The following is a 57,265-nucleotide window of genomic DNA, read 5'->3' as shown; positions in this document are numbered from 1 at the left end:
CGCGCGAACCGGCGCCGGCGGGCGAGGGCGGGGCGGTCGAGGTGCTGCTGCGGCCGGAAGGGCTGCGCCTGCTGGCGCCCGACTCGAACGAGGGGACGCAGGCGGAGGTCGAGGCCTGCCGCCTGCTCGGCGCCACCACCCTGGTGCATCTGGCGGTGGCGGACGGGCAGGGCGGTCTGCTGCACCTGCACGCCCGGTTGCCACCGGGGGCATGGCTAAGTCGTGGAGACCGCGTGACGGTTGCGATGGACCCGCAACGGGCCTTCGTATTCCCGCCCGAGGCTCCCTAGATAAGCTCGGTGGAGGCTGCCGCCGGATTGGCGCGGCGCGGCGATCCTGCTAACGGGTCTGGCCCGCAGGCCGGCATGCCGCATGGCGTCGGGGATGAGGATTCATGCTGGGTCTCGATTGGACCGAACTCGCGCTGATTGCCGTGGTCGCTGTGGTCGTCATTGGCCCCAAGGACCTGCCCGATGCCGTGCGCGGCATCGCCAAGGGCATCCAGAAGCTGCGTCGCATGGCCGGGGAATTCCAGGGCCAGGTGGATGAGGTGGTGCGCGAGGCGAAGCTGGAGGACGTGCGCAACCAGATCAACGAAATCCGCAGCTTCAACGTGCGCGATATCGTGGAGAAGGAAATCGACAAGGACGGGTCCATCCGCAAGACCTTCACCGAGGACCCGATCGGCAACCCGCTGCGCGATGCCTTCTCGCCCGCTTCCGACATGCCGCCGCCGGTGCATGGCGCCGAGGTGACGCCACCGCCGCCTGCCGGCGAAGCGCCCACCTTCGGCCCGCCGGCCCCAGCCTCCGGCGAGGCGGCCCCAGCCTCCGGCGAGGCGACGCCGGCCTCCGGCGCGGCGGCCAGCCCGCCGGTGCCCGCCTTCGTGCCGCCCGCCTTCATCCCGCCCGGCGCCACCCCGCCGCCCGCGTCCGTGCCGGCCAGCCAGCCCGCCCCGCCGCCGGCCCCGACCTCGGCGCCCGCATTCGTGCCGCCTTCCGGCACCTCCGCCTCCTGACATACGGATCCCCCCACCGTGCCGCGTGATCCGACTGACGAAATCAACGACAAGCCGATGCCCCTGGTCGAGCACCTCATGGAGCTGCGCACGCGGCTCATGTGGTCGGTCGGCGCCTTCATCATCGCCTTCGCCGTCTGCTATTATTTCTCCCGCCAGATCTACGGCTTCCTGGCCGCCCCGCTGGCGGACATCCTGCAGGCGCAGGGCATGGGCGAGCGCCGGATGATCTTCACGGCGCTGTACGAGGCGTTCTTCACCTACCTGAAGGTCGCCTTTTTCGGCGCCACCTTCTTCAGCTTCCCGATGTGGGCGACGCAGCTGTGGCTGTTCATCGCGCCCGGCCTCTACAAAAGCGAGAAGAACGCCGTCACCCCCTTCCTGGTGGTGTCACCGTTCCTGTTCGTGCTGGGTGCGGCGCTGGCCTACTACTTCATCTTCCCGATGGCCTGGAGCTTCTTCATCAGCTTCGAGACGCCGGGCGATGCCAGCACGGTCCCGATCCAGCTGGAGGCGAAGGTCAGCGAGTATCTCTCGCTGGTCATGCACATGATCCTGGCCTTCGGCATCGCCTTCCAGCTGCCGGTGCTGCTGACGTTGCTGGCCCGCGTCGGCATCGTCTCGGTCGAGGGTCTGCGGAAGGGGCGGCGCTATGCCATCGTCGGCATTTTCGTGGTCGCCGCCATCATCACGCCGCCGGACATCATCAGCCAGATCGGCCTCGCGGTGCCGATGATCCTGCTCTACGAGATCTCGATCCTCGCCGCCGTCTGGATGGGGCGGAAGAAGAAGAACGCGGCCGAGACCTGAAGCGCCAGGCCTGAGTTCGGCCGGCTCGATTGACGGGCCAGCCACTCTGCCTTAGCCGCTGAGCGCCACACCACGCGCTCAGGTCCCCCTGCCATGCACGACATCAGATTGGTTCGCGCCGACGCCCCGGCCTTCGATGCGGCGCTGGCCCGGCGATCCCTGCCGCCGATGGCGGCGGAGGCGCTGCGCCTGGATGATCTGCGGATCGAGGCGGTGCGCCTGGTGCAGGCGGCGCAGACCACCCGCAACGAGCTGTCCCGCCAGATCGGCGCCGCCATGAAGGCCGGCGACACGGCGCTGGCGGAGCGGCTGAAGGCCGAGGTGAAGGCCGCCATGGACGCCGCCGCTGCGGCGACGCCGGAGGTGCATGAGGCGGCGCGGGACGAGCTGCTGGCCGCCCTGCCCAACCTGCTGGCGCCGGATGTGCCGGAGGGCGCCGACGAATCCGCCAACGTCGTGCTGCACACTCATGGCAGCCCGCGGAACTACCCCTTCACGCCGCGCCAGCATTTCGAGCTGGGCGAGGCCTTCGGCATGGATTTCGCCACCGCCGCCAAGCTGGCCGGTGCGCGCTTCACGGTGCTGCGCGGGCCGCTCGCCCGGCTGGAGCGGGCGCTGGGCCAGTGGATGCTGAACCTCCATGTGGATGAGCATGGCTACACCGAGGCCAGCGTGCCGCTGCTGGTCAACGACGCCACCATGTACGGCACCGGGCAGTTGCCGAAGTTCAAGGAGGACCTGTTCGCCACCACGGATGGCCGCTGGCTGATCCCGACGGCGGAGGTGCCGCTGACCAATTTCGTGCGCGGCGATATCCTGGCGGAAGCTGCGCTGCCCATGCGGCTGGCCGCCCTGTCGCCCTGCTTCAGGTCGGAGGCGGGCTCGGCTGGCCGCGACACGCGCGGCATGCTGCGCCAGCACCAGTTCCCGAAGGTGGAGCTGGTCTCGATCACGCATCCCGCCGAGTCGGAGGCCGAGCATGAGCGGATGACGGCCTGCGCGGAACGCGTGCTGACCGCGCTCGGCCTGGTCTGGCGGCGGATCGTGCTGGCCGCGGGCGATACCGGCTTCGGCGCCGCCAAGACCTACGATCTGGAGGTCTGGCTACCCGGCCAGCAGGCCTGGCGGGAGATTTCCTCCTGCTCCAACTGCCGGGACTTCCAGGCGCGGCGGATGGAGGCGCGGTTCCGCCCGGCGGGTGGCAAGGGTACAGAATTCCTGCACACGCTGAACGGCAGCGGCGTGGCGGTGGGCCGTGCGCTGATCGCGGTGCTGGAGACGCACCAGAACGAGGATGGCAGCATCGCCATCCCCGAGGTGCTGCGCCCCTTCATGGGCGGGGCGGAGATCCTCCGCCCCAACTGAGGCGGGTAGGCCGGCTCAGTCGCCCGCGGCGATGCCCTGCTCGGCATGCTGCGGGTGGGTGGATTCGCTGAGCCAGATCAGCACGAAGCCGACGAACATCGCCGCCACGGAACCCCAGGCGCCGTGATGCGTCGCGAAGGCGAGCACGGTGACCGCGATGCCGATGGCGACCGACACCATCGGGCCGCGGCGGACCAGGTCGCAGAAGGCGGTCAGCGGCCAGAGCAGGATGCCGAACATGGGGCTGGTTCCTCGGAGAAAAGCCGCATGCAGCTTTCCGCCGGGATGGCGGCCTCGCAGGTGGCGCGCGCAGGCTCCGCCCCGGCTGCGCGCTTCGCAAGGCGCGCATGCCATTGCGTCCGCGAATTCACCCGCGAGTCACCTGGGCGCGGCTTTATGCAATCCTGGCCGCGAAGCCCTGTCTCAGACCCCGATCTTCACGCCCAGCCGGCCGGCCATGTCCTGCACGAACTGCCAGGCGACGCGGCCGGACCGGGCGCCGCGAGTCACGCTCCATTCCACCGCCGCCTTGCGCAGATCCTCGGGCCCGACCGGAAGGCCGAAGCTGCCGGCATAGCCCTCGACCATCGCGAAGAAGGTGTCCTGGTCGCAATTGTGGAAGCCGATCCACAGGCCGAAGCGGTCGGACAGGGAGACCTTCTCCTCCGTCGCCTCGGAGGGGTTGATGGCGGTGCTGCGCTCATTCTCGATCATGTCGCGCGGCATCAGGTGGCGGCGGTTGGAGGTGGCGTAGAACAGCACATTCGCCGGGCGCCCCTCGATGCCGCCATCGAGCACGGATTTCAGCGCCTTGTAGTCGGCATCCTCCCGCTCGAAGGACAGATCGTCGCAGAACACCAGGCAGCGGCGGTCGCCGGCGCGCAGCACATTCAGCAGGTCCGGCAGGGTGCGGACATCCTCGCGCTGGATCTCCACCAGAGCGAGGGAGCCGGGCAGTTCCGCATTGGCCGCGGCGTGGGCGGCCTTCACCAGGCTGGACTTGCCCATGCCGCGGGCGCCCCAGAGCATGGCGTTGTTGGCCGGCAGGCCGCGGGCGAAGCGCAGCGTATTCTCCAGGATCAGCGCCTTCTGCCGCTCCACCCCCTGCAGCAGCGTGATGCCCACGGCCGCCACCCTCGGCACCGGGTCGAGGCGGGAGGGCGGGCCCGGGTGCCAGACGAAAGCATCGGCCGCGCCGAAATCCGGCGGGGTGGCGGCCGGTGGGGCCAGGCGCTCCAGCGCCTCGGCGATCCGGGTCAGGACCGGTTGCAGGGATGTGGGCAGCAGGGCGTGAGGCTCGGACAAGGTAGGGGCACCCGCATCATGTATTGACGGAAAGGTCGCGGAAGCTAGGTTGCGGGCCGATGCCCCGCAAGCCCGGGGCCGATCCCACCAGGAAAGCCGGACCCCCACCCATGTTCATCTCGCCCGCCTATGCCCAGGATGCCGCCGGTGGCACCGGTGCCGTCGTCATGCAGCTTCTGCCGCTGATCCTGATCTTCGCCGTCTTCTACTTCCTGCTGATCCGCCCGCAGCAGAAGAAGATGAAGGAACACCGCAGCATGCTCAGCGGGCTGAAGCGCAACGACAAGGTCATCACCGGCGGCGGGCTGCTCGCCACCGTCACCAAGGTGCGCGACGATAGCGACGAGGTGGAGGTGGAGCTTTCGCCGAATGTCCGCGTCACCGTGGTGCGCGGCACGATCGCCAGCGTGGTGAAGCCGCCGGCGCCGGCGAACGACACCAAGAGCTGACCGGCCCGCAACCGCGACGGTCATGAAAAAGGCGCCGGGGTTTCCCCTCGGCGCCTTCGTCATGTCCGGAGGCCTGAAGATCAGGCGGTCTGGCCGGTGGTCAGGCCACCCTTGTCGAGCAGGCCGCCGACAACCTCCCAATCCACCAGCTTGTTCAGGAAGTTCTCCAGGTAGTTCGGGCGGACGTTGCGGAAATCCAGGTAGTAGGCGTGTTCCCACACGTCGCAGCCGAGAATCGGCGTGCCTTCGCCGGTCGAGATCGGGTTGGCACCGTTCGGGGTCTTGGTGACCTTCAGCTTGCCGTCGCTGCCGATGATCAGCCAGGCCCAACCGCTGCCGAACTGGGAAACGCCGGCCTGCTTGAAGGCGTCCTTGAAGGCCTGCAGGCCGCCGAGGTCGCTGTCGATCTTGGAGGCCAGGTTGCCCGGCAGCTTGTCGCCGCCGCCCTTGGGCGACATCACCTGCCAGAACAGCGCGTGGTTCCAATGCTGGCCGGCCTGGTTCAGCACCGGCAGGCCATCGGCGCCGGCCTTGCCGGCCTCGGCCACGATCGTCTCCAGCGACTTGCCGGCGAGACCCTTGGACTCGACCAGGCCATTCAGCGCGGTGACGTAGGCGTTGTGGTGCTTGCCGTGGTGGAGTTCCAGCGTCTCCTGGCACATGCCCTGGGCGGCGAGCGCGGAGGTGGAATAGGGCAGTGGCGGCAGGGTGAAGGGCATGGGGTCTCTCCCGTTGGGGGCTTCGGCCAACTTGCGGGGGTGGTCCCCGCGACCGCCGAATGACCTAGGCGTGGCCTCCGGAAGCGTCAACCGCACTTGCGGGCCGCGCCGCGGACCGTCATCTGGCGGCATGGCCGAACCCCCGCTTTCGCCGCTCGGCGCCTTCGCGCGCCAGCATGACCCGGACCGCTACCTGGCGGCGATCTTCGCGCCCCCGGCGAAGCGGGAGGCGTTCTTCGCGCTGATCGCCTTCAACCACGAACTCGCCCGGGCGCGGGAAGCGGCGAGCACGCAGATCGCCACCCTGATCCGCCTCCAATGGTGGCGCGACGCGGTGGCGGAGGCGGCGGAGGGCCGGCCGGCGCGGCGGCATGAGGTGGCCGGCCCGCTGCATGCCGCCATCACCAGTGGCGCGCTGGAGGCCGCCGCGCTGGCGGCGCTGGTCGATGCGCGGGAGGTGGAGGCGGAGCCGGAGGGCATCCCGACGCGGGAGGCCTTCGGAGCCTTCCTGCGTGCCGGGGCAGGGGGGATGGCGCTGGCCGCGGCGCGGCTGCTGGAGGCGCCGGATGCCGCGCTGCCCCTGGTGCAGCGCCTGGGCGCGCTGCAGGGCCTGGCCGGCGTGCTGCGCAGCGTGCCCGCCCATGCCGCCCAGGGCCGCTGCCTGCTGCCGCATGACGCGCTGGCCGAGGCCGGGCTGACGGCGGAGGCGGTGATCGCGGAACCGGCGCGGGCCGAGCCGCTGCGCCGGGCGCTGGCGGAGGAGGGGGCGGCGACGCTGGCCAAGGCGCGGGCGGAGGCGCTGCCACGCGCCGCGCTCCCCGCCGTGCTGCCCGTGGTGCTGGCATCCCGCGACCTGGCGCGGATTGCCGCCGGCCGCCCCGTGCCGCATCCGCGCGGCCTCGGCGACAGGCTGGCCCTGATGCTGCGGGGCCTGCGCGGCCGGGCCTGATGCCTCCCGGTCCTGGCGCTGGCCGGGCGACGTGGCGGATGGCAGGGTGCGGTGCCCTGCAGGACCACGCCATGCCCGAGATCATCCTGTTCCAGACCGCGGACCAGGACCGCTACTTCCCGATGCTGATGGCCACGCTGCCGGCCAACCGCGCCTTCTGCCTGCGGCGCGGCATCCGCATGGAGGTGTTCATCGGCGTCCGCCGCGGCTTCCACCCCTGGCAGGCCGCCTATAACCGGCTCGGCTTCCTCGCGGACCGGCTGGCGGAGGATTACCGCGGCTGGGTGGTGCATCTGGATGCCGATGCCTTCATCGCCGACCAGCGCTTCGATCTGGCGGGCTACCTGGCCGGCCACCAGGACGCCGGCCATGCGCTGATCCACCCGCCCGGCTCGCGGCAGGCGGCGTGGGACGTCAATTCAGGCGTATTCCTCTGGGATCTGGGGCAGGAGGCGGCGCGGGAGGCGGCGCGGCGATGGATCGCCGCCTTCGCCGCCATTCCGGATGCCGCGCTGCGGCAGGCGGGGGAGTGGAACGAGGTGGAGAACGACCAGCGCATGCTGCAGCGGCACCTGCGGGACGACCCGGCGCTGCTGGCCGCGCTGCACATCGAAGCCGATGCGTTGATCGGCTACCAGCACTCGCGCTTCATCAAGCAGTTCGTCACCAATGACCAGCACAGCCTGGAGCAGCGGACGGATCGCATCGCCCAGGCGGTGGCGCGGGTGATGCCCCCAGCCTGGGCATCGGCCCCCGCCCAGGCGGGAGGGGATCTGCGCCAGGCCGCGGCGCTGCTGCGCAATGCCGAGCCGGAGGCGCTGCAACAGGCCCTGCCGAAGCCGGAGGCCGCGCAACTCGCCGTGGCCATGGCGGAGCTGCTGCGCGGCTGAGCGGCCCGGCTCAGGCCCGCTTGCGCTTCCTGGCCACGATCGGTGCCGCGACCTCACCTTCCCGCGCCAGGATCGGGCCGAGGAAGCGGCCGGTATGGCTCTCCGGCTCGGCCGCCACCTGTTCCGGCGTGCCCTTGGCGACGATCCGCCCGCCGCCCTCGCCGCCTTCGGGGCCGAGGTCCAGCACCCAGTCGGCGGTCTTGATGACTTCCAGGTTGTGCTCGATCACCACCACGGTGTTGCCCTGGGCGACCAGCGTGTGCAGCACCTCCAGCAGCTTTCGGACGTCCTCGAAATGCAGGCCCGTCGTGGGCTCGTCGAGGATGTAGAGCGTGCGCCCCGTGGCACGGCGGGACAGTTCCTTGGATAGCTTGATGCGCTGCGCCTCGCCACCCGACAGCGTCGTCGCCTGCTGGCCGAGATGGATGTAGCCAAGGCCGACATCGCGCAAAACCACCAGCTTGTCGCGAATGGCGGGAACGGCGGAGAAGAACTCCGCGCCCTCATCCACAGTCATGTCCAGCACATCGGCGATGGACTTGCCGCGGAATTTTACCTCGAGTGTCTCGCGATTATAGCGCTTCCCTTTGCAGGTGTCGCAGGTGACGTAGACGTCGGGGAGAAAATGCATCTCGATCTTCAGCACGCCATCGCCCTGGCAGGCCTCGCAGCGGCCACCCTTGACGTTGAAGCTGAAGCGGCCGGGCGCGTAGCCGCGGGCGCGTGAGTCTGGCAGTTCCGAGAACCAGTCGCGGATCGGGGCGAAGAGGCCGGTATAGGTGGCCGGGTTGGATCGCGGGGTGCGGCCGATCGGCGACTGGTCGATGTCGATGATCTTGTCGAGATGCTCCAGCCCCTCGATGCGTTCATGCGGGGCAGGGACCTCGCCGCTGCCCATCAGGCGGCGGGAGGCGGCCTTGAACAGCGTCTCGATGATCAGCGTGGATTTGCCGCCGCCGGAGACGCCGGCGATGCAGCAGAAGGTGCCGAGCGGAATCTCCGCCGTGACGTCCTTCAGGTTGTTGCCGCGCGCGCCCACCAGCCGGACCACGCGCTTCGGGTCCATCGGGCGGCGTGATGCCGGCATCGGGATGCGGCGCGCGCCGGACAGGTATTGGCCGGTGATGCTATTGGGATTCGCCTCCACCTCCGCCGGCGTGCCCTGGGCGATGATGCGGCCACCGCCCTTGCCGGCGGCGGGGCCGATATCGATCAGGTGGTCGGCGCTGCGGATCGCGTCCTCGTCGTGTTCCACCACCAGCACGGTGTTGCCGATGTCGCGCAGGCGGCGCAGCGTCTTCAGCAGGCGTTCGTTGTCCCGCTGGTGCAGGCCGATGCTGGGCTCGTCCAGCACATACAGCACGCCGGTCAGCCCGCTGCCGATCTGGGACGCCAGGCGGATGCGCTGCGATTCGCCACCCGAGAGCGTGGCGGAGGACCGGCCGAGGCTGAGATAGTCCAGCCCCACATCGACCAGGAACTGCAGCCGCTCCTCGATCTCGCGCAGGATGCGGCGGGCGATTTCCTGGCGCTGCGGCGTCAGCGTCGGCATCACCCCCGCGAACCACTTTCGCGATTTGATGATCGAGAGGTCGTTGACCATGCCGATGTGTTCGCCGGCGATCTTCACGGACAGCGATTCCGGCTTCAGGCGGTGGCCGTTGCAGGTGGGGCAGGCGCGGGATGCCTGGTAGCGGGACAGATCCTCCCGCACCCAGGGGTTGTCCGTCTCCCGGTAGCGGCGTTCGAGGTTGGGGATGACGCCCTCGAAGGCCTTCTTCACGTCATAGGCGCGCAGGCCGTCCTTGTATTTCAGGGTGATAACCTCGGACCCCGTGCCGTGCATCACCGCCTGGCGGAACACCTTGGTCAGGTCGCCCCATTGCGTGGTCATGGAAACCTTGAAGTGCCGCGCCAGGCTTTCCAGCGTCTGGTCGTAATAGGGTGACTGCGCCCCGGCCCAGGGCTGCACCGCGCCATCCTTCAGCGACTTGGTGTCATCCGGCACCACAAGCTGCGGGTCGAAGAAGCTCTGCGTGCCCAGGCCATCGCAGGCCGGGCAGGCGCCCTGGGGGGAGTTGAAGGAGAAGAGCCGGGGCTCGATCTCCTCGATGGTGAAGCCGGAGACGGGGCAGGCGAATTTCTGGCTGAACACGGTGCGCTCGCCGCCATCGGCGGGCTCGGCATAGGCCACGCCATCGGCCAGGCCGAGCGCGGTTTCCAGGCTGTCGGCCAGGCGCGCCTCGATGCCCTCCCGGACCACGATGCGGTCCACCACCACCTCGATGTCGTATTTCAGCTTCTTGTTCAGCGGCGGCACCTCACCGACCTGGTGCAGCACGCCATTGACCTTCACGCGTTCGAAGCCGCGGCGCTGGAACTCAAGGAAATCCTTCTTGAACTCGCCCTTCTTGCCCTTCGCCACCGGGGCCAGCAGCAGCAGGCGCGTGCCCTCCGGCATCGCCATGATGCGATCGACCATCTGGCTGACCGTCTGCGCCTCGATCGGCAGGCCGGTGGCGGGCGAATAGGGCACGCCGACGCGCGCCCAGAGCAGGCGCATGTAGTCGTGGATTTCCGTCACCGTGCCGACGGTGGAGCGCGGGTTGTGGCTGGTGGTCTTCTGCTCGATGGAGATCGCCGGGGACAGCCCCTCGATGCTGTCCACATCCGGCTTCTGCATCAGCTGCAGGAACTGCCGCGCATAGGCCGAGAGCGATTCGACATAACGCCGCTGGCCCTCGGCATAGATCGTGTCGAAGGCCAGCGACGACTTGCCGGACCCGGACAGGCCGGTGACCACCGTCAGCGTATCCCGCGGAATATCGATGTCGATGTTCTTGAGGTTGTGCTCCCGCGCGCCGCGGACGCGGATCTGGCCGCTCATGGATGGTCCACCGATTTCGAGGGGACGCCACGCCCGTGGAGGCGGGGCGGCGTTCACATTGTGTTCTAGGGGTTTTGCCACCATATAGGTGGGGCGGGAAGGGGTTTTGCGAGGTGCCGCTGGCGCAGTGCTGCTGCGACTGGCCTGCGCGGCACGGTCGGGCTAACTTCCGCGGTCGAGATTGAGGGATGCGGCCATGGCCGGGGTGAACAAGGTTATTCTCGTGGGCCGTCTGGGCAAGGATCCGGAAGTCCGCAACTTCCAGAATGGCGGCCGGGTGGTGAATCTGCGCCTCGCCACCTCGGAACGCTTCAAGGACCGGGAAGGCAACCAGCAGGAGCGGACCGAGTGGCACTCGGTGGCGATCTTCAACGAAAAGCTGGGCGAGATTGCCGAGAAGTACCTGAAGAAGGGCTCCGAGGTGTATGTCGAGGGCCAGCTCGAGACCCGCAAGTGGCAGGACCAGGCGGGCGCGGATCGCTACTCGACCGAAATCGTACTGCGCCAGTTCCGCGGTGAGATCGCGCTGCTCGGCGGCCGCGCCGGCGGCGGCGCCGATCCGGGCGAGGGCGAGTCGGCCGGCGGCTATGGCGGCGGCGGCGGTGGCGGTGGCAGCAGCTATGGCGGCGGTGGTGGTCGGTCCCCGGCTCCGGCGCGATCCGGTGGAGGCGGCTGGGACAATAGCGGCGGCGGCGGCCGTTCCGGCGGCGGTGGCGGGCGTAGTGCTCCGCCGAAGGGCGGTAGCGACCTGGACGACGACATCCCGTTCTGAGGGCCGCCGAGGGACCCTCCACCACGTCAATGCGAGAAAATCGAAGGGCCCGCCTGCGCGGGCCCTTTCCGCTTCACAGGTCCGCGGAAGGCGCTTGAAGCGTCCGATTTTCGATCCAATTGTTAACCATCGCGACGCGTCATATCGTTTTTTGGTACAATTTACCTTGATGCAATAGACACTCACGCCTAGATCACCTGGTGTGAGCGAATCCGGAACGAACCCCCGCGCGACCCCGATCGAGATCATCCGTCGCCGGGTGCGCCTTGCCTATGACGCAGCGGCCGCACGGGCCTGGACCCGCCTGCCGCGGGTTTCGGAGGATGGGCTGAACGCCATCTCCTTCCTGTTCCCCCTGGGCGAAGCCTTCTTCTGCCGTTCCGTCGCCCATTACCGCGACCGGATCACCGACCCCGAGTTGCGTGACGCGGCGGATCGCTTCATCCACCAGGAGGCCAACCACTCCCGCGAACATGCCCGTTCCAACGCGGCGCTGCGGCAGGCCAATGTGCTGGGTGCGGAGCTGGAGACGGTGGCCCGAATCATGCTGGGCATCGCCAAGGCGATCTGGCCGCGCGCGACCCAGCTTTCCATCACCTGCGCGCTGGAGCATTTCACCGCCATCCTGGCCTCGCGCCTGTTGAGCAAGCGGCTGCTGTACAAGGACGGCACGGACCCCGCCTTCGCCCATCTCTGGCTCTGGCACGCGGCGGAGGAGATCGAGCACAAGGCTGTCTGCTTCGACGTGTATGAACACCTCTTCGGCCGCGGCTTCTGGGCCTGGATGCATCGGGTGCTCGGCATGGTCATCGTCACCGTCACCGGCGGCATCGGACTGATGCTGGCCTTCGCAGTGGTTCGGGTGAAGCTGTTCCTTCGCCCGCGACGCGCGGCCCCGGCTGCGGCGGCGGCCGGCCCTCCCTCTGGTCCCAGCCTCCGCAATCTGTTCGGCAGCCTGCCGATCACCGCCTACACCGCCTATTATCGCCGCGACTTCCATCCCTGGGACGAGGATGACCGGGACCTGCTGGAAGCCTGGAAGCGGGAACATCCGGGCTTCGGATTGCCGGAGCCGGCTCACCGGGCGGCGGCGTAGTTTCGCCGCCGGCCATTCAGGCCCCTCGGAAGCTCAAGCCGGATCGAAGCGCAGCAGGCTGTAGCGGAGCAGCCCCGTGCGGCCCACCAGGTCCAGCAGGCGAAGCCCACCCTGCGCCATGCGCTGCCCGGCGCCGCGCCGGGTGCCGCGCGCCAGCATCCGGCCGAGAAAGGCGTAGGTCGGCAGTGTGTGGCGGGTGATGTCACGCAGCGTCGTCACGTTCAGCCCGGCTTCCGCGGCCAGGTTGCGATAGCCGGCGGCAGAGCAGGTGACGTCGCAGGCGCCGAACAGGTTCAGCCGCTCCAGCGACGGCCAGCGCGCCATACGCGTCATCGGCACCCAGCTGCGGGCGGGGACGAAGTCCGAGATCACCAGCGCGCCACCCGGCCGCAGCACCCGCCGCGCCTCCGCCAGGAATGCGGCGCGGGAGGGAAAGTGGAAGATGCACTCCACCGCCAGCACGCGGTCGAAGCTGGCATCGGCGAAGGGCAGGGTGCAGGCATCGCCGGCGACGAAGCGCGGCAGGCGGCCGTCGCGCGGCCGCGCCAGATGGGCGGCGCGCTGCAACTGCCGCGGGTCGATGTTCAGGCCGGTCAGGTCCAGCCGCTCAACCCTTTCCTGCAGGCAGGCCAGGGTGCCGCCGAAGCCGCAGCCGGCATCGAGCACCCGCATGCCGGGGGCAATATCGGCCAGGTCGAGGAGTTCCAGGCTCAGCCGCTCGGCCGCCCTGGCGTAATCCTCGGACCGTTCGGGCTGGGCGGCAGCCGGTTCGGGCCAGTAGCCCCAGTGGATGTGCCGGCCAAAGCTCTGTTCCAAAGCGGTGTTGCCGCGGGCGAGCTGGCTGAGGAGATGGTCGATATAGGGCAGGGTCACCGGTGACCTGGCCCGGTCTTGCCGCCTTGGCGCATGCGAATCCTGCCTCTGACTCCGGCTGTTGGTCAGCCGCAGGCTTTATTCTAGGTCAAAACGGGCTGGAGGCGAAACGCAGTGCTGCTTGCCGGCCATTGAATCGGCCTTCCGGGCCGCGGCACCCTTCCGCCGAGGCCCGGAATTGCCTAATCCACAACCCGCAGGGCCCTGCTACGCCCGGCCCTGGATGAGGATTCCGCGTTGAGCGACACGTCACCCCCGCCCGGCGACCCGAACGGGACGCAGGGCCCCCCCGGCGGTCCGCCCACAGGACCAACCGGGCCGCAGGGCGCCGCAGGCGGCCCCAGCGAGATCGCGCCGATCGGGCTCGAGGAGGAGATGCGCCGCTCCTACCTCGACTATGCCATGTCCGTCATCGTCTCCCGCGCCTTGCCGGATGCGCGGGACGGGTTGAAGCCCGTGCATCGCCGCATCCTGTTCAGCATGAACGAGAACGGCTTCGCGCCGGACAAGCCGCACCGGAAATCGGCCCGCGTGGTCGGCGACGTGATGGGTAAGTACCACCCGCATGGCGACAGCAGCATCTACGACGCGTTGGTGCGGATGGCGCAGCCCTTCGCCATGCGGGTGCCGCTGATCGACGGCCAGGGCAATTTCGGGTCCATGGACGGCGATCCGGCCGCGGCGATGCGCTACACGGAAGCCCGCCTGGCCCGCGCCGCGACGGCGCTGCTGGAGGGGATCGACGAGGACACGGTCGATTTCCAGTCGAACTACGACGAATCGGCCAGCGAGCCGAAGGTGCTGCCTGCCGCCTTCCCGAACCTGCTGGTGAACGGCGCCGGCGGCATCGCGGTCGGCATGGCCACCAACATCCCGCCGCACAATCCGGGGGAGGTGATCGACGCCACCCTGGCGATGATCGCGGACCCGGCGATCAGCCTGGAAGCGCTGATGAAGATCATGCCCGGGCCGGATTTCCCGACCGGCGGCTTGATCCTCGGCCGCTCCGGCATCCGCAGCGCCTTTGAGACGGGGCGGGGTTCGATCCCGCTGCGCGCGCGCGCGACGATCGAGGAGATGCGTGGCGGGCGGTCGATGATCGTGGTCACGGAGATCCCGTACCAGGTCAACAAATCGACGCTGATCGAGAAGATCGCGGAGCTGGTGCGCGCCAAGGCGATCGAGGGCATCTCGGACCTGCGGGATGAATCGGACCGCGACGGGCTGCGGATCGTCGTCGAGCTGAAGAAGGATGCGACGCCGGAGGTGGTGCTGAACCACCTGTACCGCTTCACCCAGCTGCAGACCTCCTTCCCCGTCAACTTCGTGGCGCTGGACGAAGGGCGGCCGCGGCAGATGGCGCTGCGCGACGCGCTGACGGCCTTCATCAAGTTCCGCGAGGAGGTGATCCTCCGCCGGTCGCGCTTCCGCCTGGCCAAGGCGCGCGAACGCGGCCACCAGTTGATCGGCCTGGCCATCGCGGTGGCCAATATCGACGCGGTCATCGCGCTGATCCGTGCCGCGCCGGATGCGGCGACGGCCCGCGCGCAGCTGATGGCGCGGGACTGGCCGGCGGCCGATGTGGCGCCGCTGCTGGCGCTGGTCGATGACGAGCGCAACACGCTGACGCCCGACGGCACGGTGCGGCTGACCGAGGACCAGGCCCGCGGCATCCTGGAGCTGCGCCTGCAGCGCCTGACCGGGCTGGAGCGGGAGAAGATCAACGCCGAGCTGAACGACGTGGCCGGCACGATCAGCAACCTGCTCGACATCCTGTCCTCCCGCCCCCGGCGGCTGGAACTGATGGGGCAGGAACTGGTGGCGGTGCGCGCGCAGATCGCCGTGCCGCGGATGACCGAGATCGTCGATGGCGTGGCCGACCAGGACGACGAGAGCCTGATCGAGCCGGGCACCATGGTGGTGACGCTGACGCGCGATGGCTACGTCAAGCGCACCGGCCTCGACGTGTTCCGCAGCCAGCATCGCGGCGGCCGTGGCCGCAGCGGGGCGGCGACGCGGGAGGATGATATCGTCCTGCGCAGCTTCGTGGCGCACACCCATCAGTGGGTGTTGTTCTTCACCTCGCGCGGCATCGCCTTCCGCGAGAAGATCTGGCAGTTGCCGGAAGGCGGCGCGACGGGCCGTGGCCGCAGCCTGCGCCAGGTGCTGCAACTGCAGGATGGCGAGCAGGTGACGGCGGTGCTGCCGCTGCCGCAGGATGAATCGCTGTGGGAGAACCTGCACCTGGTCTTCGCGACCGCGCAGGGCAATGTCCGGCGCAACAAGCTGTCCGACTTCAAGAACGTCCGCGCCATGGGCCTGATCGCCATGAAGCTGGACGAGGGCGACAGCCTGATCGGCGTCGCCACCTGCCGCGAGGGCGATGACGTGATGCTGGCGACCCGCAACGGCCGCTGCATCCGCTTCCAGGCCGAGACGGACACGCTGCGGGTCTTCGCCGGGCGCGATTCAAGCGGCGTGCGCGGCATCCGCCTGCTGAACGGCGACACGGTGATCTCGCTCGCGGTGCTGCGCCATGTGGCGGGCGAGCCGGAGGAATTCCGCGCCTACCTCCGCACCGCCGCGCAGCGCCGCCGCCAGAATGGCGAGGCGGATGCGGAGGCGGAGAGCGAGGCGACGGAGGCCGTCGCGGCCGATGAAGCCGAGGAAGGGGGCGAGGTCGTCACCCTGACGCCGGAGCGCGAGGCCGAGCTGGCCGAGGCTGAGCAGTTCATCCTGGCGGTGACCGAGAAGGGCTTCGGCAAGCGCAGCTCCGCCTATGAATACCGGCTGGCGGGTCGCGGCGGCCAGGGCATCCGCGCCATCGGCTTCGATGCCAAGTGGCGCACGGGCAAGGAGGTGGTCGCCACCTTCACCGTGCAGGCGGGCGACGACCTGCTGCTGGTGACGGATGGCGGCAAGCTGATCCGCACGCCGGCCGATCAGGTGCGCATCACCGGGCGCAGCGCGATGGGCGTGCGGATCGCACGGCCGGATGCGGAGGAACGCGTGACCTCCTGCTTCCCCGTGGTGGATGACGAGGCGCCGGCGCAGGCTGGCGTGGATGGGGCTGCCGCCGAAACCGGCGCGGTCGGCATGACGGAGCCCGGCAGCGATGTCTGAGAAGCGTATCGGCATCTATCCGGGCACCTTCGACCCGGTAACCAACGGCCATCTGGATGTCATCGCCCGCGCCGCGCGGCTGGTGGACCGGCTGGTGGTCGGCGTCGCCATCAATTCCGGCAAGGGCCCGCTTTTCTCGCTGGATGAGCGGGTGGAACTGGTGAAGGCGGAAACCGACACCATCTCGGCCGAGGTCGGGTCCGAGATCATCGTGGTGCCGTTCACCGGGCTGCTGGTGGAGTTCGCCCGCCAGTCCGAGGCACGGATGATCATCCGCGGCCTGCGGGCGGTTTCCGACTTCGACTACGAGTTCCAGATGGCGGGCATGAACCACCGCCTGGCGCCCGATGTCGAAACCGTCTTCCTGATGGCGAGCGAAACGAACCAGTTCATCTCGTCGCGTTTCGTCAAGGAGGTCGCGACGCTCGGGGGCGATGTCACCTCTTTCGTCCCGAAGCTGACCCTGGAACGCACGCTGGTGCGCGTGCGAAATCGCAAGGAAGCCGCAGAATGACAGCTCGTACCGTGTTTCGCCGCAGCCTGCTCGGCGCCGGTCTCGTTGCCCCTGTGCTGGCCACGCCGATGCTGGCCGCGCGCCCGGCGCTGGCGCAGCCGCAGACGGACCCGGAAAACACCCTGTTCCTGGAGCTGAAGGATGGCCGCGTCACCATCCAGCTTCTGCCGGATCTCGCCCCGCGCCATGTGGAGCGGATCAAGGTGCTGACGCGCCGTGGCTTCTACGACAACACGCCCTTCCATCGCGTGATCGAGGGCTTCATGGCGCAGGGCGGCGACCCGACCGGCACCGGCACCGGCGGGTCCGACCTGCCGAACCTGCCGGCGGAATTCACCCCCGCCCGCCGTGCCCGCTTCCTGCGTGGCACCTGCGGCATGGCCCGCACCGCCGCGCCGAACACCGCCAACAGCCAGTTCTTCATCATGTTCGCGCCGGCACCCAACCTGGATGGGCAGTACACCATCTGGGGCCGCGTGGTGGCGGGGATGGAGGCGGTGGACAAGATCAAGCGCGGGCAGGGGCCTTCCGGCCTCGTTCCGCAGCCTGCCGATCGCATCCGCGCCATGCGCGTCGCCGCCGATGCGCGGTGATGCGGCAGGCCGCGGCCCAAGAATAACCTCAGTGAAGGACCGAGACAGATGAGCGCTTCCCTCGCGCCGGAAAACACCCTGCTGCTGGAACTGGAAAGCGGCGTGGTGACCATCGAGCTGCTGCCGGACCTGGCGCCGCAGCATGTCGACCGCATCAAGGCGCTGGCTGGCGCCGGCTTCTATGACGGCACGCCGTTCCACCGCGTGATCGACGGCTTCATGGCGCAGGGCGGCGACCCGACCGGCACCGGCACCGGCGGTTCCGAACATCCCGACCTGCCGGCCGAGTTCAGCCCGCCGGCCAAGGCGAAGTTCGTGCGCGGCGTCTGCGGCATGGCCCGCACCAACAACCCGAACAGCGCCAACAGCCAGTTCTTCATCATGTTCGGCCCGGCGCCGAGCCTGGATGGCCAGTACACCATCTGGGGCCGCGTCGTGGACGGCATGGACCTGGTCGACAAGATCAAGCGCGGCCAGGGCCCGAACGGCATCGCGCGCGAGCCGGACCGCGTGAAGTCCATGCGCGTCGGCGCCGCCGAGCCGGCCGCCGAACCCGCCGCCAGCCCGGCCGAGGGGGTTGACAGCACCCCCGCTGCCGACGCCTAACACGCACCTCGCGCGCCCCCCTTGCGGGGCGCGCACCCCGAGCCCGTAGCTCAGCCGGTAGAGCACGTGACTTTTAATCATGGGGTCGTGGGTTCGAGTCCCACCGGGCTCACCATGAACATTCGGTTCCACCCTCGTTTCGCCGCGCCACCTGCCGCTGAAGATCGCCCTGGATCGGCAGGAACAACCCCGGATCGTCCTCTGGGAGCCTTCGTGTAGGGTGCTTCCGCATGGCTTGAATGAGCTGCCTCCTGGGCCTCGGCCAGCGGGCTCCGGGCGCTTTGACCAGGCGCCGGTGAGATGCGTCGGCAGACCATCCCGCTCTCCGGCATTATCGCGGCATGGCGCATTGCGACGGAAGCCGCTGCGGATTGCACGCGTAGCCCTCGGCGCCTCGCTGAAATTGGCGCGTAGTCGCGGCGCATCAATCAGGGACCTCCGACTGCAAGGAGTCCCTCATGCGAGAAATCCCGCTCAGCCCGAAGAACGCGGAGCCCTACGAAAGCCAGCTTGCAACGCTGCCGATCGATGAAATCGACGTGGCGCAGCCCGGCTTGTTTCAGCTGGGTCTTGCCCCGCGCTATTTCGAACGCCTGCGTCGGCAGGCGCCGGTGCATTACTGCGCCAATGGCCTGTTCGGCTCCTACTGGTCGATCACGCGAGCGCGCGACATCGAGGCAGTGGAGCTGGATCCCGCCACCTTCTCCTCCGAGCATTTCAACGGCGGCATCTCGATCCTCTCGCATCCCGACGACCCGCAATTCCTGCCGTCCTTCATCGCCATGGACCCGCCGCGGCACACGGAGCAGCGCAAGGTGATCGCGCCGGCCTTCTCGAATGATCGCCTGGTCGCCATGGCCGCTCAGCTGCAGTCCTGGTCGGCGGAGATCCTGGACGAACTGCCGATCGGCGAAGCCTTCGACTGGGTCGATCGCGTCTCCGTCGAACTGACCGCGCGGACGCTCGCCCTGCTGCTCGGCTTCCCGCAGGCGCGGTCACGCGACCTGATCCGCTGGTCCGAGGCCACCGTGGCGCTGCCGGGCAGTCCCGGCTTCCCCACGCTGGCGGACAAGCTCGGCGTCATGCAGGAATGCCTTGGCACCTTCGATCAGATCTGGGCGGAGCGGCTGAGGACGCCGGACGGCGATGATTTGCTGTCCATGCTGGCTAGGTGCCCGGAGACGCGCGGGATGCCGCGGGCCGAATTGCAGGGCAATATCCTGCTGCTGATCGTCGCCGGCAACGACACCACCCGCAACAGCATCAGCGGCAGCGTCCTCGCCTTCGATCGCTTCCCGGGCGAGCTGGAGAAGCTGCGGCGGCAGCCAGAACTGATGGCCGGCCTGACGCCCGAGGTGCTGCGGTGGCAGACCCCGGTCGCCCATATGCGTCGCACCGCCATGCGCGACGTGTCGCTGGGCGGGCGGATGATCCCGAAGGGCGACAAGGTGATCCTCTGGTATCTCTCCGCCAATCGCGACGAGGAACGCTTTGCGCAGGCCGACGACTTCATCCTGGACCGCGGCAACGCCCGCCGCCATCTCGCCTTCGGCGCCGGGATCCACCGCTGCATCGGCGCCCGCCTCGCCGACCTTCAGCTTCGCACGCTCTGGCAGGAAGTGCTGAAGCGCTTCCCGCGGATCGAGGTGCTACATCCGCCGCTGCGGACCTTCTCGACCCTCATGCATGGCTTTACGGAAATGCGGGTGCGGATCCCGGAACGCCAGGCCGCCTGACACTGGCGATCCGACGCCGGTGATCCCGGGGCGGCTGCCGCCCGGGATCGCCGCCTTGGGCTCCGCGGGCCACCGCAAGCCGAGCAACCAACGACGACTGCGACCCGGCCGTCAGCTGATGAGGTGGAAGCGCCCATCCCGCCCGCAGGACTGCCGGCAATGCGCGCCGCGTCGCACGATGTCCCATCGCGTCAGCCCGATATCGGTCAGCATGTGGTGATTGAGCAGTGCAAGCTCCTGCGCCGCCAGCCGCTGCCTGCGCTGATGATCGAAGTACGCGCAGATGCGGCGCCAGAGGGACAGGCGCGGCGTGGCCTGGGACGTCGCGGGCGGAACAGGGTCCCAGGCGGGTCGACGAACATGCATGGTGAAATCCTTGCCTCATCCGGTCGGGAATGAGGGCGGACCATGCAGCCGTGCGCTTGCGGGTTCATGTCAAACAGGGGCCTTGCGGCTACGGCGGTAGTTGCCAGTCGCATCCGGCGCGCGTTTCAGATGTAGTCAAGGGCGCTGCCCTTGTAGTCGGCCCGTAACGGCGCCGGCCTATTCGATGCTGCATCTGTCGAGGAGATGATGCGCATGCGATCCGTCGCAACACATCGAAGGGCACCCATCGCCTGGATCGGCGCTGTCGCCGCCGCGGCCCTACAGCTGTGCTCGCCTCCGCCATCCTGTGCGCGGCGGCCCGCATGAAGGCCGAGCACAGCATCAAGGACGGCGTCAGCGACTATACGGCCACGGTCGACGATGAGGCGGATCTGGCCTCGCCGGTTACCGTCACCAGCGGCGGCTACACCGTTAAGTTCGAGGGCAACAACTTCGCGACCAAGCATCTCCGCCGGATCCGCAGAGGCAGCGTGGATGAGCTGACCAATCCGGAAACCGGTCCGGGCAAGCTGACCAGCTATATCACCGAGGCGAAGGAAAAGAGCCTCGCGCGGTTCGACGGCAGGGCCGCCAGCACCAATTCGCTGATCTATCTCGACCTGGGCCAGTACTGCCAGTTCGGATGCCAGGTCATCCAGATCGTCAAGAACGCCGCGATCCCGTGGGAGCCCTTCGGGGCCAGCAACGTGCTGCAGAAGGTCGGCACCGTCAGCATCGGGAAATGCCTGGCCTATTCCTTCAGCGGCGTCGGCCTGCCGCGCATCGGCAACGACCGTCGGCCGCAGGGCGGCGTCGGCATCGTGATGCGGGTGACCATCGCCCAGGTCAAAGGCAAGGCCAACGACGTCGTCGTCAGCCACTACGCCGGCGGCGCGGTGCAGGACAGGTTCCATACCGAGTACGGCGACAAGAAGAACCTGCAGAGGCGCGCCGGCATCGCCAGGAGCATCGTCAGTTGAACGCCGCGGCAGCCCCTGCCGGCGCTCCGCCCGACGGCCACGAACGCGAGGAGACTGCGATGAATGAGGTCACCGGCCTGTGGCCGGACAGGCGCGCGCTGCTCGTTGGCGGCGCGGGCCTGCTGGTCGGGTTGTCCGCCGGCATGCCGGCCGCGATTGCCACCACGCCCACCACAACCGCCTCCCGCACCGAAAGGGACACGAACATGAATACCGTGACCACCACTGATGGCGCCCAGATCTTCTTCAAGGACTGGGGGCCGAAGGATGCGCAGCCCATCGTCTTCCACCATGGCTGGCCGCTGTCGTCGGACGACTGGGATGCCCAGATGCTGTACTTCCTCAGCCAGGGCTACCGCGTCGTCGCGCATGACCGTCGCGGGCATGGCCGTTCCGCCCAGGTCAGCGACGGCCACGACATGGATCACTATGCGGCAGATGCCGCCGCCGTGGTGCAGCACCTGAACCTGCGCAATGCCGTCCATATCGGCCATTCCACGGGCGGCGGCGAGGCAACGCGCTATGTCGCGCGGCATGGCCAGCCGCAGGGCCGCGTGGCCAAGCTTGTCATCATCGGCGCGGTGCCGCCGATCATGGTGAAGACGGCGGCGAACCCCGGTGGCCTGCCGCTCTCGGTGTTCGACGGATTTCGCGCCAGCCTCGCCGCCAACCGGTCGAAATTCTACGTCGATATCCCGTCGGGGCCCTTCTACGGCTTCAACCGCCCCGGTGTGGAGACCATCCAGCCGGTGGTCGACAATTGGTGGCGTCAGGGCATGGCCGGTGGCGCGAAGGCCCATTACGACGGCATCAAGGCCTTCTCCGAGACCGACTTCACCGACGACCTCCGCGCCATCGATGTACCGACGCTGGTCATGCATGGTGACGATGACCAGATCGTGCCGATCGATGACACGGCGCGCCTGTCCGCCAGGCTGCTGAAGCACGGCACGCTGAAGGTCTATGAGGGCTTCCAGCACGGCATGTGCACCACGCATGCGGAGGTCATCAACCCGGACCTCCTGGCCTTCATCAGGCGCTGATTCCTGACCCAGGCGCGGGAGCAGAAGGACGATGCGGGCGAGACGAGGTCCGCATCAAGCTGTCACGACTGCCCTCCGCCGGTGTGCCAGGCCTGTGGGACCCGGCGCTTACCTTCGGGTGCCTGGCTTACCCTCGCGTCCGTTCTTGTCGTTCCCGCGGCCCATGAACAGTTTCCCTGCCGTACAAGCGAAACCTGGAGACAGCCCGTGATCGACGTCCTTCCAGCCCCGATCGAAGCCTATGTCCGTGCGAATGCGCGGCTGGATGCCGAAGGCATGTTGGCACCCTTCGCCCCTGATGCCGTCGTCCACGATGAGGGGGGAAGCCATGCCGGCCCCGAGGAGATCAGGGCCTGGATCCAGTCCGCGACGATCGCCAGCCGCGCCGTGTTCACCCCGGACCGGTGGCATGCGGAGGGCGGCACGATCGTCGTCGAGGGCCCGACGGCCGGCGCATTTCCTGGCAGCCCGATCCGCTTCACCTTCCGCTTCAAGCTGGCGGGCCAGGCGATTTCCGCGCTGGAGTTCGGGTGATGGCGCGGCAGCCCGATCCGGCCGAGTTTCAGGGCCGTCGCATCCTCGTCACCGGGGGCAGCAAGGGAACCGGGCGCGCCACGGTGCGGCGCTTCCTGGCGGGCGGCGCCAGCGTGCTGACCGCCGCGCGCCGCCTTCCGGAGGATCCCGAGGGCGCGCTATGGGTCGCGGCAGACCTGACCACCCCGGAAGGCACCCGCGCCCTTGCCGAGGCGGCCACCGAGCGCCTCGGGGGTCTCGATGTCCTCGTGCATGTCCTGGGCGGCTCCTCGGCCCCCGGCGGCGGCTTCGCCGCGCTCACCGAGGAGGACTGGCGGGCGGAGCTCGACATGAACCTGATGCCCGCCGTTCGGCTCGACCGGGCGCTGCTGCCGGCCATGGTGGCGCAGGGCAGCGGCGCGGTGATCCACGTCTCATCGATCCAGAGCCGCCTGCCGCTGCATGATTCGACCACCGCCTATGCCGCGGCCAAGGCGGCGCTGACGACCTACAGCAAGGCGCTGTCGAAGGAGGTCGGGCCGAAGGGCGTGCGGGTCAATGTCGTCTCGCCGGGGTGGATCTATACGGAGGCCTCGGAGGCCCTGATGGAGCGCATCGCCGCCAAGACTGGCGGCACCGTGGAAGCCGCGCGGGAAGGGGTGCTGCAGGCGCTGGGCGGGATCCCGCTCGGCCGCCCGGCGGCGCCGGAGAATGTCGCGGATCTCATCGCCTTCCTGGCGTCCGACCAGGCCTCGGCCATCCATGGCGCAGAGTATGTCATCGACGGCGGCACCATCCCGACCGTCTAGAAGCCGGGCGGCTGGACCTTCGCCGGGGCATCGGCCTCGGCCACTTTCCGGTCGTACTCGGCACGGCGCGCTGCCGTCGCCTCGACTTCTGCGGCGGCGGCAAGCCGTTCCAGCGCATAGGCGCGCGTCGTTTCCAGGAAGTACCAGCTGCTGCCGCCCGCGCTTTCGTCGCGCAGCAGGATGGATTGCTCGACGAGGCTGACGATCCCGTCGATCACCGCGTCGTCGGTCAGGACATCGCTCGCGACGGCGAGCGCGGCGGTGAGCGTGAAAGGGCCCGGGAAGATTCCCAGCCGGCGCATCAGCCGCCGCTCCGGCTCCGTCAGCCGCTCGCTGCTCCAGTCCAGCGCCGCCCGCAGCGTCCTGTGGCGCGACGGCGCCGTGCGCTGGCTGCTGCCCAGCGAAAGCAGCCGCGCCGGCAAGCCCGACAGCACCGCATCGAGGCCGAGGCTCGCGGTGCGGAACGCCGCCCATTCGATGGCCAGCGGCAGGCCATCCAGCCGCCGGCAGATCTCGCCGATCTTGCCGATGTCGTCCGCGCTGGTGGCGGGCAGGGCGCCCGCCTGGCGCATCCGGTCGAGGAACAGCGCGACCGCGGCGGGCTCGGTGGACGGCTCCGCCGCAGCCGGGTCGCGGGGCTCCGGCTCCAGCGGTGGAACACGCCAGACCTGTTCCCCGTCGATCCGCAGGGTGTCGCGGCTGGTCACCAGGATCCTGATGCCGGCGCAACGCGTGACGACGGCGTGCACAAGCCGTGCGGTGTCGGCCACGACGTGTTCGCACCCATCCAGCAGCAGTAGCGCGGTCCTGCCCGTCAGCGCCTCTGCCAGCTGTTCCGGATGCCACGCGGTGGGATCGCCGCCGGGCAGCAGCGCATCGGCCACGGCGCCCGGCACCTGCTGCGGCTCCGCCACCGTGGTCAGATCGACCAGGAAGGCAACGAGCCCGCCCTTCTCCGCGAAATGCCGCGCCGCCTCGATCGCCAGGCGGGTCTTGCCGATACCGGGCGAGCCCGTCAGCGTGACCAGCCGGTGGTCCCTCAGCAACCCGATGACGGTCTGCAGGGCATGCTGCCGGCCGAACAATGCGCCGTCGGCCGGTGGCAGATTGCCGCGGCTGTCCGCAGCGGCGTCGGCACGCGGCCGCCACGCGCCCTGAAGCTGGTAGCCGCGGCCGCGCACCGTCCGCAGCAGCCCCCGCTCCCCACCGAAGGCGCGGCGCAGGGCCAGGATGTGGACCTCGAGCGTATTCGCCTCGACGCTGATCTCCGGCCAGGCCGCCTGCATCAGCTCGGCGCGGGAGACAGCCTCGCCGGCCCGGCCGAGCAGGACTTCCAGGATGACGAAGGCGCGCTGGCCGAGGGTGATGCGCGCGCCATGCGCCCGCAGCTCGCGCCGCGCCAGGTCGATCTCCCACGGCCCATGCGCATGGATCGCGGGGCCGCCCGAGCTCATGGGCCTTCCGCGGCGCCTGCCACGTCGGCGACCTGCGGTCGTCGCCTGGGCTTTGCCACGAGGGTGGCTTCCGATTCCTCGGCACGGCACAGCAGGTCCCGTGCCACCTTCACGTCCGGCCAGTCGTCGCCGCCGGCGATGCGACCACAGGCCTCGCGCAGCGCCGGCAATGCCAGATGCGGCTTGTGCCGGTGCAGCCGGCCGAGGCTGCCTGCGATCCGCAACTCCCAGAAGGCCGAGCCGTGCTGCCGCGCGAGGTCGAGGGCGGCGCCAAGCTGCACCTCCGCGGCGGCCGCAAGGTCGGGTCGCCGCTGCGCCATCAGGCATTCGGCCTGCAGCCGCAGCAGCTCCGGCAGCATCCACCGTTCGCCGTTGCTGTCCACGATGGCCGCCGCTTCGGCGAGAACAAGGCTGGCGCGCGCGTGATGCCCGCAGGCCAGCAGCGCCGTGGCCTGATGGGCCATGAAGTAGCCAAGATAGCAGCTGCGCCCGATGCGTCGCAGCATGCCGAGCGTGGCTTCCAGCAATGCGGCACCTCCCTCCGGGTCGCCGCAGGTGGCCTGAACGACGGCGCGCACGCAGCGGACCTGCGCCGAGCCGAAGACGAAGCCGCGGGCCTGGCAGAATTCGCCGCCCAGATCCAAGGCGACACCGACGGCATCGTGATCACCGGCATAAAGCGCGATCGGCGCCACGCCCAGGATCGCGGCGAACATCACATCGCCGCCGGTGCCGCTGGTACTTGCGATTTCCAGAGCCGCGCTCGCCGTTCGCCGCGCCTGGTCCAGCAGGCCCATCTGCCACTGGACCGGCGCGAGCATCGCCTCGGTATATCCCCGCTGCTCGTAATGCATCCAGGCCAGCGGGCGCCGGTGTTGCTCTCGCGCCGCAAGCTCCTGCGCCTCTGCAAGATGCCGTGCCGCCAGTTGGTAGCTGCCCATGTGCCTGTAAACGAAGCCCCGCATGTTATGCGACACGAGCTCGTGCAAGGGCCGCCCGATCCGCGCCACGAGGTCCGCGAAGCGCTCGGCGCTGGCGAGAGCGGCATCGTGCCGGTCGGAATTGGCCTGCTGGTTCCAGATGGCCCAGAGGCCGAAGAGCTGCGCCTCCGACTCAGGCGCCTCCTGCACGAGCGTCGCCAGTTCCGCCAGCAGCCTTTCGCTGTCCTTTGCCGGTGCGGCGTGCCGTTGCAGGATCAGCGTCAGCGTCGCCAGCAGCCGGATCCGGGTCGAGATGCTGCCCGCCATGTGGTGTGCCAGGGCTTGATCGACGCGCCGCTGGCAATCGAGGCTCAGGCCCAGATTCAGCCAGACCGGGACGTAGTCCGCGACCAGGCGGGCGCCGCGGCGCGGGTCGCCACGCGGCCCGAACAGCATGTCGATCGCGAGATGCACATTCTCCAACTCGCGCGCGCCGGCGGCGAGCTGCTCCGGCTGCGGGGCGCCCACATTCCAGACCTCCTGGATCGTCGCGCAGTACCAATCCGCATGCCGGGCGGCCAGCGCATCGGCCTCTCCCGCCGCCTCCAACTTCTCCCGCGCGAAGGCGCGGGTCGTCTCCAGGAAATGCCAGCGGGGCGCGGGGGCAGCCGCGAAATTGAGCAGCGATTTGCCGACCAGCCCCGCCACCGCCTCCTCCACCGCCTCGGCATCGAAGCGCTCGTCGGCCACGATCGCGCGGGCCGCATCGAGGATGAAGCCATCCGAGAAGGCGGCGAGACGGCGGAAGACCACCTGTTCCACCGGCGTGAGAAGGTCATGGCTCCATTCCAGCGTTGCGCGCAGCGTCGAATGGCGCGGCGGCATGCAGCGGCGCCCGGCGCTCAGCAGGTTCAGCCGCCCCTTCAGTCGTTCCGCGACGTCCCGCACCTCCAGCGTGCCGGCGCGTGCCGCAGCCAGCTCGATCGCCAGCGGAATGCCGTCCAGCTGCCGGCAGATCTGCGCGATCGTCGCCATGTCCTCGTCCCGCGAAGCGCAGCCTTGCAGGGACATGCGTTCCAGGAACAGCGCCACCGAACCATGCCGGCGGATTGCCTCGGCGTCCTTGACCGCTGCGAGCGGCACATCGAGTGACGGAACCCGATAGGCGTGCTCGTCCCGCGCCCGAAGGCCTTCCCGGCTGGTGGCAAGGATGCGGATGCCGGGGCAGCGGCGGAGCAGCGTCTCCACAAGTTCGGTCGAGGCGCCGATGACATGCTCGCAATTGTCCAGCAGCAGCAGGCATTCCTTCGAATCCAGCATGGCCGCAACGTCGCTTGCCGTTACGTCGCGGCCGGTGAAGGGCTGGCCGATGGTCCTGGCGACGATCTGCGGCACCAGCCGCTCATCGTTCAGCGGGGCCAGCTCGACCAGCCAGCACCCATCCTGGAAGCCGGGGGAGGCCTGCCGTGCCGCCTCGATCGCCAGACGCGTCTTGCCGATGCCGCCGGCGCCGATGAGGGTGACCAGGCGATGTCCCTCCAGCAGGCGCACGACCTGACCGAGTGGTTCCTCGCGCGCAACAAGTCGTGAGGAGGGAAGCGGCAGGTTGGTCAGCGGCATCGCCGGGCTGGCCACGGCATCCGCGGCGTCAGCAGAAGCCGCCCAGTCGCCGAGCAGCCGGTAGCCGCGACCATAGGTCGTCTCCAGCAGCTCGCGCCGCGCGCCCAGCGCCCTGCGAAGGGCGGCGATATGGACCTGGAGCGTATTCTCGCTGACTGCCGCGCTGCCCCAGACCGCGGCCATCACCGCATCCTTGCTGACCAGCCGGCCGGCGGCCCGGGCCAGCACCAGCAGGATGTCGAAGGCGGGTGCCGGCATCGCCACGGCGCGACCATCGATGCGCAGTTGGCGGCCCGCAACATCCACCAGGAGGTTCTCGAAGCGGAGCATCAGCGGCCAGAAGGCGTCTGAAGCCTGCGGCGAAGGCCCCGCCGGTCGGGATTGCTGCCCACGGTCTCCTCTCCCCAGCCTGGCCTGCCTGGCACCGGCCGGCCATGGCCGACAGGATCACGCGCCGCGCCACACTGTCCTGGTGCTGCCGCCAAAAACATCCGAATTTCCAGAGCCTGTGATTCGGCGTGGGTGGGATGCGCCAAGCGTCCCGACTCAGCGCCCTTCCGCCCCCATGCTCGTCAGCAGGGCCCCTTCGACCCCGGTGCTTGCCGCCTGGAGCGACTGCACACCTTGGCCCTTCATGCCGCAGCACGGCATTCGGCGGAAGATGCTCTGGCCGCATTGCCGGGCCGAGCGAAGAAATGCAAAATTTTCCAAAGGGAGGGGCCTGGCCATGGCGGAGACCGCGACAGCCTTCGCCTTCGGCCCTTTCCGCCTGATCCCGGATCGCCGCGCCCTGACCGCCGAGGGCAGCGAGGTACCGATCCGCGGTCGCGCCTTCGACCTGCTGCTGGCCCTGGTGGAGCGGCGGGACCGCGTCGTCTCCAAGGACGAGTTGATGGCGCTGGTCTGGCCGGGCCGCGTGGTGGAGGAGGGCAACCTCACCGTCCATGTCGCGGCCCTGCGCAAGCTGCTCGGCCGCGGCATCATCGCCACCCTCTCCGGGCGCGGCTACCGCTTCGTCGCGCCTGTCGCCGTGCTTCCCGCGGGCGACCCGGAGCAAGCACGGCCCAACGCCGCCGACCTGCCGCCGCCTGCGGAGGCCGCCGTCCCCGCGCCCCGGCCGGCGGTCATGCCGCGCCCGCTGACCAGGCTGGTCGGCCGGGATGCCGACCTCGACCGGCTGGCGGCGCGGCTGTGCGAGGCGCGCCTGGTCACCGTGGTGGGCGCGGGCGGCGTCGGCAAGACGCGGCTGGCGCTCGCCACCGCCGACCGAGCCGCGGGCCGCGCCGCGGATGGCGTCTGGCTGGCCGATTTCGGCCCGCTGGAGGATCCGCGCCTGGTCGGGGCGACCATCGCCGCGGCGCTGGGCCTCGACACCGGCGGCGGCGATGCGCTGCGCGCGGTGGTGGCCTGCCTTGGCAGCAGGCGCGGGCTGCTCCTGCTCGATGGCTGCGAGCACCTGCTGCGAGCGGCGGCCGACGCTGCCGAAGCGATCCTGCGCAGCTGCCCCGGCATCGCGATCCTGGCCACGAGCCGGGAGCCGCTGCGCGCCGAGGGCGAGCGGCTGCACCGGCTGCAGCCGCTGGATGCTGCGGCAGCCGATGTTGCCATCACCGCCGCGCGGCTCGCGGACTACCCGGCCAGCGAGCTTTTCGTGGACCGCGCCGCCGCGGCGCTTGGCGCCTTCGTGCCGGGCGATGCCGAGGCGGCCGAAATCATGCGGATCTGCCGGCGGCTGGACGGCATCCCGCTCGCCATCGAGCTCGCCGCGCCGGCGCTGCGTGCCATGACCCTGGCGGAGCTTGGCGCGCGGCTGGAGCGGCATTTCGGGCCGCTCACCGCCGGGCGGCGCACCGCGCTGGCGCGGCAGCAGACGCTCCGGGCCACCATCGGCTGGAGCCTCGACCTGCTGGAGCCCGCGGAACGCGCGCTGCTGCTGCGGCTCTCGGTCTTCGGCGGCAGCTGGACCTCGGATTCCGCGGCCTTCGTTGCCGGCGGGGTGGAGGATGTCGGCGGCCTGATCGCCGCGCTGGTGGACAAGTCCCTGGTGCAGGCGGACCTCAGCGGGGTGCAGGCGCGCTACCGCCTTCTGGACTCGACACGCTTCTACGCCGCCGAGCGGCTGCCCGCGCCGGCATTCGCGGCGGCGCGCGGCAGCCTGCTGCGGTGGCTGGTGAAGGCCTATGAACGCGCCGAGGCCGACTGGCCCTTCATGGCCGATGACGACTGGTTCGCCCTCTACGCGCCGGAGATCGAGAACCTGCGCGCCGGCCTGGCCTGGGCCTTCGGGCCGGATGGCGATGAGCGGCGCGGCGTCGTGCTGGCCAGCCTGACCGAGCATGTCTGGGGCGAGCTCTCGCTGAAGGGCGAGTTGCGCGACTGGTTCGACCTGGCGATCTCCCGGATGGACGAGGCGACGCCACCCGATGTCGCGGGCCGGCTCTGGCTGGGTCGCTGCGGCTGGGTGGCCGCCCGCGGCCCCCAGGCGCTCGACGCCGCGCGCCGTGCCACCGCGCTGTTCCGCGCCGCCGGCAGCCCGATCGACCTGGGGCGGGCGCTGTGGCGCCAGGCCTGGCAGCACGTCCTGGCAGGCCATCTCGCCGCCGCCGAGCCCCTGCTCGACGAGGCGGAGCAACTGCTGCGCGGCGGGCGGGCGAGCAAGGCGCTCGTCTCCTGCCTCAGGGTCCGGGCCGTCGCCTGGATGCACGGCAACCGGCCGGCGGCGGCGACCGCCGTGCTGGAGGAGGCGCTGGCCATCGCCCGGCAACTCCGCAGCCCACGCGACGTGGCCCTGACGTATGGGAGCATCGCCGAGCTCCATTGCGCATCGGGGCGGATGGGAGAGGCCATCGCGGTGGCACAGGCGGCCCTGGCCGCGCTCGGGCCGGCGCAGGCACGCTCCGCCTGGGTGCAGCATATTGGCGGGGCCGTGGCTTCCTACCTGCTCGCGCAGGGCGACATCGCGCAAGCCCGTCCCATCGTCGCGGACCGGCTGGCCGTCGCCCGCATGATGGGGCTGCCGCATGAGGTCGCCGCCAATCTCGAGCGGGCGGCGCTGATCGCGGCGATGGAGGGCCGCCTGGACGGCGCCGGGCGGCTCTACGGCCATGTCCAGCTCTGTCACGCGCAGCGGGGCATCCTGCGCAGCTTCGGCTCGCAGGCCGTGCATGACCGGCTGCACGGCTTGCTGCAGCAGCGCCTGGCCCCGGCCGAGCTGGAGCGTCTGTCGGCCCACGGCGCCAGCCTGGGCGAGGAGGAGATGGTGGCGGAGGCTTTCGGTATCGTGCGGCCCTCCTGAGGCGGCCTTCGCTTCGCGCAGCCACGCCCATCCTTCAGAATTCTTCAGCTTCACGCCAAGGATCGTGGCGCCTGCGGCTGCCACTCTTCGTTCGTCAGGACGGAGACGGTCATGCCAGGTCGGAGCGGTTCACAATCCAGTCGCCGACCCGGTCCCGCGCCGGGCCCGACCGGACCCTTCAATCACCACCGACAGATCGAGCTCAACGGGCTTTCCGTCTTCTACCGCGAGGCGGGCCGGGCCGATGCACCGGTGCTGTTGCTGCTGCACGGCTTTCCGGCCGCATCGCGCATGTTCCGCGACCTCATGCTGGCGCTGTCCGATCGGTACCGCGTCATCGCGCCGGACTATCCCGGCTTCGGCCACAGCGCCGTGCCGAACCGCGACGCCTTCGAATGCACCTTCGCCAATACCGCGGCGCTGATCTCCGCCCTGCTGAACGCCAAGGGCATCGAACGCTTCGCCATCTACGCGCATGATCTCGGCGCACCCATCGGCTTCCGCCTCGCCCTGGCGCGACCGGGCCAGATTGCTGCGCTCATCGTGCAGAACGGCAACGTCTATGAGGAAGGGATTGGCACCTTCTTCGCCCCGCTGCTCGATTTCTGGCAGGAGCCGACGCCCGCCCGCTGCGCGGCGCTGCGCGAACGCCTGACCCTGGATGCGATCCGAAGCCAGTACCTCGCGGGTGTCGAGGATCCTTCGCGCATCGATCCGGACAATTGGGTGATCGACTATGCGCAGCTCTGCCGGCCCGGCGCGGCGGAGCTGATGATCGAGCTGCTCTGCGACTACCGCACGAACCTCCTTCTCTACCCGAAGTTCCAGAGCTTCCTGCGCGCGGAGCAGCCGCCGACGCTGGTGCTGTGGGGTGAGAACGACGTCATCTTCCCGGCCGCCGGCGCCCATGCCTATCGGCGCGACCTGCCGAATGCACAGCTGCATCTTCTGGCTTCCGGCAATCTCGCGCTGGAAGACCGCAAGGCCGAGATCGCGCAACTCGTGCGCCGCTTCCTCGACGAGGAGCTGCGGCCGTGAGGCGCCTCTCGCGCAGCCATTTCCGATCCGGTGAATCGCAGCCGGAGGCAGCGATTCACCCGACGGCATCCTGGTCGAGATGCCGTCACCCCATCGCCTCCAATCCAGCAAAGGAAAATCAGATGTTCGCACAGCTCCGCATCGCGCTCACCGGTACCCTGCTCGCCGCCAGCCTTTCGGCGGCGGATGCCGTGGCGCAGTCCTATCCGATCAGCCGTTGCGTCGGCGAGAACTGCGAGATCGACTACGGCCCGATGGGCCAGGCCACGCTCCTCGGCGGCGGCCGCGTCATGGTGTCGATGCCGGACGGGATGTCGGTCCGCATCGTGCATCTGGACACGATCTTCTCGCAGCAGCCGCGTCCCGGCTTCGTCCCGATGTCCATCGGATCGGGCGAAGAAAGCACCCTCGTCTATGTGCCGGCGATGATGCTGGAGATGGCGCGGCGCGCCATGGCAAATCCGGTCGGACGCTGAGTGCGGCCCGCTTCATCCGTCGCCACAGAAAGGAGAATCGCCATGACAACCACACGACGCGACGTGCTCGCCGCCACCGCCGCCGCCAGTATCACCACCTCCGCGCAGGCGCAGCCGGCGGGCCAGACCTCGCAGACCCAGCCGGTGCGGAACGTGGTGCTGGTGCACGGCGCCTTCGTCGATGGCTCCGGCTGGCGCCCCGTCTACGAGACACTGGTCTCGCGCGGCTATCGCGTCAGCATCGTGCAGATTCCGCTGACCTCGCTCGCCGATGATGTCGCGGCGACGCGTCGGGTGCTCGATCGCCAGGACGGCCCGACGGTGCTTGTCGGGCATTCCTGGGGCGGCAGCATCATCACCGAGGCGGGCGTCCATCCGAAGGTCGCCAGCCTGGTGTACGTTTCGGCGCTCTCGCCCGATGCCGGCGAGACGACGGCCCAGCAGTATGAAGGCTTCGCGCCGCAGTCCGACTTCGTCATCGAGACGACTCCCGATGGCTTCGGCTTCCTCAGCGCGGAGAAGTTCAAGGCCGGCTTCGCCGCCGATACCAGCGACGCCGATGCGGCCTTCATGCGTGACTCGCAGGTGCCGATCGCCATGGCGGCCTTCGGTACGCGGCTGACCCAGGCCGCCTGGCGCAGCAAGCCGAGCTGGGCGCTGATCGCGACCGACGACAAGGCCTTCGACCTTCGCATGCTGCGCCACATGGCCAGCCGCATTGGTGCAAAGGTGACCGAGGTACCGGCCAGCCACGCGGTCTTCATGACGCAGGCCCGGGTGACCGTCGGCGTGATCGAGGAGGCGGCGAAGCAGGTCAGGCAGGCGGCCCGCTGACCGATCACGACGGGGCGGCGCGGGATCGGGCCCGGCCGCCATCGCCGCGCAGGGCAGGGCATTCGAAAGCCGATGGCCAGCTTCGGATGGGCGGCATGAACGGCCTGTCCTGCTACCCATCGGCGTCACGCTCGGTGACAGATGCAATCGACGCGTTGGCTTGGCGAAACGCGACGGTAACACGCCTTCCACATATGCCGGCCCGAACGCCTGGCCCGCGCGGTGCGCCGTGCCGGCTTCCCGTTCCGCATCCTCCCGCGCCATCTCGCACCACCGATGAAAGCCGGAGAAACAAGGTCAGGATCCCGATGATGCTGCAGATGTTTGACGATCCGCCCGTTGGGGCAAAGCCCTCATCCTGGTCGCCGCGGATCCTTGTCGTCGACGACGACCCGGACATGCGCCAGATGGTCGTGAACTTCCTGCTCGACAACGGCCTTCGTGCAACGGCCACGGTGGAGCGCCAGGAGGTGGAGCGCCAGGTCGCACGCGACGATCTGGCATTGGTGGTGCTCGATCTGCGTCTCGGCGCACAAAGCGGACTGACGCTGCTGCGCGAGATCCGTGCGCGCTCGGACATTCCCGTCATCATCATCACGGGTGAGCGCCGCGATGAGGTGGATCGCGTGATCGGCCTGGAACTTGGCGCCGACGACTATGTCACCAAGCCGTTCAGCCCCCGCGAGCTGCTGGCCCGCATCCGTGCGGTGCTGCGCCGGCATGCCGCAAGTCCCCGACCGAACCGCGAGTCGATCCGGCAGCGCTTTGCGGACTGGATGCTGGACCGGCGCATGCGGCGCCTGACGAGCCCGGACGGTGTCGAGGTGCGTCTGACCAAGGGTGAGTTCGCGCTGCTCTGCGCCTTCCTCGACGCGCCCGGACGTCCGCTCGCGCGCGAGCACCTGCTGCAGGCAACGCGCGTCCATGAGGATGTCTTCGATCGCAGCATCGACGTGCAGGTTCTTCGCCTGCGCCGCAAGCTTGATGCCGGGCGTTCGGTGAGCATGATCAGGACGGAACGCGGCGTCGGCTACACCTTCGACGTCCTCGTCGAGCGCATCTGATGGATATGCGGGCGATACGGCGGCGCTTCTTCGCCTGGCCGCTGATCGCCCTGCCGCTCGCGACAGCGACATTGACCGGCCTCCTCCTCCTGTTCGCCGTCATGGAAGGGGGCGATCCCCCGCGTCGCGCGGCGGTGAACGAGGTGACGCCATCGTCGCATCCGATCAGCATCCTGCCGCCGCTGCCGCCGGTGGATGAACGCCGGCGCGCGCTGGGCGAGCGACTCTTCGGCGATCCGCGACTTTCGGGCGACGGCTCCCGCTCATGCGCCACCTGCCATGATCTGCGAACCAACGGCGCCACCTCCCGGCAGCGGGATGTTGGCCTGGACGGGGTCGAACTGCCGCTGAACACGGCGACCGTATTCAATGCCACGCTCAGCTTTCGCCTGGGTTGGGAGGGAAGGGCGCGCGGCCTGGAGGTGCAGACCGAGACCCTGCTGCGCAACCCCGCCATCATGGGGGCGGATATTCAGGTTGTCCTGCAGCGTCTTTCCGCGGATCCAGGCCTGGTCGCCGAGTTCCGCGATGTCTATCGGCGGAGACTGGACAAGGCGGCGCTGCTCGACGCACTTGCCACTTTCCAGCGCAGCCTGGTCACGCCGCGCAGCCGCTTCGACCGGTGGCTCGGCGGCGCGGCTGAGGCCATCACGCCGGAGGAGCATGAGGGATATCTGCTTTTCCGCTCCATCGGCTGCTCGGCCTGCCACCAGGGCGTGAACATCGGCGGTAATCTCTTCCAGCAGCACGGCATATTCCACGCCTTGGCTGCGCCGGAGCCGCGTGTCCTGCGCGTACCGAGCCTGCGCAACGTTGCGGCTACGGCTCCCTATTTCCATGACGGCAGTGCCGCGACGCTGGAGGATGCGGTGCGCGGCATGGGGCTCGCCCAGCTCAACCTGGTCATGGAGCAGGCACAGGTCGCTTCCATCGTCGCCTTCCTCCGCACCCTGACCGGCAGCTACCGCGGTAACCCGGTCACGGCCCCGCAATGACGCGCATCATCCTGGCGGGGGTGGGCGCGGCCCTGCTGCTGCTCACCTGGCTGCTGCTGCGCGGCTTCTCCGTGGATCACCGACCCTTTGACGAAGCCATGCAGGCGCTGGCGGAGATCGAGATGGCCGAGAGCGCGATCCGGCGCGATCTGCTGGCCGCACGCGCCGGGCTGCTGCGCGACTACGATCCGCTGGTCGGGGCACTTCGCCGTTTCGAAGCCGCGCTCGTCGTCCTGCATGACAAGACCACGCCCCAGTCGCTCGATCGGCTTAAGGCCTGGCATGAACGTCAGGAGGCCCTGGTCGAATCGATCAAGAGCGCCAACGCACTCCTGCAGAACTCGCTTGCGCAGTTCAGTCGACTCTCGATCCTGCTTTCCGCCCCGCCCGACGGCGCCATGCCCGTCGCAGGCGCCGGGCGGCTTGGATCTGCCGTCCTGCACCTCACGCTCGACACCTCGCCCGCCGTGGTCAGTGAGGTGCGCCGCGGCCTGACCGATCTGCACCGGGAGCCTGTCGCCGGCCGCGCCGCTGAGGCCGTTTCCGCGCTCCTCGCGCATGGCTGGCTCCTGCACGATCTACTGCCGCGGGTCGATGGGCTGCTGCGCGAGCTTCAGTCCCATGCCGGCGGATCGGTGCGTCACGCTATCGCTACGGAGGTGCAGGACCGTCGCATGGCGGCGGAGTTGAAGGCAGGGCAATACCGGCTGCTGCTCTATGCCTGCGCGGTGCTCCTCCTCCTGGGCCTTCTGCTGCTTGGTATCCGGCTGCGCGCCCGGTCCGATGCGATGCGGCGGCACGCGGCCTTCCAGAACATGCTGGCCCGACTTTCAGCCCGGCTCATCGGCACGCAAGCAGATGAGGCGGATACCGGTCTCGATCATGCGCTCGAGGAGATCTCGCGACGGCTTGGCGCGTATCGCGCCTATCTGCTTGTCGAAGGTCCCGCACCGGTTACGCATCTCTGGTCGGAGGACGGTACGGCGCACGCGCAGGGTTGGGCCCATGCCGTCCTGGCGCTCACGGCTGCCCACTCGGCCCAGCCGGCGGCAACGCTGCGCATGCCCCCTGGGCATCCGGATCTCCTTGCACTGCCGGGCCAGCCCCATGCCTGGTTTGCCGCGGTGCGCCGGACCGGGGATGGCGTCGCGGCGGTGCTCGGCTGCGAGATGGCGCGCCCGGGCCGCATCCCGGCGGAGCCGGAACTGGCCTCGCTCGGCCTTGCGCTCGACGCGCTGCTCAACCTCGTCACGCGACGCAGCCTGGAGGCGGAGCGGAGCCGGCTTGCAGCGCGCGAGGTGGAATCGCGGCAGATGCAGATGCTCGGTACCTTCGCCAGCGGGATCGCGCACAACTTCAACAACATCATTGGCGCCATCCTGGGCTTTGCCGAGATGGCGATGACCGAACGCTCCCCCGCGCGCATCGCAGACATTCGCCGCGCCGCTGAACGCGCACGCGACCTCGCCTCCGATATCCTGGCCTTCGGCGGGCCGCAGCAGACCGCGCAGCATGGCGTCGAGCTCGGCACATTGCTCACGGAGACGGAGCTGCTTCTGCGCGCCATGCTGCCCGCGCAGGTGCAGCTGGCATTCGAGGCAATGCCCGAGGCGGCCTTCGTCTGGGGTGACGGGACCGCATTGCAGCAGGTCATCGTGAACCTGGTCCGCAACGCGGCCCAGGCGATGGATGGCGCGGGTGTGGTGACGCTTCAGGTCGAGGCGCGGACCCTTCGGGAGCACCGCGCGCTTCGCCTCGGCGCGCTGCGGCCGGACCACTACGTGCTGATCCGGGTGCAGGATACGGGGCGAGGCATGGATGCGGCGACGCGGGAGCGCATCTTCGAGCCCTTCTTCACCACGCGGCAGGCCGGCCATGGGCTTGGTCTTGCGACGGTGCGGGAGATCGTGCTGGTGCATGGCGGCGGCATCGCGGTTTCGAGCGCCCCGGGAGAGGGGAGTTGCTTCGAAGTATGGCTGCCGCGTGCCGTCGCGGCGGAGGTCGCACGCAACGATCTGCCGCGCGGGGAGGGGGAGCCGGTGCTCCTGCTGCACGGCGACGACCGGCTACCGCGCGAGGAGGAGTTGCTCGCCATGCTAGGCTATGAGCCGCATGGCTTTTCCAGCCTGCCCGATGCACTGGGCGCGTTGCGCGTCGAAGCACCGGTGTACTCGGCCGCGCTTCTGCTGGAAGGCAGCAGCGAGATGGCCAGAACACTTCGCCTCACCGCGCCCGGCCTGCCCATCATCATCGCAAGCGCAACGCCGCTGGCTGGCTTCGAATGGATCGCGTGGCCACTGATGGCGGAAGAGCTGGCCCGCAGCCTGCGACAGGCGGTCCTGCAAGCGCCTCCGTCGGCACAGGCCGCCCCCGTATTTCGTCTGTAGGCAAGCGGGGTCGTTTTGACATGGCGCCGTCATGCGCGGCCTTCAGATTTCCGGCTCCGTCGCTGCTGCGGCAGGTGACTGCAGATCCCGCTCGCCAGCCGGTTCGCCCGGCTGGTTCGGGACTCCGCAGTTCAGCCCTATGGAGTCACAGATCATGACCAACGCCACATCGTCCGAGGATGCCGATTTCGCGATCCGTGCGCGCGACAACCAGACGCGCCTGACGGCGCGCCTGCAATCCCAGTATGACGTCATCGTCTGCGGGGCCGGCGCCTCCGGCTCGGTGGTCGCACGGCGGCTGGCCGAGAACCCGGAGGTCCAGGTGCTGCTGTTGGAAGCGGGCGGCAGTGATGAGGCGGAATCAGTCCAGAACCCCGCCTTGTGGCCGACCAACCTGGGTTCGGAACGCGACTGGGGATTCCAGGCGGAACCCAACCCGCATCTGAACGGCAGGCAGCTGTCGCTGTCGATGGGCAAGGGGCTCGGCGGCGGCTCGAGCGTCAATGTGATGGTGTGGGCGCGCGGGCATCGCAGCGACTGGGACTTCTTCGCTTCGGAGGCGGGTGATCCAGCCTGGGGCTATGACAACGTTCTCAGCATCTATCGTCGCATCGAGAATTGGCAGGGCGTGCCCGATCCGCAGTTCCGAGGCACCGGCGGGCCGGTCTGGGTGCAGCCCGCGGCGGATCCCAGCCCGATCGCGCTGGCCATGCTGGAGGCGGCGAGCCAGATCGGCATCCCCGTCCATGATCATCCGAACGGGCGAATGATGGAGGGGCAGGGCGGCGCCGCGATCAGCGACATGCTGGTTCGCGACGGCCGACGCCAGTCCCTGTACCGCGCCTATGTCCACCCCTGGCTCGACCGGCCGAATCTGACGGTGCTGACCGGCGCCCTGGTGCGGCGTGTTCTGTTTGACGGTCGGCGCGCGTCCGGTGTCGAGTTCGTTCGCGGCGGACAGGTCACGGTGGCCCATGCGCGTGCCGAGGTCGTGCTGTCGCTGGGCGCCATCCAGACGCCGAAGGTGCTGATGCATTCAGGCATCGGTGACCGGGCCGAGCTGGGGCTCTTCGGCATTCCGGTCCGCCAGCACCTGCCCGGCGTCGGCCGCAACTTCCAGGACCATGTCTCCTTCGGCTGTACCTGGGAATATGCGGAGCCGATCGCGCCGCGGAACAGCGGTAGCGAGGCGACCATGTACTGGAAAAGCCGGGCCGATCTGGATGTGCCGGACCTGCTGTTCTGTCAGGTGGAGTTCCCGGTCCCGAGTGAGAAGACGGCGGCGCGCGGCGTTCCGGCGCATGGCTGGACGATGTTCGCCGGACTTGCACATCCCGTCAGCCGCGGGAGCTTGCGCCTGCGTAGCGCCGATCCGCTGGCGCCCGTCGCCGTCGATACCGAGTTCCTGTCCCATCCGGCGGATATGACGACCGCCAGGTCCTGCATCGAGCTCTGCCGCGCGCTGGGCAATGCGCCGGCCTTCCGCCCCTTCGTGCGGGGCGAAGCAATGCCTGGTGAGCTGAATGACGAGGCGCTCGAGCTCTATATTCGCGAGGCGGCCGTCACCTACTGGCATCAGAGTTGTACGGCCAAGATGGGGCGCGATGACATGTCGGTCGTGGATGCCGCGCTCCGTGTCTACGGCGTGGAAGGCCTGCGGGTGGCAGATGGTTCCATCATGCCGCGCGTGACGACCGGGAATACGCAGGCGCCCTGCGCGATCATCGGCGAGCGTGCAGCGGAGCTTATCAAGCAGGCGCACGCCATGTAGGGCGGATGGCGGGCGATGCGCCGCGCGCCGATCTGCGCTTCGCCGCCAGCGGGAATCTGCACGTCGAATTCACTGCGCGTGCACGGCCGGGGTGGTATCCGCCGCTCCGCTCCAGCTACAAGCCATGACGAAACCTGACCGGAGCCGGCGAGCTTGCGCGCCTAAGCTTCCTGGAATGCCTGACGAGATTGGCCAATGAACCCAATGCTGCGAAAGCTTCTCCTGGCGCTTGCCCTCGCAGCATCGCTTCCCGCTGCATCCCAGGCACAATGGCGCGAGCCGCCGCGCACGATGGAGGCTGCGCCGCAGCGCTATACGGGCTGCCGTGCAGTGGACGGCGACACCCTTGCATGCCGGCAGGGCCGGGTGCGTCTTCGTGGCGTGGACACGCCGGAGCGAGGCGAACGCGGGTATCGGGCTGCGCAACGTGAGCTGGCTCGTCGCACGCGAGGTGGCACTGTCACGGTCGTGCCGCACCACCGGGACCGATATGGCCGCTTGGTGGGCGATGTCCATTCGCGCAGCGGCAACGTCGGACGTTCCATGGACGCGGATGGCTACTCGAAGCGGCGCGGTGCCCGCCGCTGACCATTGCTGACATCGAAGCCCGTCCCGCTCGCGTTGCTGCTGTTGGCTTGCAGGGTGCAGACGGGCACTTGCCTGGTCGGTGCAACCTTCGTTGCCGCAGGCGGCCTCCTGCGCCGCCTGCGGCAGCCACAGGCCCGTTGCCGCGGGATATCAGTGGGAGGTGTTGGGCCGGCGGCGTGCGTGGCGGCTCTCTGCTGGTACGGCCTTCAGCGTCGACGCCGGGCACGCGGCATCTGGCATGGCGGTCTGCTGCATGTCCGGCCCTCGGTAGAAGCCCGCGATACGCAACAGCATCGCCACCAAGCCGTTCAGCAAGCTCAAGGGTGATCCTTGCCAGGCGTATGACGAACTTCCGGCCGAGGTGCGTCGCGCTATTTAGGACGCCCTGGTGGACTGCTGCTCACTGAGGGTTCGAGACGGGTCCGCCTCATCAGCATGGCCTGCAGGCCGCTCACCACGCTCACCATGCTGCGCGCCGCCGCGTGATGCGGGCATCGGCCGCGACATCCAGGTCGAGATCACCGGGGCGCACAACCTGCAGGCCAGCGACTGCATCCTGTAGGCGACGCAGCGCGACAGTGGCGGCCCGTTCCGGACATCATCACGGAACGGACCGCCTTCTGACCTTGGTGCCGCGCGTAGCGGCGCCCACGGATCCCAACGGGCGAAGACCCAGGCCGCCGGCCGCAGCACGGGCCACTGCCCGCACCGGGACCGGCGGTAGCTGGCTTCCCGCTATGTCACCTTCTTGTAGATCGTCAGTCCCAGCACGAACAGGATGACTGCGATGATGACAGCCAGCCAGAACAGGATCTTGGCGATATCCATGGCCACGCCGGCAATGCCGCCGAAGCCGAGCAGCGCCAGCACGAGTGCCGCGACCGCGAAAATGATGGCCCACTTGATCATCTGCACTTCCTTTGCGTAGCAGGAAGCAACTGAACGAAGCGCGGGGGCCAGAGTTCGGCCCGGATGCAGCCATGATCTCGCCGCGGTCGCCGCAGGGCGCTGGCAGGGCCCTGGTCAGCGCGGCGGCGCCTCCAGGTTGTTCGGGTCGAGCCCCAGCGCGCTGGCGGTAACCGGCGTGATCTGGCCCGTGGTCTGCAGCGCGCGGCTCTGCTGAAATTTCTCGATCGAGGATTGGGTCGAGGGACCCCAGATGCCGTCCAGGGCGCCGTCATAGAAGCCCAGCGCCCGGAGCCTTGTCTGCACGTTGCGCACCGCCTGGTTGCTCAGCACCTCGGTGGAGGTGGCGGCCGGCGGCGGCACCGGAGCGCCGGCGAGCAACTGGGCCGGGTTCACGCCCATCGTGGCGGCGGTCGCCTGGTTCATCTCGCCGGTCACCTGCAGGCCGCGCCCCTGTTGGAAAGCCTCGAGCGCGGTGCGGCTCGCCGGCCCCCAGATGCCGTCCACCGGGCCGCTATAGGCACCGGCGCGGCGCAGCGCCTCCTGCACCGCCCTGACGCCCTCGGTACCAAGCGGCTGGGCGTAGGTGAGGATATGCGCCGCCTGCGCGTTCGCATTGCCAGGTGCCAGTACCAATTGGGCGCCGAGCAGCAGCCCGGTTGCAAGAATGTGGATCTTCATGGCGATCAACCCTCCCGTTCCGCGGCATGAACACCGCGGGACGGGAAGGGTTCGCCGCCTGGCCAGCTTGTAGCCGCTGGGCACCGCCGGCCTGGCCTGTGCGTCAGGCGCCCGCGGGCATGCCTCTCGCCTCAAGCGCCGGCGGGCGCCTGATCCGCCTCAAGCGCCGGCGGGCGCCTGATCCGCCTCAAGCGCCGGCGGGCTGGACCTCGGTATAGGGCAGGCGCTTGACGCGATCCATGTTCATGCCCTCGATCCGCAGCAGGCGGGTGGGGCCGTCGCGGCGCGGCGCGTGCAGGTCGCCCGGCTCATACAGATAGGCATCGCCCGGGCGCAGCGTGTAGTCGCGGGTGCGGACCGCCTTGCCGGACTTCAGCCCCTCGGGCCGCGCCAGGCAGTCGAAGTCGCTCATCACCGTCTCGCCGGCCGCCTGGCCGTAGATCGCCCAGGACGGGCCATGGTCATGTGGCGGGCCGGATTTGGCGTCGGTATAGGCATGGGCGAGGACGGTGAAGCCCAGCTCCGGATCCTCGTAGAGGACATGCCGTTCGGGCGTCCCCTCCGGAATGTTCGCGGCGACGAAGGCGCTGTCCTTCAGCGCCTCGCGCACCAGGGCGCAGACCTTCTCGCGTCCGGCCGGGCCGGGGTTGTCCTTCAGCGCAGCCTTGCATTGCGCGGTGAAGTCTTCGAGCGTCATGGACATGTCGCGGCCTCCCTGTTGGCGAGGAGAATCTTCTCCCGCCCGCCACGCCTGTCAATCGCCGGATCAGTCGGCCGAAACCACCACGGCCTGCGCCTTCAGCGCGGCTCGCCGCCGCAGGTCGCGGCGCACCGACAGGCCGAGCGAGACGAACATCACCACGATGATGCCGACCGCGACCGGATGCTCGAATACATACATCGCGTCGCCGCCGGCCAACTGCCAGGCGCGCAGCATCTCCGTCTCGATCAGCTTGCCGAGCAGCAGGCCCACCACCACCGCCGCCACCGGGAAGCCGTAGCGGGACATCAGCCAGCCCAGCACCGCGAAGACCAGGAGCGTCAGCGGCCCGGCGATGGAGCCCTCGATGGCGAAGGCGCCCATGGTGGACATCACCAGGACCGAGGGAATCAGGTAGCGCAGCGGCAGCCGGACGATGGTGCTGGCGACAAAGACGAAAGCGCCGCCGACCAGCAGCAGCACGAAGGCCTGGGCGAAGTTGGACAGGATGATCGCATAGACGATGTCCCGGTTCTGCTCCATGAAGCGCGGGCCGCCGATGACGTTGTGCATGGCGAAGGCCGCCAGCAGAATCGCCGTGGCGCCGCCGCCCGGGATGCCGAGCGCCAGCATCGTCGCCATCGACCCGCCCTCGGAGGAGCTGTTGGCCGATTCCGCGGCGATCACACCCTCCGGATTGCCCTTGCCGAAGCTGTCCGGATCCTTCGATGCGCGCCGCGTCTCGCCATAGGAGATCAGGTTGGCGATGGAGGACCCGATGCCCGGCACCGCCCCGACGAAGATGCCGATGGCGGTGCCGCGCAGCAGCGTCACCGGGTGGCGAAGCACCATCACGCCGCCATCCAGGATGCGGCGCAGGCTGATGGTGCGGTGTTCCTCCGCCTCCACGATGAACTTGGCATTCACCAGGGCGAACAACTGGCTGGCCGCCAGCAGCCCGACCATCGCCGGAATCGTGGGCACGCCGTCCAGCAGCCAGGATATGCCCATGTCGCCGCGCATGTAGCCCGCCGTGTTCATCCCCACCGTGCCGCACAGCACGCCGATGGCGGCCGCGAACAGGCCCTTCGCCACGGAGGATCCGCCGATGGAGCCGAGCAGCACCAGGCCCCAGATGCCGATCGCCGCCATCTCATACGGCCCGATCCGCAGCACGATCTCGGCCAGCGGCTGCACCAGCACGAACAGCACGATGTAGGAGATCAGCACGCCGATGCAGGAGGCGAAGAGCGCCGCCCCCAGCGCCTCGCTGTGCTGGCCCTTCCGCGCCATCGGGTAGCCGTCGAAGGTGGTGGCGACGGCGGAGGAGGTGCCGGGGATGTTGATCAGCACGGCGGGGATCGATCCGCCGAAACCCGCCCCGGTATAGACCGAGGTCAGGAAGATGATCGCCGGCAGGAAGTCCATGTAGAGCGAGGCCGGCAGCACCAGCGCCATGGCCATAGAGACGGAGATGCCGGGCAGCGCACCGAAGACCAGCCCGATCAGCAGGCCGGGCACCACCCATATCCAGGCCGAAGGCGATCCAGCCAGCATGGCGACGGCGGAGCCGAAGGCCGGGAAGTCGATCATCTTCGGGCGGCCCTACAGCAGGCTGGTGGGGAAGGGGTAGGGAACGAGCAGCCGGAAGCCATAGATCATCGCCAGCCCGAACGCCGCCGGGAACACCACCAGCGCCACCTTGTTGCGTTCACCGCCGATGATCAGTGCGATCAGCGTGAAGCCCCAGATGGCGATGTCGTAGCCCAGCGGCTCCAGCGCCAGGATGAAGCCGGCAAAGGCCGCGACCATGGCGACCACGCGGCTGACATCCGCCCAGCTTTCCCGCGGCCCTTCCTGTGGCAGCACCGGGGTGCGGAGGTAGCCGAGCGCCAGCACCGCCCATAGCAGCAGCACCAGCCAGGCGGTGGGTTGCAGCAGCAGAAGGTTCTGCGGGCTCAGCGAAACGCCGCGCGCCTCGACCAGATAAGACGCCGCCACCCCGGCCAGCAGGGTGACGAGCAGCAGCGGCGCCCACGAAACGCGGCGCCGCACTTGGGTATCCGGCATGGTGCGGCGCCCGTCCTTCTCTCGGGATTCAGGCCTGCTTCAGCAGGTCCGCGTACTGCGCCATCAGCGCGGCGGAGGCGAGGTAGGCGCGGTTCGATGCTTCCGGCCCGTACCAGGTGGTCGCCAGCTGCTGGTTGGCCAGCGTGCTGACGCATTCCGGATCCTTGGTCGCACGCTCCACCGCCTGCAGCAGGATGCGGTAGCGCTCCGGCTGCGCCTCGACGAAGCGCTTCAGCACGACGAAGCCGCGCTGGGACCCATCCACCGACTGCGGCTGGAAGCCGGCGGCGCGGGCGTGGTCGGTCAGCAGCGGCACGTCCGGGTAGTCGGTGGACTTCTCGTCGCTGAACATCAGCAGCGGCTTGATGCGGTCCTTGATCGGCAGGAAGCCTTCGCCGCCGACGAAGCCGACATCGACATGGCCGCCCGCCGTCGCCGTGCGCGCCGGCCCACCGCCATCATAGGTGACGACGCGCACCTTGGAGCGGTCGATGCCATGCGCCTGCATGAACAGCGCCATGTTGATCAGGTCGGCGGAGGCCGGCTGCACGCCGATGGACAGGCTGCGCGGGTCCGCCTTCAGCCGCGTCACCACCTCGTCGATCGAGTTGATGCCCTTGCTGGTGGCGGAGGCGGCGAGCGTCAGGTCGCGCGACGGCAGGTTGATCATGTGGAAATCTTCCGCCTTGTAGCGGGCATTCCGGGTCAGGATGGACAGCGGGATGTACGGTCCGGCCGAGTGCACCATCATCATGTAGCCGTCATCCGGCTGCTGCATGTAGAAGGTGTTGCCCAGCACCGTGCCGCCGCCCGGCCGGTTCATCACCGTCACCGGCTGGCCGAGCTGCTTCTGCAGGAAGGGCGCCATGGCGCGGGCCAGGCGGTCGTTGTAGCCGCCGGTGGCGAAGGGCACGAGCAGCGTCACCGGCCGTTCCGGGAAGCTCTGCGCCCGGGCGATGCCGGGAGCCGCGAGCGCCGCGCCCGCACCGGCGGCAAGCATCAGGGCCTGACGGCGCGAAATGGCCTCGATGTGCTTCGTCATGGCGATATCCTCCCTGCAGGGCGGCGCTTTCGGCCGCGCGGCTCTTGATCTTCTCCAAATCACCTAGACACCCTACTGCTGACAGTCAACGGCAACACGCTGGGGCAAGACGCTGGCGCGCATGCGCCGCGGGCCGAAGGGAGGTTCAGGGTGGATCTGGGATATCAGGGACGGCGGGTGCTGGTGATCGGCGCTTCTACCGGCATCGGCTTCGCTGCGGCACGGCTGCTGGTGGCGGAGGGGGCGGAGGTGATGATCGCTTCCCGCGATGCCGCCGGCATTGCCGCGGCGGCGGCGCGGATCGCCACCGAAACCGGCCGCAGCCCGGCCACCGCGATCGCCGACATCACCCAGGAAGGCGCGGCCGACCGACTGCTGGCGGAGGCCGCGGCGCGGCTCGGCGGGCTGGACGGGCTGGTCGATGCGGTGGGCGGGTCCATCCGTTCGCCGTTCGAGGCGCTGACCGACGCCGACTGGCTGGGCAACTACCAGTTCAACGTGCTGTCCGCCGTGCGCGCCGTGCGCGCCGCGCTGCCGCTGCTGCGGCAGGGCACGGCGCCGGCCATCGTGCTGCTGGGTGCGGCGGCATCGCGCATGCCCTACCCGAACCAGATCGTCTCCAACGTCCACAAGGCCGGGCTGCTCGGGCTGACCAAGACGCTGGCCGGCGAATATGCGGCGGAGGGCATCCGCGTGAACTGCGTGGCGCCCGGTCGCACCCTGACCCGGCTTTGGCAGGACCGGGCGGAAAAGCTGGCGGTGGAACGCGGGGCGGAGGTGGCGGAGGTGATCGCCGAGTTCAGCCACGAGATCCCGCTCGGCCGCTTCGCAACGGCGGAGGAGGTGGCGGTGATGGTGGTCTGGCTGCTCAGCCCGCGCGCCGCCTATGTCACCGGCCAGACCGTCAACGTGGATGGCGGCATCGCGCGCGGGTTGCTGTAGCGGCGTGCCTCGCACCGGTTTTGATTGCTTTTTGTCCACGATCGGCTAAGTCGCCCCGATAAACCGCATGCGCGCCGGTGGCCCGCATGCATCAGGGGCCGTTCTGCCCGGCGGCGCGCCGGGTGGAAGCAGCCGGCCGCCGGTCACACCTCCGGCAGGCCACGCCCGACCGCAAGCCAATCCGAGGGAAGCGCAATTGATGGCCGAGCCGACCACCTCCAGCCGCAAGCGGCCTTTTTCCATGCTGCGGACCTTCATGGCCAGCGAGGCGTCCGGCGGCCTGATCCTGATGGGCGCGGCGGTACTTGCGCTGATCGTCGCCAATTCGGCGCTCGCGCCGGCCTATTTCGGCGTGCTCTCCGCCTATCTCGGCCCGCTGTCGGTGCTGCACTGGATCAATGACGCGCTGATGGCGGTGTTCTTCCTGCTGGTCGGCCTCGAGATCAAGCGGGAGGTGATGGATGGCCAGCTTTCCACATGGTCGCGCCGCGCGCTGCCGGGCATCGCCGCCGTCGGCGGCATGATCGCGCCGGCGCTGATCTACCTGGCCTTCAACTACTCCAACCCTTCGGCGGTGCGCGGCTGGGCGATTCCGGCGGCCACCGACATCGCCTTCGCGCTCGGCGTGCTGTCGCTGCTCGGCTCCCGCGTGCCGACCTCGCTGAAGGTGTTCCTGACGGCGCTGGCGATCATCGACGACCTCGGCGCCGTCGCCATCATCGCGGTGTTCTACAGCGGCGCACTGTCGATGCTGGACCTGGGTCTGGCGGCGGCGGTGCTGGCCGGGCTGTACGCGATGAACCGGGCCGGGGTGCTGAAGCTCTGGGCGTATCTGCTGCTGGGCGCGGTGCTTTGGGTGCTGGTGCTGCGCTCCGGCGTGCACGCCACCGTGGCGGGCGTGCTGCTGGCCTTCACCATCCCGCTGAAGCCGGCCCCCGCCGCGCCGGACGACATGGCGCATTCACCGCTGCACAAGCTCGAGCACGGCCTGCATGGCTGGGTGGCCTTCCTGATCATCCCGATCTTCGGCTTCGCCAATGCCGGGGTGAGCTTCGAGGGCGTGACCCTGGCGACGCTGGGCAACAGCCTGACCCTCGGCGTCGCCATGGGCCTGCTGTTCGGCAAGCTGATCGGTGTGTTCGGCTTTGCCGCGCTGACCATCCGCATCGGCTGGGCGGAACTGCCGATGGGCGCCAGCTGGGTGCAGTTGCTCGGCATCGCCCTGCTCTGCGGCATCGGCTTCACCATGAGCCTGTTCATCGGCCTGCTCGCCTTCGCCAACGATCCGCTGCTGCAGGACCAGGTGAAGATCGGCATCCTGATGGGCTCGCTGATCGCCGGGCTGTCCGGCTGGCTGCTGCTGCGGCTGACGCCGCGCCGCGTTCCGGCGCCGCGCAGCGCGAAGGCCTGAGCCGGGCCGGCGGCGCCTCACCCCCCGGGTCGAGGCGCCGCGCCCTGAGGCGGAGGGGCCGCAGGCCGGCAGGCGGAGGGGCCAAGCCGCGAGGCGCGAGGCCCCGTACTTCAGGCGGAAGGTCGTGCCGCCCGGAATGCAGCCACAATCGGGCCGGCCGAAGCCGCCAGGCGGAACGGCGAAGGCGTCAGGCCCGCCGCTCCAGCGCCACCTCGGCTTCTCCATCGGCCGGGGCATCGCCCCGCCCGTGGCTGGAACCGGGACTGGCATCGGCTTGGGGACCGACGATGCGGGCCAGCGCCGCCTCCAGCGTCGCGACGCGGATTGGCTTCTCCACATGCCCGTCCATGCCCGCCTCGTGGCAGGCGGCGATGTCCTCGCGGAAGGCGCCGGCCGTTACGGCAAGGATCGGCACGCGGCCCATCGGGCCGGGCAGGGCGCGGATGCGGCGCGTGGCTTCCAGCCCATCCATGCCGGGCATCTGCACATCCATCAGCACCGCGTCGAAGCCTGCCGCCTCCCGCGCCACCGCTTCCACCGCCGCGGCGCCATCGGCCACGAGCTGGACGCTGTGGCCCACCGCCTCCAGCGTCGCGCGCAGCAGCAGGCGGTTCGCCGCGACATCATCCGCGGCCAGGATCCGCAGCCGCCGGCCATCCGGCCAGCCAGACGTCCCGCCGGCGGCATTGCCCGAGACTGCGCCTGGCGCAGCGTTGGCCACCGCGCCCCGCGCGGGCAGCATCAGCGGCATGGCCGCTGTCGGGCTGCTCGGAATGGCGGCCGATATAAGCACCGGGGCCGGCGGCTGCGGGACGGCCGGCTCACGCGTCGCCGCGGCCGGCAGCTCGAACCAGAACACGCTGCCCCGCCCGCCCGGACCTGATTCATACTCGATCTGCCCGCCCAGCAGCGCCGCAAAGCGGGCCGAGACGGCGAGGCCGAGGCCGGAGCCCGCCGCGCCGGTGCCGCGCGGGTCGTAGCGCACGAAATCCTGGAAGAGCCGCCCGCTGAGCATGGGCGAGACGCCCGGCCCGGTATCCGTCACCTCGAAGCGCAACCTGCCCTCCAGTGGCTTCGACAGGCGCAGCGTGACGCCGCCCAGGTCGGTGAACTTCACGGCGTTGCCCAACAGGTTCAGCAGCACCTGGCGCACCCGCGCCCGGTCCAGCAGCACGGCGCGCGGCACATCCGCCGCGACCTCGATGCGCAGCGCGAGGCCTTTCTGGTCGGCGCCGGGCCGCAGCAGATCGACGCAGGACCGCGCCAGTGCCGCCGCATCCGTAGCCTCCAGCCGTGGTGCCTCGGCGCGCCCTGCCTCGATGGTGCTGATCTCCAGCAGCCGGCCGACGACGCCGGCTAGATGTTCCCCGGCCTCCGCGATCGTCCGCACCTGCTCGCGATGATCGGGGCCCAGCGTGCGGTCGCGCAGCAGCAGCTGTGCCCAGCCGAGGATGCCGTTCAGCGGCGTCCGCAGTTCATGGCTCGCCGCGGACAGGAAGCGGGACTTCACCGCGCTGGCCGCACGCGCCGTCTCCAGCGCCGCGGCCAGGCGCGCGGCCATGTGGTCCAGCCGCTGCGCCAGGGCGGCGAGTTCCGGCGTCGCCACCTGCCGGTCCAGCCCGACCCGGGCGGACAGATCGCCATCCGCCAGCCGGTCCACGGTCTCGCCGAGCCGGCGGATCGGCCGCAGCACCATCACCTCGCCCAGCACCAGCACCAGCCCGAGCAGCACCAGCCCGCCCGCGCCGAGCAGCAGGTAGGACAGCATGCGCCGCTGGCGGACCGAGGCGAGCAATTCCTCCTCATCCACGGCGAGGATCACATGCAGTTCGCTGCCATCGACCGGGGCATGGGCGAAGATGCCCGCGACGCCTTCCAGCATCGGCGCGCGCAGCAGGCCCGGGCGCTGGGAGGACAGGGCGGCGCGGGTCGCGGCATGGGCGCTGGCATCGAGCCCGGGGCGCCATCCGGCCACCCGTGCCGGGTCGACGCCCGGCGCATGCACCGCCACCAGCCGCCCGGTACCGTCGATAACGCCGATGCGGAAGTTGCGCGGTGCGGCGGCGGTGATCACGCCGCGCAGCCATTCGGGGTCCAGCCCGGCGCTGAGCACGGCGGCCACCTGGCCATCCGGCCGCGTCACCGGCACCATCATGAACAGCATGGGCGGCCCGCCGAAGGTGGGCTGCACCAGGTTGGACAGCATTTCCTCGCCGGTCTGCATCACGCGCTGGAACTGCGCCCGGTCCGCCAGGCTCGACTCCGGCGAGTCGATGCTGTCGCAGATCAGCGTGCCATCGGTGCGGATCACGCTGAGGGCGCGCTGCCAGGGCGCGGTGGCGCCGATCTGGCGCAGCACCGTGCGGCAGGGCCCTGCATCCGCACCCGCATCGGTGTCCGCGTCGAAGGTATTGGAGACCTCCGGCACACGCGCCAGCGCGGTCAGCAGGGTGCGCGCCTGGGCGACCAGCCCCTCTACCTCCCGCACCCCGCGCTCCGCGGCCATGGCCGCCTCGGTTTCGGCGGCGACGATGCGGTCCTGGGTCTCGGTCTCGAACAGCCAAGCGGAGAAGGCGAGCATAGGCAGCATGGCCAGCACGGCGAAGCTTGCCCAACGCCGGCGCACGCCGCGGCCCCAGCGCTGCCGTGGCAGGTTGCGCGGCGTGGGGGCGGCGGGGGGCAGCTCCGGTCGCGGCGCCAGGCTCCAGGCCGGGGCGGACCCCGCGGCCGGCTGCTGCAGCGGCGGGTCCGGGCTGGGACGGCCGATCAGATAGCCCTGCACCAGTTCGCAGCCCTCGATGCGCAGGAAATCGAGCTGCGACTGCGTCTCCACCCCCTCCGCACAGGCCTTGATGCCGAGCCCGCGGCAAAGCTGCAGCACCGCGCGGATGACGCTGCGGGCACGTTCGCTTCCATCGATGTCGCGGATGAAGGACCGGTCGAGCTTCACCTTGTCCAGCGGCAGGGCGTGCAGGTAGCCGAGCGAGGAATAGCCGGTGCCGAAATCATCCAGCGCGACGCGCACGCCAAGCACGTGCAGTTCCTCGATCGTCACCGCCGCCGCGGCCTCGTCCTTGATCAGCGTGCCTTCGGTGACCTCCAGCTCCAGCCGGTCCGGCGCCAGGCCCGAATCGCGCAGCATGCTGGCGACCAGCCCGGCCAGCCCGCCGAGGTGGAAGCGGGAGGCGGAGACGTTCAGCGCCACCTTCAGCGGCTGCGGCCAGGCGGCGGCCTGCCGGCAACCCTCCCGCAGCACCCATTCATCCAGCATCCCGCCCAGGCCGCAGGCCTCCGCGATCGGCACGAAGACGGAGGGCGAAACCGGGCCGAAGCCCGGCCGGTCCCAGCGCAGCAAGGCCTCGCAGCTCGCCACCTGGCCGGTCGCGGTATCGGCCACCGGCTGCCATTCGAAGCGGAAGGCGCCATGTGCCAGCGCCGCGCGCAGATCCCGCTCCAGCGCCTGGCGGCCGGCGAGCTGGCCCTCCATCGCCGGGTCGAAGCGCATCTGCCGGCCGCGGCCCTGGTTCTTCGCGGCATACAGCGCATTATCCGCGCGCCGCAGCAGCGCATCCGCGTCCAGCCCATCCGCCGGCGCCAGCGCATAGCCGACGGAGGTGCGGATCGGCACCGGCTGGCCCTGGTATTCGAAGGGCGCGCTCAGCGCCTCGATCAGCCTGATCGCCAGAGCATCGGCCTCGGCATGCGTCACCGGGCCGGACAGGATCACCGCGAATTCGTCGCCGCCGAGGCGCGCCACCGTGTCGGAGGTGCGAACGGAGGCCGAGAGCCGCCGTGCCGCTTCCCGCAGCAGTGCATCGCCACCGGCATGGCCGAGCAGGTCGTTCACCGCCTTGAAGCGGTCGAGGTCCAGGCAGAACACCGCGAAGGCCTGTTCCTCCGGCCCCCGCGCCAGCTCGATGGCGGCGGCCAGGCGGTGCTCGAAAAGCGGGCGGTTGCCGAGGCCGGTCAGCGGGTCGCGCAGCGCGGCCGACTGGGCGGAATCCAGGCTGGTCCGCAACTCGATGGCGGCGGCGACGCCCTGGGCGATATCCGCCAGGGCGCGGGTCGCGGCGGCCGGCATCTGCCGGGGCTCGTGATCCACCACGCAGAGCGTGCCGAGCGCGAGGCCGGCCTGGTTGACGATCGGCGCACCGGCATAGAAGCGGATATGCGGCGGGCCGAAGACCACCGGATTGTCGGCGAATCGCGGGTCTTCCCGCGCATCCTCCACCACCATGACCTGGTGCGGCGTGAGGATGGCGTGGGCGCAGAAGGACAGGTCCCGCGGCGCCTCGCGCAGGTCCACGCCGACAGCCGCCTTGAGCCACTGGCGGTTCGCATCGATCAGGCTGACGAAGCCCATCGGCGCCCCGACGAGATGCGCGGCCAGCCGGGCGAACCCGTCGAACCGCGCCTCGGGAGGCGTGTCGAGGATGCCTGTGGCGTGCAGCGCCCGCAGGCGCTCAATCTCATTCGCGGGAAGTGCGGCGGGGGGCAAAGCGGCGTTCGCTTCCCTTTGGGGTGGCAACGATTAACCGTTAACAACTTCAGGTAGCATCAGACATTAAAGGTCGCTTCATTGGAAGGCAAATAGCCGCAATGTGCTGACGCCAGCTTAAGCGCGCCCGCAGCCACCGGGTTTCGTTTCGAGGAAGGGCGGCGGCGCGGCTTGGCCTGCTTGGCAGTCCACGAGCCTTCTGCGCGGCTCAGTTCGCAGGTCAAAGGCCGCCTGCGCGGCTCAGCTCGCAGGCAGGATCAGGTGCACCGCGGTGCCGCGGCCGGGCGTGCTATCCGCCAGCAGCGCCCCGTTGGCCCGGCGAAGAAAGGCGGCCACCATGGCCAGCCCGAGTCCCGTGCCGCGGCCAGGCGGCTTGGTGGTGAAGAAGGGCTCGCCGAGCCGGGCCAGTGCCTCCGGCGTCATGCCCATCCCGGCGTCGCGCACGGTGATGCGGAGGTAGCGGCCCGGCGCGAGCGAAGGCGCGCCGGCCGGGCGCGGCGGAATCTGCAGCCGGTGCGCCGTGATCCGCACCTCGCCGCCCTGCGGCATCGCATCCCGCGCATTGGCGGCGAGGTTGATCAGGGCGGTTTCCATCTCCGCCCGGTCCAGCCCGGGCGCACTCCGCAGCCCGGCCGGCACCTCGCACCGCACCCGGATGCCGGAGCCGAGCGTCGCATCCAGCAATTCCGAAAGCTCGCGCAGCGAGGCGCTGATATCGACCGCTTCCGCACCCTCCAGCATCTCCGGATTGGTGCGGCGCGTGGTGTCCAGCAGGCGGCGGGACAGGGCGGTGGCGCGGGTGGCGTGGCGCAGCAGGTGGTCGGCGACCTGCCGCACCCGATCGGTATCTTCCGCATAGCGCTGCAGCAGCCTGGCCGCGGCGCCCACGGATTGGGTGATATTGCCGAAATCATGCGCCAGCCCGCCGGCCAGCAGGCCCAGCGTCGCCTGGCGTTCCGCCGTGCGGGCGCGCGCCTCGGCCAGGCTGCGGCTTCGCATGCTGCGTTCCGCCTGCCAGATCGCCGCCAGCAGCACCGCCATGGACAGTAGCGCACCGACCAGCGGGCTGACCATGCGGCGCAGCCAGTCGCGAGTGAGCGCCTGCTGCGACAGGCCGTAGGCGATGCCGACATCATGCCGGATCAGTCGCCGCAAAGCCGTCATCCGCGGCACGCCATCGAAGGGGGAGGGGCCGTGCAGCACCTCCACTGGGCCACGCCGCAGTGCCCGAAGCATGTCGCCGGCGCTGCGCGGCAGGGCAGCGCCGACGGGTTCCGCCGGCGTCGGCACGGCGGCCAGCACCGCGCCATCCAGGCGGAACAGCGTGACCGCGTCCTGCGGCGATTCCAGGATGCTGAGATAGAAGGACACGAAGTTGCCGGGCCACAGCGAGGCCAGGATGGCGCCGCCGTCGCTGAGCCCATCCGGGCGCGGCCGTGCCCGCACCACGGGGAAGACCGGCGTGCCGCTGGCGACGGCGCGCACGACCTGCCCGACGAAAACCGTCTCAGGAATCGCGCTGCCCTCGCGCTGTGCCGCGACGTAGTCCCGGTGGGCGACATCGCGCGGCGGCGCACCGAAGGGCTGCTGGCTCGACATCACCAGAAGGCCGCCCGGCGCGATCAGCGCGATGCCGCCGGAATTGAGGTTCACCGAATCGAGCGCTCGCAGGAAGCCGTACAGGTTGGCGTCCTGCGGCACATCCTGCCACGCCACCCCCTGCATCCGGTGCTCGATGGCGGCGAGGGTGAGTTCCTGTGCGTCGAAGGCGCGCAGGGCGTGTTCGTGCAGCATTTCCGCCACGCGCTGCACCCGCGCCCGCGCCGTCTCCTCCACGGTCGCCTTGTTGCTGAAGCCGCTGGCGACGAGTGCCGCCATCGGCAGCAGGATCGCGGCGGCGCGCAGCAGCCACAAGCCGCCGCGCGGGAGATACGGCGCCTGGACGCCCTCGGGCTGCGGGTTCACCACGCCCGATGCCATGGCGGCGCGGCCTGCGACGCGCGAAGCATCACCCGCGCTAAGGGCGGCATGCGTTGCGAACCGGAAAGATCCACAGCTTCTTCATGATCTTCAGTCATCACATGCCGAAGCTGGTTGCGCCACCCTCGGATTGATGCGGATGCAGGCTGTCCGTCCGGGTTTGTAACCAACAAATCATGGCGCCACGTTGGAAATTCCGGGCGATGATTCCCAGGCGGGGGATACTGCTGTAGAGGCCCCGCGTGACCACGCCCCTGCCTGCCCGTCTGGCCGTCATCATCCCCGTCTTCCGGGAGGCCGCCAACGTCGCGCCCCTGGTCGCCAGGCTCGATGCCGCGCTGGCCGGCCTGGCGTGGGAGGCGGTGTTCGTCGACGATGACAGCCCGGACGGCACCGCCGCGGCGGCCCGCGCCATCGCGGCCACGGACCCGCGCATCCGCTGCATCCGCCGCATCGGACGGCGCGGCCTGGCTTCGGCCTGCACGGAGGGCATGCTCTCGGTCTCCGCCCCCTTCGTCGCCGTGATGGATGGCGACCTGCAGCATGACGAGGGCATCCTGCCGGCCATGCTGGCGGCGGTGGAGGGTGGCGCGGACATCGCCATCGGCAGCCGCCATGTCGCCGGCGGCGCCGCGGAGGGCGGCTTTTCCGCGGCCCGTGGCGCGCTGTCCGACGGCGGTGCGCGGCTGGCGCGGATGCTGCTGCCGGTGAAGGTGGCGGACCCGATGAGCGGCTTCTTCCTGCTGAAGCGCGACGTGGTGGAGGAGGTGGCGCCGCGGCTGGCGTCGCGCGGCTTCAAGATCCTGCTCGACATCCTGCTTTCGGCACGGCGCGCGCTGGTGGTGGCGGAAGTGCCCTACAGCTTCCGCTCCCGCCTGGCGGGGGAGAGCAAGCTGGATGCGACGGTGCTGCTGGAATTCGCCGGCCTGCTGCTGGACAAGGCGACCGGCGGTGCCGTGCCGCTGCGCTTCCTGGCCTTCGCCGCGGTGGGGGCGGTGGGGCTGCTGGTCCACATGGCGGCGCTCGCCCTGCTGGTCGGGCCGCTGGGCTTCGGCCCGGCCCAATGGGTGGCCACCTTCGTCGCGATGACCGCGAACTTCGTGCTGAACAACCGCATCACCTATCGCGACGCCAGGCTGCGCGGTCCGGCACTGTGGCGCGGGCTGGTCCTGTTCTACCTGGTCTGCGGCATCGGCGCCGCGGCCAATGTCGGCATCGCCGGGTTGCTGGTGCGCGACGGCGTGCTGGCCTGGGGCACCGCCGGGGCGGCCGGCGCGCTGATCACCGTGGTGTGGAACTACGCCGTCTCCTCCACCCTGGTCTGGCGCACCCGATGAGCGCGCTGTGGCTGCTGCTGGCCGTCACGGGGCTGCGGCTTGGGGTGGCCGCGCTGGTGCCGCTGGCGCCGGACGAGGCGTATTACTGGGTCTGGTCGCGCAGCCTGCAAGGCGGCTACCTGGACCACCCGCCGATGGTCGCCTGGTTCATCCGCATCGGCACCCTGCTGGCCGGCGAGAACGCCTTCGGCATCCGGCTGCTCGGCCCCCTGTCGATCGCCGTGGCCAGTGTGCTGCTGGCGCGGGCGGCGGATGCGCTGTTCCCGGAGAAGCGCCCCGGCCTGTGGGCGGCGGCGCTGTTTAACGCGACGCTGCTGGTCGGCGTCGGCGGCATATTGGTGACGCCCGACCTGCCGCTGCTGGTGTTCTGGACCGCCGCGATCTGGGCGCTGGCGCGGCTGCATGCCAGCCAGGATGGTCGCTGGTGGCTGGCCTTCGGGCTGCTGGCGGGGCTCGCGCTGTTCTCGAAATACACGGCCGTGCTGCTCGGCGCCGGCGTGGTGCTGTGGCTGCTGGCGTGCCGGGACGCCTGGCGCTGGTGGCGGGACTGGCGGCTCTATGCCGGCGGCCTGCTGGCCGGGCTGGTGTTCCTGCCGGTGGTGGCCTGGAACGCGAACAACGAATGGGCCTCCTTCGCCAAGCAGGGCGGCCGCGCCGGCGCCAATGAGGCGGGGTTCACGCTGCGCTACCTGGGTGAACTGCTCGGCGGGCAGTTCGGGCTGGCGACGCCGCTGGTCTTCATCCTGTGCGTCGCCGGCATCATCGGCGCGACGCGCGCCTGGTGGCGCGGCAGCGCCGCGGCGGGGCTGCTGGCGGCCCTGGTGCTGCCGGGGGTGGCGCTGTTCACCTGGCAGGCCACCGGCAGCCGCGTGCAGGGCAATTGGCCCGGCATCCTCTACCCTGCCGCCTGCATCGCCGCCGCCGCCTGCATCCCGCCGCGGCTGCTGTCCTGGCGCCGGCCGGCGGTGGGGCTCGGCCTGGTGCTGGCGCTGGCGGTCTATGTCCAGGCCGCCTTCGCCCCCCTGCCGCTGCCGCGCCGGCAGGATCCGACCCTGGCCCGGCTCGGCGGCTGGCCGGAACTGGCGGCCGTGGTGGAGGCGGAGCGCCGCGCCCAGGGCGCGCTGTTCGTGGCGGCGGAGGAGTACGGCCTGGCCGCGCAGCTCGCCCTGAACCTGCCGCCCGGGGTGCCGGTGGTGGCGCTGAATGCACGATGGGCACTTTTTAACCTGCCGCACCCCGTGCCCGGCGTAACCGGCCTGCTGGTGCAGAGCGAAAGACGTGACAGCGCGCCCGATTGGCCCGGAGCCCAGCCCATCGCGCGCGCCAAAGGGCCGCTGCTGCGCAGCCGGCGCGGGATCGAGGCGGAGCGCTATCGCGCCTTCCGTATCGAGACGCGACCGGACCTGCCGGACGCGGCCATCCTGCCGCGTCCTTGACGAAACAGGGTCGCGCTCGAAGCTTTATACAAGTTCGAAGCTCTACACAGGTTCAAGGCGGAGACGACCATGCTGATCAAGCGACCGCGCGGCTGGGAAATCCCTGAAAGCCAGGCGACCCCGGAACAGGCGGTGCTGGGACGCCGCGCCCTGATGGCCGCCGCCGGCGCCGGCGCGATGCTGGCGCCCACGGTGGCGAAGGCCCAGTTCTGGCGCCGCAGCGAACCGGCGGACCCCTGGACGCGGCTGCCCGCCACGGTGCCGGACCTGCCGCCCGCCATGCGCAACACCCGATACCAGCCCGGCCGCGACATCACGCCGGAGCGGGACCCGGTGACCTTCAACAACTTCTACGAATTCGGCAGCGACAAGGGCATCTGGACCACCGCGCTGAAGATGCCGAC

At 69.8% G+C, this 57,265-nt stretch carries 49 protein-coding genes and 1 tRNA gene (2 of these 50 running past the window's edge); 33 read left to right on the top strand and 17 right to left on the bottom strand.

From position 1 onward, the window contains the following. From HB662_RS20620 to serS, 4 genes are all read left to right on the top strand, one after another. Nucleotides 1-290, top strand: partial view of an ATP-binding cassette domain-containing protein gene (locus tag HB662_RS20620; protein WP_168052285.1) — the 3' portion only. 778 nt of this gene lie to the left of the window's left edge; only the last 290 of its 1,068 coding nucleotides appear in the window; its start codon lies off the left edge, out of view; its stop codon occupies nt 288-290. Between the two features lie 104 nt (nt 291-394). Continuing rightward, on the top strand, nt 395-1,018 hold the full coding sequence (gene tatB, locus HB662_RS29795; RefSeq protein ID WP_168052283.1) for a Sec-independent protein translocase protein TatB: 624 nt from the start codon (nt 395-397) through the stop codon (nt 1,016-1,018). An 18-nt stretch (nt 1,019-1,036) separates the two neighbouring features. Continuing rightward, nucleotides 1,037-1,828, top strand: coding sequence for a twin-arginine translocase subunit TatC (gene tatC, locus HB662_RS20610; RefSeq protein ID WP_408871658.1), 792 nt, complete (start codon nt 1,037-1,039; stop codon nt 1,826-1,828). A gap of 93 nt (nt 1,829-1,921) precedes the next feature. Next, the gene (gene serS, locus HB662_RS20605; RefSeq protein WP_168052281.1) at nt 1,922-3,193 is read left to right on the top strand and encodes a serine--tRNA ligase; all 1,272 of its coding nucleotides are present in this window, start codon (nt 1,922-1,924) and stop codon (nt 3,191-3,193) included. A 15-nt stretch (nt 3,194-3,208) separates the two neighbouring features. Here the strand turns inward: serS and HB662_RS20600 are convergent, their stop codons facing one another. Both HB662_RS20600 and HB662_RS20595 read right to left on the bottom strand, forming a co-directional pair. Beyond that, nucleotides 3,209-3,433 carry a hypothetical protein gene (locus HB662_RS20600; protein ID WP_168052279.1) on the bottom strand — a complete coding sequence of 75 codons (225 nt, stop codon included), beginning with the start codon at nt 3,431-3,433 and terminating at the stop codon, nt 3,209-3,211. Nucleotides 3,434-3,616: 183 nt separating this feature from the next. Continuing rightward, nucleotides 3,617-4,477: an ATP-binding protein gene (locus HB662_RS20595; RefSeq protein ID WP_209443425.1), complete on the bottom strand. Its 861-nt coding sequence runs from the start codon at nt 4,475-4,477 to the stop codon at nt 3,617-3,619. Between the two features lie 131 nt (nt 4,478-4,608). Between HB662_RS20595 and yajC the strand changes: the two genes are divergently transcribed. Then, on the top strand, nt 4,609-4,947 hold the full coding sequence (gene yajC, locus HB662_RS20590) for a preprotein translocase subunit YajC (protein ID WP_168052275.1): 339 nt from the start codon (nt 4,609-4,611) through the stop codon (nt 4,945-4,947). 80 nt (nt 4,948-5,027) lie between these two features. Here yajC and HB662_RS20585 read toward each other — a convergent pair whose 3' ends face one another. Then, entirely contained in the window at nt 5,028-5,666 is a 639-nt protein-coding gene (locus HB662_RS20585; protein ID WP_168052273.1) for a superoxide dismutase, read from the bottom strand. Between the two features lie 130 nt (nt 5,667-5,796). Here HB662_RS20585 and HB662_RS20580 point away from each other — a divergent pair, with 130 nt between their 5' ends. Together HB662_RS20580 and HB662_RS20575 are read left to right on the top strand one after the other, a co-directional pair. Then, complete coding sequence (locus HB662_RS20580) at nt 5,797-6,615, top strand: squalene/phytoene synthase family protein (protein WP_168052271.1); 819 nt, start codon at nt 5,797-5,799, stop codon at nt 6,613-6,615. Between the two features lie 71 nt (nt 6,616-6,686). Further along, nucleotides 6,687-7,505, top strand: coding sequence for a hypothetical protein (locus HB662_RS20575; RefSeq protein ID WP_168052269.1), 819 nt, complete (start codon nt 6,687-6,689; stop codon nt 7,503-7,505). Between the two features lie 10 nt (nt 7,506-7,515). Here the strand turns inward: HB662_RS20575 and uvrA are convergent, their stop codons facing one another. Then, a complete protein-coding gene (gene uvrA, locus HB662_RS20570; protein WP_168052267.1) occupies nt 7,516-10,392 on the bottom strand; it encodes an excinuclease ABC subunit UvrA in 2,877 nt (958 codons plus the stop codon). A 196-nt stretch (nt 10,393-10,588) separates the two neighbouring features. On the opposite strand from uvrA, the gene ssb reads away from it, so the two are divergent. Together ssb and HB662_RS20560 are read left to right on the top strand one after the other, a co-directional pair. Then, complete coding sequence (ssb, locus tag HB662_RS20565; RefSeq protein WP_168052265.1) at nt 10,589-11,164, top strand: single-stranded DNA-binding protein; 576 nt, start codon at nt 10,589-10,591, stop codon at nt 11,162-11,164. A 202-nt stretch (nt 11,165-11,366) separates the two neighbouring features. Then, on the top strand, nt 11,367-12,260 hold the full coding sequence (locus HB662_RS20560) for a metal-dependent hydrolase (RefSeq protein WP_168052263.1): 894 nt from the start codon (nt 11,367-11,369) through the stop codon (nt 12,258-12,260). 33 nt (nt 12,261-12,293) lie between these two features. Here the strand turns inward: HB662_RS20560 and HB662_RS20555 are convergent, their stop codons facing one another. After that, nucleotides 12,294-13,133 carry a methyltransferase domain-containing protein gene (locus tag HB662_RS20555; protein WP_168052261.1) on the bottom strand — a complete coding sequence of 280 codons (840 nt, stop codon included), beginning with the start codon at nt 13,131-13,133 and terminating at the stop codon, nt 12,294-12,296. 348 nt (nt 13,134-13,481) lie between these two features. On the opposite strand from HB662_RS20555, the gene gyrA reads away from it, so the two are divergent. The 6 genes from gyrA to HB662_RS20525 all read left to right on the top strand — a co-directional run bounded on the left by gyrA (nt 13,482) and on the right by HB662_RS20525 (nt 19,705). Further along, nucleotides 13,482-16,256 (top strand): DNA gyrase subunit A, encoded by a 2,775-nt coding sequence (gene gyrA, locus HB662_RS20550; RefSeq protein WP_342449562.1) that lies wholly within the window; start codon nt 13,482-13,484, stop codon nt 16,254-16,256. Then, on the top strand, nt 16,249-16,770 hold the full coding sequence (gene coaD / locus HB662_RS20545) for a pantetheine-phosphate adenylyltransferase (RefSeq protein ID WP_168052257.1): 522 nt from the start codon (nt 16,249-16,251) through the stop codon (nt 16,768-16,770). The genes gyrA and coaD overlap by 8 nt, the downstream gene beginning before the upstream one ends. 68 nt (nt 16,771-16,838) lie before the next feature. Further along, a complete protein-coding gene (locus tag HB662_RS20540; protein ID WP_168053098.1) occupies nt 16,839-17,363 on the top strand; it encodes a peptidylprolyl isomerase in 525 nt (174 codons plus the stop codon). Nucleotides 17,364-17,411: 48 nt separating this feature from the next. Beyond that, complete coding sequence (locus HB662_RS20535; RefSeq protein ID WP_168052255.1) at nt 17,412-17,969, top strand: peptidylprolyl isomerase; 558 nt, start codon at nt 17,412-17,414, stop codon at nt 17,967-17,969. Between the two features lie 39 nt (nt 17,970-18,008). Beyond that, nucleotides 18,009-18,084 (top strand) — tRNA-Lys (locus HB662_RS20530). A 343-nt stretch (nt 18,085-18,427) separates the two neighbouring features. Beyond that, nucleotides 18,428-19,705, top strand: coding sequence for a cytochrome P450 (locus HB662_RS20525; RefSeq protein WP_168052253.1), 1,278 nt, complete (start codon nt 18,428-18,430; stop codon nt 19,703-19,705). 111 nt (nt 19,706-19,816) lie between these two features. Here the strand turns inward: HB662_RS20525 and HB662_RS20520 are convergent, their stop codons facing one another. Beyond that, nucleotides 19,817-20,071, bottom strand: a complete 255-nt coding sequence (locus HB662_RS20520; RefSeq protein ID WP_168052251.1) for a DUF1127 domain-containing protein — start codon at nt 20,069-20,071, stop codon at nt 19,817-19,819. 323 nt (nt 20,072-20,394) lie between these two features. Between HB662_RS20520 and HB662_RS20515 the strand changes: the two genes are divergently transcribed. From HB662_RS20515 to HB662_RS20500, 4 genes are all read left to right on the top strand, one after another. Beyond that, entirely contained in the window at nt 20,395-21,051 is a 657-nt protein-coding gene (locus tag HB662_RS20515) for a hypothetical protein (RefSeq protein ID WP_168052249.1), read from the top strand. A 206-nt stretch (nt 21,052-21,257) separates the two neighbouring features. Then, entirely contained in the window at nt 21,258-22,094 is an 837-nt protein-coding gene (locus HB662_RS20510) for an alpha/beta fold hydrolase (protein ID WP_168053096.1), read from the top strand. A gap of 207 nt (nt 22,095-22,301) precedes the next feature. Further along, nucleotides 22,302-22,628, top strand: coding sequence for a nuclear transport factor 2 family protein (locus HB662_RS29980; RefSeq protein ID WP_168052247.1), 327 nt, complete (start codon nt 22,302-22,304; stop codon nt 22,626-22,628). After that, nucleotides 22,628-23,416 (top strand): SDR family oxidoreductase, encoded by a 789-nt coding sequence (locus tag HB662_RS20500; protein ID WP_168052245.1) that lies wholly within the window; start codon nt 22,628-22,630, stop codon nt 23,414-23,416. The genes HB662_RS29980 and HB662_RS20500 overlap by 1 nt, the downstream gene beginning before the upstream one ends. On the opposite strand, the gene HB662_RS20495 is transcribed toward HB662_RS20500, so the two are convergent. Both HB662_RS20495 and HB662_RS20490 read right to left on the bottom strand, forming a co-directional pair. Continuing rightward, complete coding sequence (locus HB662_RS20495; protein ID WP_168052243.1) at nt 23,413-24,870, bottom strand: ATP-binding protein; 1,458 nt, start codon at nt 24,868-24,870, stop codon at nt 23,413-23,415. The two genes, HB662_RS20500 and HB662_RS20495, sit on opposite strands and share 4 nt — an antisense overlap. Further along, nucleotides 24,867-27,740, bottom strand: a complete 2,874-nt coding sequence (locus HB662_RS20490) for an ATP-binding protein (RefSeq protein WP_168052241.1) — start codon at nt 27,738-27,740, stop codon at nt 24,867-24,869. The genes HB662_RS20495 and HB662_RS20490 overlap by 4 nt, the downstream gene beginning before the upstream one ends. A gap of 397 nt (nt 27,741-28,137) precedes the next feature. On the opposite strand from HB662_RS20490, the gene HB662_RS20485 reads away from it, so the two are divergent. The 9 genes from HB662_RS20485 (at nt 28,138) to HB662_RS30095 (ending at nt 39,858) form a co-directional block, all read left to right on the top strand. Further along, nucleotides 28,138-30,705 (top strand): ATP-binding protein, encoded by a 2,568-nt coding sequence (locus HB662_RS20485; RefSeq protein ID WP_168052239.1) that lies wholly within the window; start codon nt 28,138-28,140, stop codon nt 30,703-30,705. A gap of 111 nt (nt 30,706-30,816) precedes the next feature. After that, entirely contained in the window at nt 30,817-31,743 is a 927-nt protein-coding gene (locus HB662_RS20480; RefSeq protein WP_168052219.1) for an alpha/beta fold hydrolase, read from the top strand. A 122-nt stretch (nt 31,744-31,865) separates the two neighbouring features. Next, nucleotides 31,866-32,219 (top strand): hypothetical protein, encoded by a 354-nt coding sequence (locus tag HB662_RS20475; protein WP_168052217.1) that lies wholly within the window; start codon nt 31,866-31,868, stop codon nt 32,217-32,219. Nucleotides 32,220-32,261: 42 nt separating this feature from the next. Next, on the top strand, nt 32,262-33,053 hold the full coding sequence (locus tag HB662_RS20470) for an alpha/beta fold hydrolase (RefSeq protein WP_168052216.1): 792 nt from the start codon (nt 32,262-32,264) through the stop codon (nt 33,051-33,053). 308 nt (nt 33,054-33,361) lie between these two features. Then, on the top strand, nt 33,362-34,117 hold the full coding sequence (locus HB662_RS20465; RefSeq protein ID WP_342449553.1) for a response regulator: 756 nt from the start codon (nt 33,362-33,364) through the stop codon (nt 34,115-34,117). Beyond that, nucleotides 34,117-35,112 (top strand): cytochrome-c peroxidase, encoded by a 996-nt coding sequence (locus tag HB662_RS20460; protein ID WP_209443397.1) that lies wholly within the window; start codon nt 34,117-34,119, stop codon nt 35,110-35,112. The genes HB662_RS20465 and HB662_RS20460 overlap by 1 nt, the downstream gene beginning before the upstream one ends. Then, nucleotides 35,109-37,499 (top strand): two-component system VirA-like sensor kinase, encoded by a 2,391-nt coding sequence (locus HB662_RS20455; RefSeq protein ID WP_168052214.1) that lies wholly within the window; start codon nt 35,109-35,111, stop codon nt 37,497-37,499. Before HB662_RS20460 ends, HB662_RS20455 begins: the two co-directional genes overlap by 4 nt. Before the next feature lie 154 nt (nt 37,500-37,653). Further along, a complete protein-coding gene (locus HB662_RS20450; RefSeq protein ID WP_168052212.1) occupies nt 37,654-39,270 on the top strand; it encodes a GMC family oxidoreductase in 1,617 nt (538 codons plus the stop codon). Between the two features lie 195 nt (nt 39,271-39,465). Continuing rightward, complete coding sequence (locus tag HB662_RS30095) at nt 39,466-39,858, top strand: thermonuclease family protein (RefSeq protein ID WP_168052210.1); 393 nt, start codon at nt 39,466-39,468, stop codon at nt 39,856-39,858. A 150-nt stretch (nt 39,859-40,008) separates the two neighbouring features. On the opposite strand, the gene HB662_RS20440 is transcribed toward HB662_RS30095, so the two are convergent. The 7 genes from HB662_RS20440 to HB662_RS20410 all read right to left on the bottom strand — a co-directional run bounded on the left by HB662_RS20440 (nt 40,009) and on the right by HB662_RS20410 (nt 45,257). Next, nucleotides 40,009-40,179: a hypothetical protein gene (locus HB662_RS20440; protein WP_168052208.1), complete on the bottom strand. Its 171-nt coding sequence runs from the start codon at nt 40,177-40,179 to the stop codon at nt 40,009-40,011. Nucleotides 40,180-40,593: 414 nt separating this feature from the next. Beyond that, the gene (locus tag HB662_RS20435) at nt 40,594-40,767 is read right to left on the bottom strand and encodes a DUF1328 domain-containing protein (RefSeq protein ID WP_168052206.1); all 174 of its coding nucleotides are present in this window, start codon (nt 40,765-40,767) and stop codon (nt 40,594-40,596) included. Nucleotides 40,768-40,881: 114 nt separating this feature from the next. After that, complete coding sequence (locus tag HB662_RS20430; protein ID WP_168052204.1) at nt 40,882-41,445, bottom strand: peptidoglycan-binding domain-containing protein; 564 nt, start codon at nt 41,443-41,445, stop codon at nt 40,882-40,884. Nucleotides 41,446-41,632: 187 nt separating this feature from the next. Then, on the bottom strand, nt 41,633-42,148 hold the full coding sequence (locus tag HB662_RS20425; protein ID WP_168052202.1) for a cupin domain-containing protein: 516 nt from the start codon (nt 42,146-42,148) through the stop codon (nt 41,633-41,635). Nucleotides 42,149-42,211: 63 nt separating this feature from the next. Further along, nucleotides 42,212-43,738, bottom strand: coding sequence for a tripartite tricarboxylate transporter permease (locus HB662_RS20420; RefSeq protein WP_168052200.1), 1,527 nt, complete (start codon nt 43,736-43,738; stop codon nt 42,212-42,214). Nucleotides 43,739-43,750: 12 nt separating this feature from the next. Beyond that, nucleotides 43,751-44,215, bottom strand: coding sequence for a tripartite tricarboxylate transporter TctB family protein (locus HB662_RS20415; RefSeq protein ID WP_168052198.1), 465 nt, complete (start codon nt 44,213-44,215; stop codon nt 43,751-43,753). Nucleotides 44,216-44,243: 28 nt separating this feature from the next. Then, nucleotides 44,244-45,257, bottom strand: a complete 1,014-nt coding sequence (locus HB662_RS20410) for a Bug family tripartite tricarboxylate transporter substrate binding protein (protein ID WP_168052196.1) — start codon at nt 45,255-45,257, stop codon at nt 44,244-44,246. Nucleotides 45,258-45,407: 150 nt separating this feature from the next. Between HB662_RS20410 and HB662_RS20405 the strand changes: the two genes are divergently transcribed. Then, on the top strand, nt 45,408-46,199 hold the full coding sequence (locus HB662_RS20405; protein WP_168052194.1) for an SDR family oxidoreductase: 792 nt from the start codon (nt 45,408-45,410) through the stop codon (nt 46,197-46,199). 199 nt (nt 46,200-46,398) lie between these two features. Next, nucleotides 46,399-47,610, top strand: coding sequence for a Na+/H+ antiporter NhaA (nhaA, locus tag HB662_RS20400; RefSeq protein ID WP_168052192.1), 1,212 nt, complete (start codon nt 46,399-46,401; stop codon nt 47,608-47,610). Nucleotides 47,611-47,797: 187 nt separating this feature from the next. Here nhaA and HB662_RS20395 read toward each other — a convergent pair whose 3' ends face one another. Next, nucleotides 47,798-52,108 carry an EAL domain-containing protein gene (locus HB662_RS20395; RefSeq protein WP_168052190.1) on the bottom strand — a complete coding sequence of 1,437 codons (4,311 nt, stop codon included), beginning with the start codon at nt 52,106-52,108 and terminating at the stop codon, nt 47,798-47,800. A gap of 240 nt (nt 52,109-52,348) precedes the next feature. Next, the gene (locus HB662_RS20390; protein WP_168052188.1) at nt 52,349-54,088 is read right to left on the bottom strand and encodes a hybrid sensor histidine kinase/response regulator; all 1,740 of its coding nucleotides are present in this window, start codon (nt 54,086-54,088) and stop codon (nt 52,349-52,351) included. Nucleotides 54,089-54,330: 242 nt separating this feature from the next. Between HB662_RS20390 and HB662_RS20385 the strand changes: the two genes are divergently transcribed. The 3 genes from HB662_RS20385 to msrP all read left to right on the top strand — a co-directional run. Beyond that, nucleotides 54,331-55,425, top strand: coding sequence for a glycosyltransferase family 2 protein (locus tag HB662_RS20385; protein WP_342449552.1), 1,095 nt, complete (start codon nt 54,331-54,333; stop codon nt 55,423-55,425). Further along, a complete protein-coding gene (locus tag HB662_RS20380) occupies nt 55,422-56,861 on the top strand; it encodes a glycosyltransferase family 39 protein (RefSeq protein WP_168052186.1) in 1,440 nt (479 codons plus the stop codon). Before HB662_RS20385 ends, HB662_RS20380 begins: the two co-directional genes overlap by 4 nt. A 69-nt stretch (nt 56,862-56,930) precedes the next feature. Next, nucleotides 56,931-57,265, top strand: partial view of a protein-methionine-sulfoxide reductase catalytic subunit MsrP gene (gene msrP, locus HB662_RS20375; RefSeq protein WP_168052184.1) — the 5' end (the start) only. It continues 655 nt past the right edge of the window; 335 of the gene's 990 nt are visible here — the first part of the coding sequence; its start codon is at nt 56,931-56,933; the stop codon falls past the right edge of the window.

The sequence above is a fragment of the Falsiroseomonas frigidaquae genome (assembly GCF_012163145.1).
GTDB lineage: Bacteria > Pseudomonadota > Alphaproteobacteria > Acetobacterales > Acetobacteraceae > Falsiroseomonas > Falsiroseomonas frigidaquae.
Note: the sequence above shows the minus strand (reverse complement) of the source record. Positions and strands in the feature narration are given on the sequence as shown.

Coding starts and splice junctions, on each gene's coding strand:
- HB662_RS20450 (WP_168052212.1), top strand. CDS start 37,654: ATGACCAACGCCACATCGTCCGAGGATGCCGATTTCGCGATCCGTGCG.
- nhaA (WP_168052192.1), top strand. CDS start 46,399: ATGGCCGAGCCGACCACCTCCAGCCGCAAGCGGCCTTTTTCCATGCTG.
- HB662_RS20525 (WP_168052253.1), top strand. CDS start 18,428: ATGCGAGAAATCCCGCTCAGCCCGAAGAACGCGGAGCCCTACGAAAGC.
- HB662_RS20420 (WP_168052200.1), bottom strand. CDS start 43,738: ATGATCGACTTCCCGGCCTTCGGCTCCGCCGTCGCCATGCTGGCTGGA.
- HB662_RS20575 (WP_168052269.1), top strand. CDS start 6,687: ATGCCCGAGATCATCCTGTTCCAGACCGCGGACCAGGACCGCTACTTC.
- coaD (WP_168052257.1), top strand. CDS start 16,249: ATGTCTGAGAAGCGTATCGGCATCTATCCGGGCACCTTCGACCCGGTA.
- HB662_RS20490 (WP_168052241.1), bottom strand. CDS start 27,740: ATGCTCCGCTTCGAGAACCTCCTGGTGGATGTTGCGGGCCGCCAACTG.
- HB662_RS20510 (WP_168053096.1), top strand. CDS start 21,258: ATGAATACCGTGACCACCACTGATGGCGCCCAGATCTTCTTCAAGGAC.
- yajC (WP_168052275.1), top strand. CDS start 4,609: ATGTTCATCTCGCCCGCCTATGCCCAGGATGCCGCCGGTGGCACCGGT.
- HB662_RS20480 (WP_168052219.1), top strand. CDS start 30,817: ATGCCAGGTCGGAGCGGTTCACAATCCAGTCGCCGACCCGGTCCCGCG.
- HB662_RS20460 (WP_209443397.1), top strand. CDS start 34,117: ATGGATATGCGGGCGATACGGCGGCGCTTCTTCGCCTGGCCGCTGATC.
- HB662_RS20465 (WP_342449553.1), top strand. CDS start 33,362: ATGATGCTGCAGATGTTTGACGATCCGCCCGTTGGGGCAAAGCCCTCA.
- HB662_RS20410 (WP_168052196.1), bottom strand. CDS start 45,257: ATGACGAAGCACATCGAGGCCATTTCGCGCCGTCAGGCCCTGATGCTT.
- HB662_RS20500 (WP_168052245.1), top strand. CDS start 22,628: ATGGCGCGGCAGCCCGATCCGGCCGAGTTTCAGGGCCGTCGCATCCTC.
- serS (WP_168052281.1), top strand. CDS start 1,922: ATGCACGACATCAGATTGGTTCGCGCCGACGCCCCGGCCTTCGATGCG.
- HB662_RS20600 (WP_168052279.1), bottom strand. CDS start 3,433: ATGTTCGGCATCCTGCTCTGGCCGCTGACCGCCTTCTGCGACCTGGTC.
- HB662_RS20455 (WP_168052214.1), top strand. CDS start 35,109: ATGACGCGCATCATCCTGGCGGGGGTGGGCGCGGCCCTGCTGCTGCTC.
- ssb (WP_168052265.1), top strand. CDS start 10,589: ATGGCCGGGGTGAACAAGGTTATTCTCGTGGGCCGTCTGGGCAAGGAT.
- HB662_RS20475 (WP_168052217.1), top strand. CDS start 31,866: ATGTTCGCACAGCTCCGCATCGCGCTCACCGGTACCCTGCTCGCCGCC.
- HB662_RS20485 (WP_168052239.1), top strand. CDS start 28,138: ATGGCGGAGACCGCGACAGCCTTCGCCTTCGGCCCTTTCCGCCTGATC.
- HB662_RS20470 (WP_168052216.1), top strand. CDS start 32,262: ATGACAACCACACGACGCGACGTGCTCGCCGCCACCGCCGCCGCCAGT.
- HB662_RS20520 (WP_168052251.1), bottom strand. CDS start 20,071: ATGCATGTTCGTCGACCCGCCTGGGACCCTGTTCCGCCCGCGACGTCC.
- HB662_RS20380 (WP_168052186.1), top strand. CDS start 55,422: ATGAGCGCGCTGTGGCTGCTGCTGGCCGTCACGGGGCTGCGGCTTGGG.
- HB662_RS20535 (WP_168052255.1), top strand. CDS start 17,412: ATGAGCGCTTCCCTCGCGCCGGAAAACACCCTGCTGCTGGAACTGGAA.
- HB662_RS20425 (WP_168052202.1), bottom strand. CDS start 42,148: ATGTCCATGACGCTCGAAGACTTCACCGCGCAATGCAAGGCTGCGCTG.
- HB662_RS20585 (WP_168052273.1), bottom strand. CDS start 5,666: ATGCCCTTCACCCTGCCGCCACTGCCCTATTCCACCTCCGCGCTCGCC.
- HB662_RS20495 (WP_168052243.1), bottom strand. CDS start 24,870: ATGAGCTCGGGCGGCCCCGCGATCCATGCGCATGGGCCGTGGGAGATC.
- tatB (WP_168052283.1), top strand. CDS start 395: ATGCTGGGTCTCGATTGGACCGAACTCGCGCTGATTGCCGTGGTCGCT.
- uvrA (WP_168052267.1), bottom strand. CDS start 10,392: ATGAGCGGCCAGATCCGCGTCCGCGGCGCGCGGGAGCACAACCTCAAG.
- HB662_RS20430 (WP_168052204.1), bottom strand. CDS start 41,445: ATGAAGATCCACATTCTTGCAACCGGGCTGCTGCTCGGCGCCCAATTG.
- HB662_RS20435 (WP_168052206.1), bottom strand. CDS start 40,767: ATGATCAAGTGGGCCATCATTTTCGCGGTCGCGGCACTCGTGCTGGCG.
- HB662_RS20540 (WP_168053098.1), top strand. CDS start 16,839: ATGCTGGCCGCGCGCCCGGCGCTGGCGCAGCCGCAGACGGACCCGGAA.
- HB662_RS20390 (WP_168052188.1), bottom strand. CDS start 54,088: ATGGCATCGGGCGTGGTGAACCCGCAGCCCGAGGGCGTCCAGGCGCCG.
- HB662_RS20515 (WP_168052249.1), top strand. CDS start 20,395: ATGAAGGCCGAGCACAGCATCAAGGACGGCGTCAGCGACTATACGGCC.
- HB662_RS20580 (WP_168052271.1), top strand. CDS start 5,797: ATGGCCGAACCCCCGCTTTCGCCGCTCGGCGCCTTCGCGCGCCAGCAT.
- HB662_RS30095 (WP_168052210.1), top strand. CDS start 39,466: ATGAACCCAATGCTGCGAAAGCTTCTCCTGGCGCTTGCCCTCGCAGCA.
- HB662_RS20415 (WP_168052198.1), bottom strand. CDS start 44,215: ATGCCGGATACCCAAGTGCGGCGCCGCGTTTCGTGGGCGCCGCTGCTG.